The following is a 57,048-nucleotide window of genomic DNA, read 5'->3' on the forward strand; positions in this document are numbered from 1 at the left end:
GCCTCCGGCGGAAGTCCCTTATCGCCTTCGATCCCCTTCTGCCGATTGGCATCGGCCTTGATTAGGCTCGCATCGACTGCAAATCCCTCACCGCCGACCAGTCGTTCCTCGATGCAGCGGCGCAGCACGCTCTCGAACACGCGACGGAAGAGGTCGCTCTGCCGGAAGCGGCCGTGCCTGTTCTTGGAAAACGTCGAGTGATCCGGCACCGTCCCATCCAGACCGAGCCGGCAGAACCACCGGTAGGCCAGATTGAGGTGAACCTCATCGCACAGGCGCCGCTCCGATCGAATGCCGAAGCAGTAACCGATCAAGAGCATCCGGATCATCAGCTCGGGATCGATCGAAGGCCGACCGATGCTGCTGTAGAAAGGCGCCAGGTCCCGCCGGACCTGTTCAAGATCGACAAACCTGTCAATCAACCGCAGCAAGTGATCAGTCGGGATATGTCTTTCGAGCGAGAACTCATAGAACAACGCGGTCTGTTCGACTTGCCGATGCCCCATCATGATCTTCAGTCCTGCCAATTAGACAGACTGAATCACTGATATCTCTGCGTCGCAACAGCTGCTTTTTTCAACAGAATCGGCCCTCAACGAACATTCGCTTATGCAGCGTCAATGTCCGATGTTGTGGACAATGCGGGCTTCGCCGTCGCACGCGCGTACTCGACTCTTGAAGACACGTCCTGAGGCCGCCTGTCCCAATCGCTGGGGACAGACGGCGGCTTCTGAAGGCGCTAGGCTTGTTCGTTGGTTGGCACACAAGGGAGCGAAGCTTGAGCACCGCGCCGCGCATCGACATCGACCCGGCCGCATTCTGGGCCGATCCCTATCCGATGCTCGCGACAATGCGCAAGGAGGCGCCGATTGCCTTCGTGCCGCAGCTCGGCTCGACGCTGCTGACGAGCCGCGACGACATCTCGATTTCCGAGAAGCAGATCGACGTGTTCTCCTCGCACCAGCCCGCAGGTCTGATGAACCGACTGATGGGCCATAACATGATGCGAAAGGACGGCGAGGCGCACCAGGTCGAGCGCCGCGCCATGTTTCCGACGGTGTCGCCGAAGACGGTGAAGGCGCATTGGACCGCGCAGTTCCAGGCGCATGCCGACCGCATCATCGATCGCATCGAACCGGGGCGGATCGACTTCATGCGCGATTTCGCGCTGCCCTTCTCCGGCGAGTGCCTGAAGTCGATCACCGGCCTCACCAATATCGGCTTTCAGGAGATGGATGCGTGGTCGCAGGGCATGATCGAGGGCATCGCCAATTATGCCGGCGATCCCGCGATCGAGGCGCGCTGCCACGCCGCGACGTCGGGCATCGACGCCGCGATCGACGACATCCTGCCGGTGATGCGCAAGCATCCAGACCAGAGCATTCTCGGCGTGCTCCTCGCCTCCGGCATGTCGATGGAGAGCGTGCGCGCCAATGTGAAACTCGCGATCTCCGGCGGCCAGAACGAGCCGCGCAAGGCCATCGCCGGCACAGTATGGGCGCTGCTGACCCATCCCGAGCAGCTCAATCTCGTGCGCAAGGGCGAAGTGTCCTGGCTCCAGGCGTTCGAGGAATATGCCCGCTGGATCTCGCCGATCGGCATGTCGCCGCGGCGTATTGCAAAGCCGTGGAGCATCCGCGACGTGTCATTCGAGCTCGATGAGCGCGTGTTCCTGATGTTCGGCTCGGCCAATCGCGACGAGAAGCATTTTGAGCGCGCCGACCAGTTCGACGTGCGACGAGACACGTCCAAGAGCGTCGCCTTCGGCGCCGGTCCGCATTTCTGCGCCGGCGCCTGGGCCTCGCGCGCCATGATCGCCGACGTCGCGCTGCCGACCGTGTTCGCGCGCGCGGGGCAGCTCGAGATCGCCGATGACGAGGAGGTGCGGATCGTCGGCTGGGCGTTCCGCGGCCTGCAGAATTTGCCGGTCAATTGGCCTCATTAGGTCGGCCGGGCCCCTCCATCCCGAAGCGCCGCCATGATGCCATCTTGCTCCTGTTTTGCCCGACGAGTCAAACGAACTTCGGATAATGCGTAAGTCATTGTTTTCGCACGCCCTGGCTACTGTGCATGGGGTTGTTTTTGCGGTTTTGGTTCCGGCCGGGAGTCTCGAGACCGAACCCGCGCGGCCTTCACATCCGCGTGCAGAAAAATTCCATCTTCATTCGCTCCGCCGCTTGAAAGATTAATCACGCGCTTCGCCGCGCGCGCAGTGCTCGCATCGCTATTTTCCCGAGCGTCTCGACAGCTTTCGGAGCGCGCCCCATCATTCACGAGACCTGAATGAATGACGGCCGCACGCGGCCGGGAGCTTGGAATGCATCGTCGCGACTTCTTGAAACTCTCTGCCGGAACTGCCGCCGCTGCCGCCTTCGTCTCGCGCGCCAAGGCGCAAGGCGCGGTGAAGGAAATTCGCATCGGCTACCAGAAGACCGGCGTGCTCGTCATCGCGCGCCAGCAGGCCGCCCTGGAGAAACATTTTTCTCCGCAAGGCATCGAGGTGAAATGGATCGAGTTCTCCTCGGGCCCGCCGATGATGGAGGCGATGAACGTCGGCAGCCTGGACTTTGGTTCGGTCGGCGATTCCCCGCCGGTGTTCGCCCAGGCGGCGGGCGCGGCGATCGTCTATGCCGCCGGCCAACCCATCACCAACGGCCAGGGCATCTTGGTGCCGAAGGATTCCCCGATCCGCACGATCGCCGACTTGAAGGGCAAGCGCATCGGCTTCACCAAGGGGTCCAGCGCGCACAACGTCGTGGTGCAGACGCTCGAGAAGGCGGGGCTCGCCTATGCTGACATCACGCCGATCTATCTGACGCCGCCGGACGCCGGCCCCGCCTTTGCCAATGGCAGCATCGAGGCCTGGGCGATCTGGGATCCGTATTTCGCGATCGGTGAGACCAAGCAGAACGGCCGCATCCTGATCAATTCGCGCGAGGTTACCAAGACCAACTCCTTCTACATCGCGAACCGCGAGTTCGCGAAGAACCACGGAGTGGTCCTGCAACAGATCGTCGATGTGACGACCGCGGCCGGTAACTGGGCCGAGCAGCACCGCGACGAGGTCGCCAAATCGCTTGCCGCGATCACCGGCGTCCCGCTGGACATCCAGACCGTCGCCGCCAACCGCGCGAACTTCGTGGTCGGCCCAGTCACCGACGACATCGTCGCGACCCAGCAGGGCGTCGCCGACCGCTTTCATAGGCTCGGCCTGATCCCGAAGCCGATCGTCATCCGCGACATCGTCTGGCGCAACCCGGCAGCCTGATCGTGCCCACCACTCTCCCGATTTCAAAAGGTTTGAACATGAGGCGTATCATTCAGCGTCTGATCGCGGCCATCGTGCTGTCGATCGGCATCGTCGCCGCTGCGGTCGGCACCTCCTACGGGCAGGACAAGGTGGTCCGCATCGGCTATCAGAAATATGGCAAGCTGCTGCTGCTCAAGAGCAAGGGCACGCTGGAGCCGAAGCTCGCCGCCGATGGCTACAGGGTGGTGTGGACCGAATTTCCCTCCGGTCCGCCGCTGCTCGAAGCGCTCAATGTCGGCGCAATCGATTTCGGCAACACCGGCGAAGCTCCGCCGATCTTCGCGCAGGCCGCCGGCGCCCCGATCCAGTATGTCGCCTATGAACCGCCGGCGCCGAAGGGCGAAGCGATCTTGGTGCCGAGGAACAGCCCGCTGAAGTCGGTCGCCGACCTCAGGGGTAAGAAGGTCGCGCTGAACAAGGGCTCCAACGTCCACTATCTTCTGGTCAAGGCGCTGGAGAAGGCGGGCGTCAAATATTCGGAAGTTGAGCCGGTGTTCCTGGCGCCGGCCGATGCACGCGCCGCATTCGAGCGCGGCGCGGTCGATGCCTGGGTGATCTGGGATCCATTCCAGGCCGCAGCGGAGGCCGCCACCGGTGCGCGCATGCTCGCCGACGGCACCGAGATCGTCGCCAACTACCAGTTCTATTTCTCCTCCAAGAAATTCCTCGAAGCCAACCCGAAGATCGTCGACATCGTGCTCACGGAGCTGAGCGCAGTCGACGACTGGGCCAGGGGCGACATCCATGCGGTGGCCGAGCAGCTCGCGCCGTCGATCGGTTTGTCGGTCCCCGTGGTCGAAGTGGCGCTGAAGCGGCAGGCCTACGGCGTCAAGCCGATCACCGATGCCGTCATCGCCGACCAGCAGCAGGTTGCCGACGCGTTCTTCGCGCTGGGCCTGATCCCCAAATCCATCAAGATTTCCGACGTGGCTCGGAAATCAGGATCATGAGCAACACCATGAGTAAGCAAGCGAACGCCAACATCCTCTGGTTTCTGCCGACCCACGGCGACGGGCGCTATCTCGGCACCGGCATCGGCGGCCGTGAGGTCAATTTCAACTATCTGCGCCAGATCGCCCAGGCCGCCGATCAGCTCGGCTATTTCGGCGTGCTGCTGCCGACGGGGCGGTCTTGCGAGGATTCCTGGATCGTTGCCTCCTCGGTGGCGCCGTTCACCGAGCGGCTGCGCTATCTCGTGGCCGTTCGTCCGGGCCTGCAATCGCCGAGCGTGGCCGCACGCATGACGGCGACGCTCGATCGCATCTCGAACGGTCGGCTTCTCGTCAACGTCGTCACGGGCGGCGATCCCGTCGAGAACAAGGGCGACGGCATTTTCCTCGGCCATGACGAGCGCTACGAGGTCACCCGCGAGTTTCTCAACGTCTATGGCGATCTGCTCGCCGGCAAGACCGTGAATGCCGAGGGCAAGCATATCCATATCGAGGGCGGCAAGCTCTTGTTTCCGCCGGTGCAGTCGCCGCGCCCGCCGCTCTATTTCGGCGGTTCGTCGGATGCCGGCATCGATGTCGCGGTCGACACCGTGGACAAATATCTCACCTGGGGCGAGCCGCCGGCTCTTGTTGCCGAGAAGATCGCGAAGGTGAGGGACGTCGCCGCCGCGCGCGGCAGAAAGCTGTCCTTCGGGATCCGGCTTCACGTGATCGTCCGCGAGACCAATGAAGCGGCCTGGGGTGCCGCGAACGAGCTGATCAAGCATGTCAGCGAGGAGACCATCGCGCTGGCGCAGAAGAATTTTGCCCGTATGGACTCCGTCGGCCAGCAGCGCATGGCGCAGCTCCACGGCGGCAGGCGCGACAGGCTGGAGATCGCTCCGAACCTGTGGGCCGGCGTCGGCCTGGTGCGCGGCGGCGCCGGCACGGCGCTGGTCGGCGATGCCCAGACCGTCGCCACGCGCATCAGGGAGTATCAGGATCTCGGCATCGATACCTTCATCATGTCGGGCTACCCGCATCTGGAGGAAGCCTATCGCTTTGCCGAGCTGGTCTTCCCGCTGCTCGCGCTGGAGCAGCCCAGCAACGTGACGAAGCTGCACTTCAACGGCGGCCCCTTCGGCGAAACGGTCGGCAGCGATTTCCGTCCGCAGCATCGGGTGTCGCAATCATGAGCGTGATCGACGGCATTGCCCTTCCGCGCAGCGTCCGCCTGCCGCGGGCAGACGGCCTCATTCAGTGGATCGTGCCGCTCGCCATCATCGCGATCTGGCAGGTCGCGAGCGTCACCGGCTTCGTGCCGACGCGGGTGCTGCCGGCGCCGAGCGACGTCGTGCTCGCAGGCTGGAAGCTGCTGCTCTCCGGCGAGCTCGTTCGCAACATCTGGGTCTCGTTCTGGCGCGCCTCGATGGGCTTTTTAATCGGCGGCAGCATCGGCTTCGCGTTCGGGCTTGCCAACGGCCTGTCGCAGCTCGCGGCCAAGCTCACCGACACCACGCTGCAGATGGTGCGCAACGTGCCGCATTTGGCGCTGATCCCGCTGGTCATCCTGTGGTTCGGCATCGACGAGAGCGCAAAGCTGTTCCTGGTGGCACTCGGAGTCTTCTTCCCGATTTACCTCAACACGCTGCACGGCATCCGCACCGTCGATCCGCAGCTGATCGAGATGGGCCGCATCTACGGCATGACCGACGGCGAATTGTTCCGCCGGGTGATCTTCCCGGGCGCGCTGCCCTCGATCTTCGTCGGCATCCGCTTCGCGCTCGGAATCATGTGGCTGACCCTGATCGTCGCCGAGACCATCGCAGCCTCCTCGGGCCTCGGTTACATGGCGATGCAGGCGCGCGAGTTCATGCTGATCGACGTGGTCGTGCTCTCGATTCTGATCTATGCCCTGCTCGGCAAGCTCGCCGACAGCGCCTCCCGCGTGCTGGAGCGCCTGACGCTCTCCTGGCACCCCGCCTTCCAGAAACGTTGAGAGTGACATGCAGACAGCGGTTCGTAGCTCCCTTCCGGAAACCGACCTCGCCAGCCGCGCCAATTTCGCGCCACATGCCCGTGTGGTGCGCGAGGACCGCCCGGCGACTGCCGCGGGTTTGCCGCTCAGCATCCGGGGCTTGCGCAAATCCTTCGGCGACAACGAGGTGCTGCGCGGCATCGATCTGCACATTCCCGCCGGCCAGTTCGTCGCCATCGTCGGCAAGAGCGGCTGCGGCAAGAGCACGCTGCTGCGGCTCATCGCCGGCCTGGAGAAGATCGACGCCGGCAGCATCAGCTTCGGCCATGATATCCAGCCCGAGGACATCCGCGTCATGTTCCAGGAGCCGCGGCTGTTGCCCTGGGCGCGTGTGCTCGCCAATGTCGAGGTCGGGCTCGGCCGCGATCGCGCGTCGGAGGATGCGCATGCGCGCGCCGAGAAAGCCCTGAGTGAGGTCGGGCTGGCCGAGAAGCGCGACCAATGGCCGTCGGTGCTGTCGGGCGGCCAGAAGCAGCGCGTCGCGCTCGGTCGCGCGCTGGTCTCCCGGCCGCGCGTGCTCGCCTTCGACGAGCCGCTCGGTGCGCTGGACGCGCTGACCCGGATTTCGATGCAGCGCCTTTTGGAGCGCGTCTGGCGCGACCAGGGCTTTACCGCGATCCTTGTCACCCACGACGTCTCCGAAGCCGTCGCGCTGGCAGACCGGGTGTTGGTGATCGAGGAGGGCCGGATCGCTCATGACGTCACGGTTAACGCGGCCCGGCCGCGTCAGCGTGGCTCAACAGAGCTTGCCGGCCTCGAAGGCTCGATCCTGAGCCACCTGTTATCGGCGGACGATCGTACCTAAATACAGGGAACCCCGCTTCGGGGAGCAACGCCATGAATGTAGTGCCTCGCGATCTCATGACCGAAATCCCCGTCTCGTCCGCCGATTTCCGCGGCGCCATGCGCCATCTCACCGGCGGCGTCAGCGTCATCACCGCCGGGCGGGGCAGCGACATCAGCGGCATGACGGTGACCTCGGTGAGCTCGCTGTCGGTCGAGCCGCCGACGCTGCTGGTCAGCATCAATCGCGAGGCCTCGTCCTTTCCGCTGATCCGCCGCCATGGTGCCTTCGGCGTGAACATCCTCAATGCCGATCAGCTCGATGTCGCCGAACGTTTTGCCGGCAAGGGCGGGTTGAAGGGCGCCGACCGCTTCGCGGGCGCCCAATGGGTGAGGGCGGTGTCGGGCGTTCCGCTCCTGGTCGGCGCCTTGTCGGCGTTCGATTGCGAGGTCGAGGAGATCATCGAGCGGCATTCGCACGGCGTCGTCATCGGCCGTGTCAGGGATATCAAAAGCTCGAGGCGGACTGCGGCGCTGGCTTATTGGCACGGCCAGTACGTGGCCGTCGACCAGGACGAAGACGCGGTCAAACTTGCAGACGTCAGCGTCCCTGCGCGCGCCCGGCGCGGCATTTGATCGCCGCGATCGCTCTGGCGCAAGGCTGGCGTTTTCCCCGCCACCGCTTTAGAAGCGCCTGAGCCCGCCGGATCGGAGGCGGCAATGGAGCGGATGGATGAAGCGCGTCGCGACCTGGGCCTTCTACGCCATCGGCGCGCTCGCGATTGCCTATCTCGCGCTCTACGCCTACGCGATGTTCAGCGGCGAACCGATCGTGCCGGGCGACCCCATCCACATCTTCCGCAGGCCCGACGCGCCGAGTTATTCGTAGAGCTTGGCAGGTCTCGCAAGGTGGGCAAAGCGAAGCGTGCCCACCACTTCTACCCAGTGAAGCCAAATGGCGGGCACGGCGCAAGCGCGCCTTTGCCCACCCTACGGCGCCTCCCTCACCCTCTTAGAATCGCCAGCGCCAGCGCCTGCGCGCGCGGCACGATGCTGTCGAGTTCGAGATATTCCTCCGGCGTGTGCGCGAGCCCGCCGACCGGCCCAAGGCCGCAGATGGTCGGCGTGCCCACCGCGGCGGTGAAGCCGGAATCGGCGCAGCCGCCCGAGAACTCGCCCTGGAGCGTGGCAAGGCCAACCTCTCTTGCCGCGGCCCGATAGCCTTCAAACAGCGCCTTCGATTCCGCGCTCTGCACCACCGGCACGAACTCGCCCTTGATGGTCAGCGTCGCGCTGGTGCCCGGCACATAGGACGTCGCGATGATCTGCTCGATCGCGGTCATCACCGTCGCGCGGTCTGCGGGATCGACATATCGCAGATCGATCTGGCCTTCCGCGTGAGGCGCCGTGGTGTTGACGGATTGTCCGCCCGAGACCAAGCCGACATTGAGCGTGATACCCTTGTCGAGATTGGTCAGCGCATGGATCTGCACGATCTTGTGCGCGAGCTCGCCGATCGCGCTGACGCCGGCGGCGAAATTGGCGCCGGAATGGGCGGCTTTGCCGGTGATGGCGAAATGCATGAAGATGCCGCCCTTGCGCCCGGTGACGATATTCCCCATGGGGCGGCCCGGCTCGGCGTTGAACACGGCGCGCGCGGCGCGCCCTTCGCGCTCGATCACCGGCCGCGAGGACGGCGAGCCGATCTCCTCGTCCGAGGTGATCAGCAGCTTGATTGGATGCGGATTGCCGCCGAACTTGTGGAAGGCGGTCGCCACGAACACGTTCATGACCAGCCCGGACTTCATGTCGGCCACGCCGGGTCCATAGGCGCGGCCATCCCTGATGGTGAACGGACGCCGTCCGGCCTCGCCCTTGCCGAACACGGTGTCGCGATGCCCCATCAACAGGACAGGCTTCTCGTTGCTGCCGGGCTTTGCGATTTCGGCATGGATCGCGTCGCCAAACGTGCCGTGGCTTTCGCGGCGGAACGGAATGCCGTGCTCGGAAAAATGCCGCTCGAACTGCGCACCGACCGCATCGACACCTTCCTTGTCGTAAGATCCGGAATCGATGTTCACGACATCGCGCAACAGATCGATCATCGCCTGCCGCTGCGACGCCAGCCAGTCCGTGATTTGAGCTTCCGACATGTTTGTCCTCGTGTGGTTCTCGCGGAGTTATAGAGCTTGGCGCGCGGATGGCCTAGCCACGGGGCGCGGTTCCGTCACGCGAAGGATGCTCTTGAGGTTCGTCATTGCGAGCCAACGGGTCCGCGCAAAGCGCGGCCCGATGACAGGCTCCGCGAAGCAATCCGGAGTGTCGCCGCGGAGGGATTCTGGATTTGCTTCGCTGCGCTCGCAATGACGAGGTTGGCAGCCTGCATCAAACAAGGTGCCCGGGACGGGCCCGGGAATCTACATTCTCGATCAGCGTGAGCGCCGCCTACGCCCCTACCATCGGCATGCGCGGATATTCGCCCGGGGTGCCTGCGGGCGGGATCGGGATGCCGCCGTCGGCGTATTCGTTGAGCTTGTTGCGCAGTGTGCGGATTGAGATTCCTAAGATGTTGGCGGCATGGGTGCGGTTGCCGAGGCAGTGCTTCAGCGTCTCCAGGATGAGGTCGCGCTCGACATCGGCGACGGTGCGGCCCACGAGCGCACGTGTCACCTGCTCGGCGGCCATCGTCGCATGCGCCACGGCCGGCGCGGTCCTGGCGAGGTCGAGGCGGTCACCGTCCGGCGTGATGATTGCGTCGGCGCCGATCTCGTCGCCCTGCGCCATCAGCACCGCGCGATGCATGGTGTTTTCGAGCTCGCGGACGTTGCCCTGCCAGCGGTTGGTGGAGAGCACGCGGCGCGCCTCCGTCGAAATCGGGCGCAGCGGCACGCCGTTGGCCTCAGCATATTTCTTCACGAAGTGCTGGGCGAGCTCGAGGATGTCGGCGGGGCGCTCGCGCAGCGGCGGGATCTTCAAATTCACGACGTTGAGACGGAACAGCAGATCCTCGCGGAACGTGCCTTCGCGCACGGCCTCAGCCAAATTGCGGTTCGAGGTCGCGATGATGCGGATGTCGACGGCGACAGGCTTGGTGCCGCCGACGCGATCGATCACGCGCTCCTGGATGGCGCGCAACAGCTTCGATTGCAAGCGGACGTCCATCTCCGAGATTTCGTCGAGCAGCAGCGTGCCCCCCGTCGCCTCTTCGAACTTGCCGATGCGGCGGGCGATCGCACCGGTGAAGGCGCCCTTCTCGTGACCGAACAGCTCGGATTCCAGCAGATGCTCAGGGATAGCGGCGCAGTTGATCGAGATGAACGGACGCTTGGCGCGGGCCGAGCGGGTGTGGACGTAACGGGCCAGCACTTCCTTGCCGGTGCCGGACTCGCCGGTGATCATCACCGAGGCGTCGGAGCCTGCGATCTGCTGGGCAAGCTTGATCACCTTGGCCATCGCCTCGTCGCGATAGACCAGCTCGCGGGAATCGTTGGCAACGGCAGCCAGCACCGCGGCGATCAGCTCCGGATCCGGCGGCAGCGGGATGTATTCCTTGGCGCCGGCATGGATCGCGGCGACCGCGGCGCGGGCGTCATTGGTGATGCCGCAGGCGACGATCGGAGCGTGGATGTGCTCCGCCTCCAGCCGCATCACGAGGTCGCGGATGTCGAGCGCGACGTCGACCAGCAGGAGGTCGGCGCCCTTGCCGCTGCGCAGGACGCGCATCGCCTGCTCGTGATCCTCAGCATGGGTCACGGTGGCGCCGTTCTCCATCGCGATCTTGGTGGCCGTGGTGAGCTGGCCCTTCAAGGTGCCAACGATGAGAAGCCGCATGTCAGTCTCCTGTCCGTCTGGTCGCGCCGTCGCGCGTCATTGTCTTTATTCGTGCTAACCGCGTTCGGTCTTGATGATTTCGGTCATGGTCACGCCGAGCTTGTCTTCGACCAGCACCACCTCGCCGCGGGCGACGAGGCGGTTGTTGACGTAGATGTCGATGGCCTCGCCGACGCGGCGATCGAGCTCGAGCACGGTGCCGGGCCCGAGCTTCAAGAGCTCGCCGACATCCATCTTGGAGCGGCCGAGCACGGCCGAGACTTGCACCGGCACGTCGAACACGGCTTCGAGGTCGGCAGCGACGCGCGACGCATATTCGTCCTCGGTATAGCCGACATCGGTACCGGTCGGCGGCATCGGGCCGTTGAGATCGGGCAGCGGGACCTGTCCGTCGGTGTCGCTCATGGCTTAATTCCCCCTGCGGGACGCGATGTAGCGTCCGACCATTTCGTCGATCTTGGCCGCGATGGCGCCGCGCTCCAGCACGACGCCGCCATCGGCCCATTCGATCCGGCAGTCGCCGGTGGCAATCTCCGGCTCGGCAAGGATCACCAGCCGGCCCTCGAAGCCGCTCTGCTTGGCGAGCCGCTCGATCTTGTCGCGCGCAGCGTCGTAGAGCGCGTCGTTGATGCGGACGACGAGATGCGGCGTCGCCACCAAATGCGAGAAGCAGTCCTTGACGAGTGCAACGATCTCGCCGAGCGGCTCGGCGGCGACCAGATCGGCGCACAGCTTGCGGGCCACCGCGACCGCGACGTCGACAGCCTCGGTCTCCATCTTGGATTCGATGTTGCCGATCCCGGAGGCGATGCCCCGGATCGCGATGTTGATCTCCTCCATGGCCAGCGCAACGCGGCGGTCGCTCTCGGCCTTGGCCTCGCGCTGGCCGGCGGCAAAGCCGTCCTGATAGGCGCGTGCCTCGGCTTCAGCGATCTTCTGGGCGATCTCGGACGCCGTCGCGGGCTTCTCGCGGGTCGAGCGTTCGGGTGCGGCGAAGTCGGTATCGAACAGGAATTTTGCCGGAGCGCCCATCAGTACACCAGCTCGTCGTCGGCGCGGTTCTTGGTCAGCATGATCTCGCCCTTGGCGGCGAGGTCCTTGGCGAGGTTGACGAGCAGCGCCTGCGCCTCGTCGACATCGCGCAGACGCACGGGGCCCATCGCCGCCATGTCGTCCTGGAGCATCTTGGCCGCGCGCGATGACATGTTGCCGAAGAAGAAGCTGCGGACGTCCTCGTTGGCGCTCTTGAGCGCGACGCCGAGCTTGTCCTTGTCGACGTTGCGCATCAGGGTCTGGGCCGAGCCGGAATCCAGCTTGACGAGGTCGTCGAAAGTGAACATCAGCGCCTTGATGCGCTCGGCCGATTCCCGATTGTCCTCTTCCAGTGACGTGATGAAGCGGGTCTCGGTCTGGCGGTCGAAATTGTTGAAGATTTCCGCCATCACCTCGTGGGCGTCGCGGCGGCGGGTCTGCGACAGGTTGGACATGAACTCGGTGCGCAGCGTCTTCTCCACGCTCTCGATCACCTCCTTCTGCACCGCTTCCATCTTCAGCATGCGGTTGACGACGTCGAGCGCGAGTTCCTCGGGGAAAATGCCGAGCACACGGGCGGCGTGCTCCGGCTTCAGCTTCGACAGCACCACCGCGATGGTCTGCGGATATTCGTTCTTGAGATAGTTCGCGAGCACCTCTTCCTGCACGTTGGAGAGCTTTTCCCACATGTTGCGGCCGGCGGGGCCGCGGATCTCGTCCATGATGCCGTTGACGCGCTCCGGCGGCAGGTACTGCTGCAGCAGCCGCTCAGTGGCGTCGAAATTGCCCATCAGCGCGCCCGAGGCCGACATGCGCGAGACGAATTCGAGCAGCATGTCCTCGACGGTGTCGACCTCGACGGTGCCGAGCGTCGACATCTCCAGCGAGAGCTGGCGCACCTCGTCGTCGTCGAGCAGCGACCAGATCTTGCCGCCGTATTGCTCGCCGAGCGCCAGCATCAGGATCGCGGCGCGCTTCGGTCCGGACAATTGCTCGGCCGGCTTGCCGTCCTTGGCACGGGTGTTGGCCCGCTGACCGAGCGTGGAGATCACGCTGGTGATGTCGTTGCTGTTGGCGTTTTGCAATGCGGCGGCCATGTCAGATCACTTCTTGATTCAGTTAGCTTGGGTTATTTCGCGGGTTCGGCCAGCCACTGGCGGACGATGGCGACGGTTTCGTTGGGATTGCGCTCGGCGAGCTCGCCGACACGATGAACAGACTGGGCGTGGACCTGGCCCTGGATGGTGGCGACGTCGATCGCGCTTGCGGCGGCGTTCGGCAGGAGCGGCTGGCCGGCGGGCACGGCCTCTTCGGAGCTCGCCGGGCCGCTGAGCACGCCGGAGATGGCGGCAGCCATCTCGTCGGAGGCCAGGATGCGCTTGACCAGCGGGCGGATCACCAGGAACAGCACGACCAGGCCGAGCAGCATCATCACGCCGAGCTCGACGAAGTACATGACGTCGTCCTTGGTGAACTGGAGCATGCCAAGGAAGCCGCCAGGCTCGCCGATCGGCGCGGTTGAGGGGGCGTCGGCAAAGCGCAGATTGACGACCTCGACCTGATCGCCGCGCTTCTGGTCAAAGCCGATCGCCGAGCGCACCAGCGCTGCGATGCGGTCGAGCTGCTCCTTGGTGCGGTCTTGATAGGCGAGCTCGCCTTTGTCGTTTTTGGAATAGATGCCGTCGACCAGCACCGCGACCGAGATGCGGTTCACCCGGCCGGCCTCGGTCACTTCGGTCTTGGTGATGCGGGAGATCTCGTAATTGTTGGTCTCTTCGCTCTTCTTGCTCTGGTCCTTGGCCGCGACGCCGTTGTTCTGCTGGTTGCCGGGCAGCTCGTTGTTGACGGTGACCTGGCCGTTGTTATCGGCGGTCATGCTCTGCTCTTCACGGGTCTGGCTCGAGCGCAGCACGCGGCCTTCGGGGTCGAATTTGTCCGAGGTCTGGGTGACCTTGTTGAAGTCGAAATCGGCGGAGAGCTGCACGCGGGCGCGTCCCGAGCCGACCACGGAGGAGACGATGTCCTCGACCTGCTTGCGCATCCGCTTCTCGAAGGCGATGCGGCGCTCGTCGCCGACCGCCTGCTCCGGATCGGTCGCGGCGCCGTCGGCGAGCAGCTGGCCGGCCTCGTCGACGATTGAGACCCGCTGCGGCTTCAGCCCGTTGACGGCGGAGGCGACGAGGTGGCGGATGGCGCGGATCTGCTGGGCTTCCAGTGAGCCGCGGACGCGGACCACGATCGAGGCCGACGGCTCTGGCGCCTCGCGCGCGAACAGCGGGCGCTCGGGCAGCACGAGGTGAACGCGGGCGGCCTGGATGCGGTCAATGGCGCGGATGGTGCGGGCGAGCTCGCCCTCGAGGGCGCGAAGGTGATTGATGTTCTGGACGAAAGAGGTGGTGCCGAGCGCATCCGACTTGTCGAACACCTCGTAGCCGACGCCGCCCCCCTTCGGCAGGCCGCCCTCGGCGAGCTTCATCCGCAGGCGCGTGACCTTGTCCTTGGGCACCATGATGATGGAGCCCTCGTTGCGGATCTCGAACTGGATACCCTGGCGTTCCAGGTCCTTGATGATGCCCGAGGAATCCTCGACGCTGAGGTCCGTGAACAGGGTCGTCATCTGCGGCGTGGTGACGCGCATGATGACGAACGCGAAAAAGCCGATGAGCGCGGCGGTGACCGCGATCATCGCCCCGAATCGGGCGGCTCCGATACTTTTCAAAAAGTCCGCAAGACCTTGCAAGCAACCGCCCCAACCAGCTTCGGCCGCTTTCACTGGAAAGGCCGAGTGGGCAATTATTGCCTAGGTGATGGTTTCGATATGGTTAACGACGGTTAAGAGGTCGGACAAAAGTTAACGTCATGAAAAAAATCGGCCTCGCAGGGCGAGGCCGATTTTCGTCAAAAGCCGCAGGTTTCCGGATCGCTTACTGGCGATATTGCTGGATGCGGGTGGTGCGAAGACCCGCCAGACCGTGCTGGTCGATGGAAAACTGCCAGGAGAGGAATTCGTCGACCGTCAGGGTATAACGGCTACAGGCCTCCTCGAGGGAGAGAAGTCCGCCACGGACGGCGGCGACGACCTCGGCCTTGCGGCGGATGACCCAGCGTTTGGTGCCGGGTGCAGGCAGATCCGCGATCGTCAACGGACTGCCGTCCGGCCCGATGACGTATTTTACCCTCGGGCGATGGGGTTCTGTCATGGCGTACTCACAAACTCTCAACCACTGAACTCACGCCATGACCCTACGCGTCGCGGCTTAAAAATCCGCTAAGCCTAAGGCTTCAATACAATTCTCGTTGAAACTGGCTGGAACGCGCTCGTCTCCGCGGGCGGGACGGGGGCGTCCAGGCCGGTCAGGGAGCATTTCGTAAATACTTTACTAACGAACGAGGCCTGCGCGCGGTGTTGGGAGGCCCCAAATTGTCCTCCGGCGAAGGCCGCGACCCCAGCAGATTGGCGAGGACTCCTGATGAGAAAGTCTTTTGCAGTGCTGCTACCAGGGCCTCATCGATGGATCACGCGGCAAGGTCCTGGCTTTCGCCGGAACGACACCCAGTGTGTAGCGGCACCTCTCTTAATTGCTGGCGGTGGCGATGATGCTCTTGACCTGGCTCAGGGTGTAGCTGGCGCCGTCGATGGTGAGCAGCGGCGGCGACTGGGTCAGGTCGACCGAGGATACCGTGCCCTGCACCTGCGCGGCGATGCCGACAGTGTTGTTCGCTACATCCTTGCCGGTGGCCGAGATCGTGTACTTGCCGTCGGGCCATTGCGTGCCGTCATTGCCCATGCCGTTCCAGGTGAAGGGGATGTCGGTGCCGGCGGCGGCGGTATATTTGCCGGTGAACACGGTCTGACCGCTGGCATTTGCGACGGTGATGTCGACGGTCGAATCGGAGGGCACGTTGAGATGCCAGGTCGCCGATGAATTCTTCATGGTCGCGGTCGAGCCGTCGACCAGGGCGGTCTTGCCGACGAAGCCCAGCGCCTGGGTTGCCTGCGTGGTCTGCTGGAGGGTGACGAGCTGGGCCAGCGAATCGTTGGTCTTGAGCTGCTGCTCGACGCCGGCGAACTGCACCAGCTGCTGGGTGAACTGGTTGGTGTCGAGCGGATCGAGCGGGTTCTGGTTCTGCAGCTGCGTCGTCAGCAGCGTCAGGAACGTCTGGAAATTGCCGGCGAGCGTCGCGCCGGTGGACGAGCCCAGGCTCGAGCTTGACGAGGATTTCGGGATGTCGGTCGTCCCGGAGACGACGGAAGGGGCGGTGGCGGCATTCGTGGTGGCCATGTCGAATACTCCTTACACTCTGATGTCGACGCCGCTGCTCGATCCGAGCGTGCGGCCGTAGCTGCGCCCGACGGGCACTGCTGCAACGGTTTCGTCCTCACTGATGATCAACCGGCGGGTATTGCCGCCATTGTCGTTGTCCTGGCCGGAGTTCTGGTTAGATGAATTCTGGTCGCGCAGGCTGAAGGACAACCCGCTGCTGCCGGTCTTGAAGCCGGCATCGTCGAGCGCGCGCTGCAGTTGCGGCGCATCCTGACGCAGCATTTGCAGCGTCTCCGGCTTTTCCACGGTGAGATGCGAGGTGACCTGGCCGTTGCGGTCGACATTGATACGGACGTCGATCCTGCCGAGATCGATCGGATCGAGGCTGATGTCGAACCGCGACTTGCCGGCGCGTATCGCAGCCGCGATCTCGATCGGGACGCCGCTGATCGGCACCGCCGTGTGGCTTGCCGAGGTCGCGGTGAGCGTCGCGGTCGAGGCGGTCGCAGCCGAGGTGGTATTGGTCAGCGGCGCCTGCACCGCGGAGGTGACTTGTGCGCTGGTATCCGTCGGGGCGACAGTCGCCTGCGGCCCCGCATGAGCGTGCGTGGCGGACGCGCCGGATGTCGCATCAGCGGTGCGCTCGGTGCCGACTGCCCTGGCGTCAGCCGTTCCGTCATCTGCCTGCGCCTTGGCGGCCTGCGGATGCGCGGCGGCGTCGAGGGTCGCTGCGCCCGCTGCTGGCGGCGTGGCGGCGTTTGCCTTGCCGGTGCCCTGGCCGATATTGGAGATGTCGGTCTGGCCCTGCGCCGTGGCCGCGGCCTTGAACGAGGTCTTCGGCGTGCCCTGGTCCACGGCGATCAGGCCGCCATTGGCTTTCGCATCGGTCGCGGTGGCTTCGCTCGTGGCGGTTGCGGTCTCGCCGAGCGTGGTCGTGGTGTCCGCATCGACCTTGGCGCTCGCGGTCTTGGCGCTCTTGTCGCCCGCGGTGGCGATGTCGGTCTTGGCGCCCTGGATCTGTGCTGCGGTGGAGGCGCTGGCGGCGAGGCCGGCGGCGGCGATGGTCAGGGGGGAGGCGGAGTTGGTGGTCTGGTTCGCAGCCGGATCGACTGGCACGACCGGGGCGGCAACGACGATCGCGTTCGGATCGGGCACGGCGATCGGGCTCGCATCGGTCGTTGCGGCGCTACCCGCATCGACGGCGGCGGTAAGAGTGTCGGTGCCGTCGGTCTTGTCCCCCCTGGTCTCGTCGGACGTGTCCGCCGATTTGGCGTCGGAGGCCTCCGCCTTGTCCTTGGTCTTGCCGGCGTCCTTGGCCGGATCGGTCATCGTGTCGCTCGTCTTGTCGTTCTCGTCATCGGTCTTGGCGGGCGCCGACGCGTCAGCGCCGTCACTCGCCCTGCTCTGCGAGGGCTCGTTTGCGGACGAGGTGTCGCGCGCATTTCTGTCCGAGGAGGGCGACGAAGCAGAGTCGCTCCGGCGCGGCACGGTGTCCTGCGCCTGCGAGCCTGTATTGTTGCTGATCGCCTGGGTGTTGCTGTCGACCAGTGAGCCGAAGGAATCGGCCGCGGACGTGTCTTTCGCGGCTTGCGACCGGGCAGGCTTCTGCTGCGCGCTTTGGACTTGCACGCTTGCCACGACATCTAACGTCCGACCAACCACAGGCGACCCCTTGGAAACTTCTATGGCATGGGGGTAGCAAGGAGCGGGCCAGGGTCCCTTCCTGAGTGTTTCGGCAATAAAATCAATGATTTGATGTCTCGGTGCGGCCGCCGCGCGCCTGCCGCGACTCCGTCATTTCTGCCTGCCCGGCAAGAATTGCCCTCAGCTGGCCGCCCGCGTGATTGCTTCACCGGAATGCGGCCTATATTAAAGAGGTCACTCTCAGCCGCTTTCGACCGGGGCCCTCGTGCCTTTCGGGAACTGAAGTTCCCGGGGATCGCCGATGTCCCGCGAGAAGCAAGAAATCGCGGATGCGCCGCGCGCTGCCGTCAGAATCTAAGGCCGATGCTCAACAGTCTGGATCTCGAAGGCCGTCCTGAGGATACCAGGGTCGTCGTTGCCATGTCGGGCGGCGTCGATTCCTCGACGACGGCTGCGTTGCTCAAGGCTGAGGGTTACGACGTGGTCGGCATCACGCTCCAGCTCTATGATCATGGTGCCGCGACCCATCGCAAGGGCGCCTGCTGCGCCGGCCAGGACATCCACGACGCCCGCGACGTCGCCGCCAAGCTCGGCATTCCCCATTACGTGCTCGACTACGAGGACCGTTTTCGCGAATCCGTCATCGACAACTTTGCCGACTCTTACGCGCTCGGCGAGACGCCGGTGCCGTGCATCGAGTGCAACCGCTCGGTCAAGTTCCGCGATCTCCTGAAGACCGCGCGCGAACTGGGCGCCACCGCGCTCGCCACCGGCCACTACGTCGCCTCGCGCCGCCTCAATGACGGCTCACGCGCGCTGGTCTGCGCAGCCGACAGCGACCGCGACCAGAGCTATTTCCTATTCGCGACCACGCGCGAGCAGCTCGGCTTCCTGCGCTTTCCGCTCGGCGACATGACCAAGCCGCAGACGCGCGAGCTCGCGCGCCGGTTTGGGCTCGCGGTCGCCGACAAGCACGACAGCCAGGACATCTGCTTCGTGCCGACCGGGCGCTACACCGACATCATCACCCGGCTGCGGCCGAACGCGATGGACCCCGGCGACATTGTCGATCTCGATGGACGCGTGCTCGGCCAGCACAACGGCATCGCCAATTTCACCGTCGGCCAGCGCCGCGGCCTCGGCATCGCGGCGACCGCGCCGCTGTTCGTGGTGCGGCTGGATGCCGCAAACCGCCGCGTCGTGGTCGGTCCGCGCGATGCCCTGAAGATGCACCGCATCGTGCTGCGCGACGTCAACTGGATCGGCGATGGCGACATCGACGGCGCCATCGGCGGCGGCCTCGAAATGTTCGTGCGCGTGCGCTCGACCCGCAGCCCCCAGCCGGCGTGGCTGCGCGGCGGCAATGGCCATTACGAGGTCGAGCTCGTCGCCGGCGAGGAGGGCGTCTCGCCGGGCCAGGCCTGCGTGTTCTACGACGCCCCTAGCGGACAGGCGCGCGTGCTCGGCGGCGGTTTTATTCAGAGTGCCGCGGCGAAGCTTGCGAGCAGCACGGCAAGGCCGCTTGCTGAGGCGGTCCGCGGCTGACGGATGACGATATCAAGCACAACGGTCGGTCTGGGTTCACCTCTCCCCGGAGGGGAGAAGTCGGATTGCTGCTGGCCATGCGAAGCATCGTCCAGTGCAATCCGGGTGAGGGGCCGCGGCTGTGATTGAGACCGCAATCCCTCACCCGGATCGCATCTTCCGATGCGATCCGATCTCTGCTTGTGGGAGTGGTGGACTGAGCCCGCGGCCTTCACCTCTTCAACCAAGACTCTTTTCGTTTTAAGCATCCGGGGCAGAGGGGCATGGCAGCAGACATCTCGCGGGCCGGGGTCGAGAAGGCCTATGGCCGCTGGGCGCCGGTCTATGATCTCGTGTTCGGCAAGGTGTTCGACGCCGGACGGCAGTCGACTATCGCGGAGGCCGACCGCATCGGCGGCCGCATCCTCGACGTCGGCGTCGGCACCGGCCTGTCGCTCTCGGATTATGCGCGCACCACGAAAATCTGCGGCGTCGACATCTCCGAGCCGATGCTGCGCAAGGCGCAGGCGCGCGTGCGTGCGCTCAGGCTTTCCAATGTCGAAGTGCTCTCGGTGATGGACGCGAAGAATCTCGCCTTCCCCGAAAATTTCTTCGACGCGGTGGTTGCGCAATATGTCATCACCGCCGTGCCTGATCCCGAAGGCACGCTCGACGAATTCGTGCGTGTCTTGAAGCCCGGGGGCGAACTGATCCTCGTCAACCACATCGGCGCCGAGAGCGGCCCGCGAAAGCTGTTCGAACTCGCCTTCGCCCCCGTCGCCCGCCGCCTCGGCTGGCGCCCGGAATTCCCGTGGGCCCGCCTCGTCAACTGGGCCGCAAGGCACGGCGGCGTCACGCTTGCTGAGCGCCGCCCCATGCCGCCGATGGGACATTTTTCGCTGATCCGCTACCGCAAATCGTGATCGTGCGGGCAGGGAACGGGGCGCGCGAGACGCGCGTTTCCTTCCCATGCGCACGACATCAAACATCATCCTAGCGGGCCTCCTCATCGCCGCCTCTGGCAGCGCGATCGCGCAGGCCCCGCCCGCCCCGGCGACGCCGCCACAACAGACCGCGCCGCCATCCCCGCAACATGCGGCCAATTGTACACCGCAGGACCGCCCGAACCGTCCGGCTGACGGCACGACCACGGGCCAGTCCCGGGAACCGCTCGGCGACAAGCTGGCCAAATCCGAGGGCGTGCTCTGCCCGCCCTCCGGCATTGACCCCGAGATGCATGCCCCAGCGCCCGACACCGGCGGCAACACCCCGGTGATCCCACCCCCCGGCAGCCCTGGCGGCGACCCGAACGTGAGGCCGAAATAGGCCGATTCTTCGCCTCTCCCCCGCCTGCGGGGAGAGGCTGGAATCCGCACAAAAAGCGCGGATTCCGGGTGAGGGGACTCTCCGCCGGTCTGGCGCGTTAAGCAGGGCAATTCCGGCGGCGAAATCGACCGCTTTTCCACCTCGAGCGCCTTGGCGCGCCGAAGCTTTTAGCAAACGCGGATTGACTTCCCGCTGCCCCCTTCCTTATATGCCGCGCGTTCGCGAGATCGGCCTTATGCGCCGCCGCGATCCCTGTGGCGGGGTAGCTCAGCTGGTTAGAGCACGGGAATCATAATCCTGGGGTCGGGGGTTCGAGTCCCTCCCCCGCTACCAGATCCAGCGTAAACCCTTGATGTCCCAAGTCTTGGCCGATCGACATTTCGACGCGAGGGATGTCTCATTGATAGATCCGGAACGGTCGCTCATCAATGTCAAGCTAGCGCAAAACGAGCGCTCAGATCCGGGTCGCACACGCCCGGCTTGTCGCTGCGAGGCACTACATCTGGCAAATGGGGATCGTGGGAGCTTGCTGATCCTTTGGTGTTGGCAGACGGTGCGTGGCGATCCAGCGGTCTAAGCAATATCAGCGATCTCGCCAGCGCATCCTGGCGCAAACTGTGCCGAAACATCGGCGTAGCCCTCTTCGACCTGCCTTGAGGCAACTGAGCGAGCCGCATCTCCATCCGCTCAGCACCTTCATCGTGCGACCGAGCTGAGGGACGCAGCGGTTCCCCCAAAGGGGGCGCCGTTCCCGAGCGGATGGCCTGTTCGAGCGAGAATCGGGGCGACTCAATGCATGAGCAACGGACGAGAATCTCCGTAATACCCACGTCGTTTGAAGCGAAGTCCTGTGCACAGATGCCGATGCACCGCCTCAATCGACCCGTCGTGGCGTCATGACAGTCCCTTGGAGCTGCCGCGTAAACGTGCTCTGCCAAAGCCAGAATTCACACTCAAAATCAAAGCGTTGCTCCGATACCATCGCCTCACGGCCGCGTGATATTTGTGCAACATCGGCGCGAAAACGATCCACTTGAGGGCAAAACGGTGACGTCTTTCGTTGATTGATCAGGCCTCTTGGGCTCTTATCCAACCCGCGACGGAGGGGGGCATCCCGAGGTCGTCCCGTTCTAGGTGGTTCGCTTAAGTAGACCATCGTTACGAGGATGCGTTGATTTTCAACGTCTTTTCGCGGGTAGCTCAAATGGCTTTGTACGAGGATTTGTACGGGGCTTCAACTTGGAGGGTTAAAATGAAGTTCAAGGGCCTTTTGCTCGGTTCCGCGGCAGCTCTGCTCGCCGTTGGGGGAGCACAAGCGGCTGATCTTCCCGTAAAGGCCAAGGCGGTCGAATACGTGAAGATCTGCTCGCTCTACGGTGCGGGTTTCTACTACATCCCCGGCACTGACACCTGCATCAAGCTGGGTGGTTACCTGCGCGCTGAAGTCGCGCTGAACACAAATGCCGATTACAGCGGTCAGTTCACCGGCTCCGGTGGCGCGCACAACCGGCTGAGCAACTACTACACGATGCGTGCTCGTGAAGACCTTAACATCGACACGCGCACCGCGACCGAGTACGGCGTCGTCCGTACCTTCTTCGATGCCGTGTTCTCGTGGACGTCGGGTGGCTACACCGGCGCTGGTACTGGCCTGACAGGCGGTGCTACGGCCTACGACGCCGCCCCTGCAGGAACGGTTGGCAACGGCTCGGTCTCGGGTGGTGCGCTCGGCGTGTACTACGCCTTCATCCAGTTCGCCGGCTTCACCATGGGTAAGGCCGTGTCGCAGTTCGACGCGCCCTGGACTGGCTATCCCGGCAACAACTTTGACGCTCTCGTCGGCGGCGGCAACACGGTCACTGGTGTCAACCAGTTCACCTACACCGCTGACTTCGGTCAGGGCATCACGGCATCGTTCTCGGCGCAGGACCAGTCGGCCTACTATCAGGCGGGCAACATCAACCTTGGCGTCCCGGGCACGGTCCTTACGGCGGCAACTGGTACGGGTATCCTCGGCGGCGCCTATGGTCTCAACGACATCGGCGGCACGCGGTCGCCCGATCTGGTTGCGATGGTGCGTGTTGACCAGGCTTGGGGCCTGTTCCAGGCTTCGGTTGCCGCGCACGACAACCATGTTGGCTACTACGGTGCGTCCGAGGTGACGGGCCATCCGGACGACAAGTGGGGCTGGGCTGCTCAGCTGGCCTTGTCGATCAAGAACATCCCGACCGGCGCGGGTGACGTGATCAACGTTCAGGGTGTCTACACGGACGGCGCGACCCGCTACAACTTCCAGCCGACCGCCAACCCGGGAACTTGGTCCTCGTTTGGTAGCACTGGCTTGGCCGGCGCCTACCAGAGCATTGGCTTCGCCAGCGCTCCTGACACCGTGTTCGTGACCGGTGGGCAGCAGGAGAGCATCAAGACCTGGGGTGTGCGCGGTGCTTACACGCACAACTGGGATCCGTACTGGAACTCGGCCATTTACGGTGCTTACGCTCAGGTGAAATTCCCGGGCGGTGCGGCTGCAGCCGTTTGCGCAAACTTCTTCGCGCTCGTGGCGACCGCTGCCGGCACGACCTGTAACCCGGACTTCAACATCGCCCAGCTCGGCCTCATCACCCGCTGGACCCCGGTGAAGAACCTGACCTTCTCGGCGGACTTCAACTGGACCCATCTGGACCAGAAGTACTCGGGCGCTGTTGGCGTTCCCCTTCTGGCGACTGTGGCCAAGCCGGCGGCGACCTACGAGCTGAAGGATCAGGACAGCTTCACGCTGCTGCTCCGCGCCCAGCGCAACTGGTAAGTTTGGTCTAACGACCTGACCTCCAAAGGCCCTCGGCGGGAAACTGCCGGGGGTTCTTTCGTTGATGGTGACACTCCAGAGGGACCAATGGCGCGGGGACTGACGAGCGAGGCACTACGACCCGCTGCTTCTGAACAGATAAGCAGATTGGTTAGGTCTATAAGCGCTTCGCTTGGCGAGGTTCAGGCCACTTGGGCTGGCAAGCTCCAGCTGAGCGTTCCGCAATTGAACATGCTCCTCATCATCTCAGACGCGGATGACAAGGCCGGGATGTCCGTAAAATCGGTCGCGGAGTTGCTTGGGATCGAAAGTACGTATGTCACTGCCCAATCGAAAACCTTGGTCGGAAGAGGATTGCTACAGAAGCGAAACTCCCACACCGACAAGCGGATGATCTATCTCTCACTTACGCCAAAGGCTCGAAAGCAGCTTGAACAACTGGCTCAGACAAGGAATACGCTGGATACCTCGATCAAGCGCGAGTTCGGTGAAGTCGGCACATTAAGAACAATCGAATTACTGCAGGACCTACAAAATTGCCTTCTGCGCTGCCGTCTGAGATTGCGGCTCGAAGAGTAGAGCGTTAGCGGAAGTGTGGGCTGCCGTATTTAGTTTGAAGCCGCGCAGCACGGGACGGAATGCCAGTGAGGGTTGCATGGTCATATTTCCGTTTGGTTTCTACATCTTAGAGGGCGCTTCTCCCGTTTATGTCGGCAATAACTTGGAAGCGCAGAGGATCACGGTCGCCTGGATGGACGCGAACCCCGACAAGGTTTGCCTTCGCTCTGAGGCAGTTGGGCCTACGGAGCTTGCAACGAAATTCCTGGGCTGGGATGGAAGTGGTGGTTCCGCCGGGATGGGTCAGGCCCCGTTCTTGTTCGCAACTACCTGCAGCTGCGAGGGGAGGCCCCTTATGAAACGCCTCTACCGCGATTACGAAGCTGCGCTGGCTGGGCACACTGAGCTGATCGAACTTGCTAAGAGCAAACTGCATTGAACAGGCTGCTATTGAGCGGTCAGCGACCGTGAAAAAGCGGGCTTCAACGGTACATGCTACCCTCGTGCAGACCCTCGGCGCGCCCCTACGACACGACTTCAGGGAGATTGGCGCACTCCTCTGTTGTGAGAGCGTTCTTCCGGCATGAGTGTCTAAGAGGACGGCAGCTGACCTGTCTTGCTCGGCGCCTGCCTGGACCCGCAGGATACGAGGAGCATCAATGGCTGCCTGTGCTGACCTCTAGGGCTGCTTAGGCTTGCCAGCCAGCTCATCGACTGGTGATCCCTTAGGGTCTACCCGACTGAGACACGCGCCTGAGACACAAAGATTGTCTCAATGGCATCGAGCTTCTTCTTCCGACACGCTGTTGTCACAGCGTCTAAGCCCAATCGAGACAAGAGCGACCGGCGCGCGACTGGGAAGTCAGATCAGCTTACCGGAGCCGGGCGGCGGCCGCGACCTTTAGTCCGTGTTTTTTGAAGCCGCCCCCCTCGGCTTTGCAAAATGGGGCCCAATCAAGAAAGGGGACCCGCGAAAAGGACTTCGAGGGAAGTCGCGGAATGTCCTTGTGTACTGTTCGTAATTCGGTCATTCTTCGGACAGTCACTGATCGCGCGTGCAGGAAATCATGGCCAAATCGCATCTCAAGCTTGTCAAGCCGTCCACCGTAAATCGAACAGTCACACCGAAGCGCCTTCCCAATGCCGACCTGCGTACCCGCGAGTACCTGACCGAGGCCGAGGTCGAGCGGCTGCTTGAGGCCACCAAGGGCAACCGATGGGGTCACCGCGACGGCACCATGATCCTCGTGGCATACCGCCATGGCCTGCGGGCGGCTGAACTGGCGGACCTTCGCTGGGATCAGATCGACTTCGCAACGGCCACCCTGCACGTCCGCAGGGTCAAGCAGGGCAGCCCGAGCACGCACCCGATCCTTGGGGACGAACTGCGGCGCCTGCGGCGGCTCCAGCGTGAGCAAGAGCCCAAGTCGCCCTTCGTGTTCACGTCGGAGCGCGGGGCGCCCTTCACTACGGCGGGCTTCGCGCGGATGGTCGAGCGTGCAGGCGCGCAGGCGGACCTCGGGTTCAAAGCCCACCCCCACATGCTGCGGCACGCCTGCGGGTTCGCGCTGGCCTCCAAGGGGCACGATACCCGAGCCCTTCAGGCTTACCTCGGCCACAAGAACATTCAGCACACCGTGCGATACACCGAGCTGTCCCCCTCGCGGTTCCGCAACTTCTGGCGTGATTGAGCGCCGGACCGCGACATACTGTTCATGTCCGATTGGAATAAGTTTATGACGAGATGACAATGTAACAAAGCGGGCCGGAAACGGGCCTCCGATGACGAAATCCCGGCCTCCGAGCGATTGACCCCCGAGACCGCTACGCCTCACGCTTCCGGTGAGACCCGGCTCATCGGGCGCTGCTTCAGTTTATGTCTATGCTCCGGCGCGAACGCATCAGGGAGAACGTAGAGTTCCCGAAGGTTGAGGTTTGCGTTCACACGGTGAGCTGACTATCTGGGTCACAGTCATCCCCAAGCGCAGCACGCAGGTTCACCTTGGCCCCACCTGGGCTAAAGAGGCCAACCTGCCATCAACAGAAGCGATGCGCCGACATACGGCAGCACGGAGAGTTCCTTGGACGTGAAATCAGAGCTACAAGCCCAACCCCTGCAACCCACGAGCCCCGAAGCCGACAAGAACGAGCAACAGAGCCTAAGCGCTCTCAAGCGCGACTTGCCCCTGCAAGGGTCAGACGAGTTTCACGAGCGTTGCGAGCGAGCCATGGAGGCCGTCTGTCGGAAATACGCCTACACGGCGCAGCACGGCGGGGTTGTTCTTCGGCGCAATCCGCTGAAGCTGGCTCCGCTCACCGACCATGTGTTCCACCGGATCAACAAGGCCGAACACGGCTTCCGTTACCGGGACAGCGGTGGCCGCGTGAAGGTCTGGTTTCCCACCTTGGAGAAGGTGTTGTCGCAGTACTTCGAGCCTGAGTATCACGAGGAGGCATACGACGGCGCGTTCGTGATTGCTGAGCGGGTGGAGTTCATGCCCGGCGAGCCCGAAATAGCGCACGACGACGACGGCTGCCGCGTGTTGAACCTGTGGAGACCTGCCCCATGGGTCGCCCAAGAGGACGCCGAGGAGCCCAAGGTGTTTCTGGAGCACTTGTCCTATCTCTTCGATAACGATGAGGCGGCGATCAATCACGTTCTCAATTTTCTGGCTCACCTCGTGCAGAAGCCGCATGAGCGCATCGGGCACGCCCTGTTGTTGACCAGCGAGGCCAAGGGCATCGGCAAGTCCACCTTAGGCACGGTGGTGCGGCGTCTGGTCGGTGAGCAGAACAGCCGGGTGGCCCAGACGAAGGACCTCAAAGGCTCGTTCGACGGATGGCTCGTGGGTAAACTCGTGGTCCAAGTGGACGAGGTCTACGAGGCGGGCAACTGGGACTTGGCCAACAAGCTGAAGCCTCTGATTACTGAGCCTACGGTGAGCGCGAACATCAAGTACGGGCCACAGATCGAAATCGACAACTACGCCCGTTTCATCATGTTCTCAAATCACAGCGCGCCCCTGAACATCGAGGAGGGTGACCGCCGCTACTTCGTGTTCAACAGCAAGGCACAGCCCCGCGAGGACGACTACTACGACCGCCTCTATCGCTACATCGGCACTGACGAGGCGATGAACGACATCTTCACGTTTCTGAAGAGCCGAGACCTCTCGGGGTTCAATCCGTTCCGTCGCCCGCCGATGACCGAGGCCAAACAGCAGGTCATTGCTGAGAGCGAACACCCACTGCGTACCTACATCATCGAGGCGGTGAAGAGCGGCCATTTTCACGACAATCTCGGGGACGAGTTCTCGTATGACGCACTCCAGCGACTGTTGGGGAAGGACGGCTACGGCGCGCAGGCGAAGAACGCCAAGGAAGTTGGCTCCGCACTTGCAGCCGCTGGCGTTACGCACACACGCAAGTCGATAGGCGGCGGCAAGAAGGCGCGCCGCTACACTCTGCCTCCAAGGCCCCAAGGAGCCCAAAAGGACCCGTGGTCGCTCTGATGTAAGGAGAAGTTCGCCCGGCCACCCGGTCTACCCGGCACCCACACAAAGCCCCTACGTTTCCCGAGGTTTCTGCGGGCCGGGGGAGAAACACCTACCCGGTCCACCATGGCGCCCTCTTGGCTCCTCGTGTGCCGATGTGGTCGGAGCAGCCACAGTGTGGGGCGAATTGGCTCCTTTCGGTGCTTTCAATCGACCCTGTATCGAGGGAACTTCTTCAGGGCTTCTGCAAGGTCCTCAGGAAGCGGTTTCGTGTACGCTCGTCCCGTAGTAGCAGGCGAATGCCCCGTGATGGCGTCGCTGTACCGTTCGTCAATGCCGACGCGTGCTGCCATGGCCTTGAACGTGTGACGCCAAGCGTGATTGGGGCTTATCTCAGGGTCGGTTATGCCGAGAGAGCGTACCCAAGTGCCAACCTGAGACCTCATGCGCTCAGCGGGGCTCTGTCGAGGTCCATCTTCAGCCTCTCGGATCGGACGCCGCTTAGTGGGGTAAAACAGTGGTCGTCCTTGGGCGCGCTCAACGAAGTCGAGAAATCCTTGAGCGAGAAGATGTTCGTGCAGCGGCACAGTCCGGGCCTTCCGCGTTTTGATCTTGCCTGCGGATGGTGTCAGCCTTGCAAAGTGCGCTCCGTTTCGCTGCTGAATGTCGGCCGCTCGGAGCTGCGTAATCTCGCCAGCGCGGGCGCCGGTATAAGCGCAAATCCATGGCACCCATCGAAATGCGCGCTCTCGATACGACTTGGTGTCGTCACATCGCAGGGCTGCTGCCAAGATGGTCTTGATCTCGGCATCATCAAAGGCTTTCGTTTCGCGTTCGACGTTCTTCCGAGGCACGCTGATGCGCACCTCTGGAAATGGATTATTGTCGATGATTTTTTCCGCCACTCCCCAACCGAAGACTGTCTTGAGGGCGGTGCGCCATGCGGCTGCAACAGTTGCGGTCGACCGCTCTTCATTGACCAGCCCATTCATCCACGCCTTGGCCTTTTCGAAGCTGATGTTCCTGACATCGGGGAAATGTCGGTCAGCTTCCTTGAACACGGTGGTCCATCGGTAGACCGTTCCTTCCGCTGGCTGCACAGCTTTCGTCCAAGCCTCGAACAGCTCTATGGCTTTCACGGGGGCACTTCCGCTGACCTCTTCAAACTCGGGGAACACCTGCCGATTGACATCCGGCGAGTAGTCGCCACGCGAAAGTGCTTCCAATCGCTGTAAGGCGGGCAAGAGGTTGTCGCTGACAGCGTCTAGGAAGAGATTGGTGGCATCTGGGGTCAAGCTCAGGCCCTGTTCTAAAAGGAAAGCAGCAGTCTGGGCTTCAGCAGCGATGGCGGGCCGGACCTCATCCCTGACCTGCGGATCGGCCTGCCAATCCCAATGTGGATCGTCCTTCGGGCGCTGTTCGAAATCATCCGGTGCATGCGGGCGTATCACGTCCCAGATTAAGGTGTCGGTCAGCGCTCTCCAATGAGCTGGCGTGCGAAGGTCCCGTTCATGTTGCGCGAGGAACCAAGCATACCACCTGCCAGCCAGCGCGTAGGCGTTCTGTCGAGTAAGGGGCTGGGGACCTTTCGTCTTGGCAGCTCTGAGGCGGCCGATGCGCGTCTCAATGTCGGCCAACCACTCACCGAAGCGCGCTCGCGCCTCGTAATCCGATGCTCCTTTGTCGAGCCGGAACTTTTCTTCCCAAGCGTTGCCGTACCTAGCCGCGTACTCCGATCGGATGTCCTTCGGTATCACCTTTCGGGCCACGTAGGTCCCCGTAGACGTCCGCGTTAGTCCAGCCATTAGAAGTGCCATTTTGTACGGTGCCTTGTAGTTATAGGCATCCAAATAGCTATGGCAATCCAGTAACTTACTGAATTTTATGGACCCCAGCTCTCCGAGTTATCGGATCGCTTAAGTCCCTCGCGTTCAGCGGGTGTGTCCGAAGGCGCGAAGCGACTAAGCGGTGAGTTAAGGGACAAGGGAACCAACCTTAGGGTGTCGTCACCCAGCGGATCCGGAACCTTCCCTATAGAGCAAACTTGGAGGTTTAACATGAAGTTGGTTAAGAGCCTTTTGCTCGGTTCAGCGGCGGGTCTGATCGCCGTTGGCGGAGCGCAGGCAGCCGATCTCCCCGTGAAGGCCAAAGCGGTCGAATACGTGAAGATCTGCTCCCTGTATGGTGCCGGATTCTACTACATTCCGGGCACTGACACCTGCATCAAGCTGGGTGGTTACCTGCGCGCTGAAGTCGCGCTGAACACCAACTCGGTCTATAATGGTCAGTTCAGCTCGAACAACGGTTCGCGCAACCGTCTGACGAACTACTACACGATGCGCGCTCGTGAAGATCTGAACATCGACACGCGCACCGCGACCGAGTACGGCGTTGTCCGCACCTTCTTCGATGGCGTCTTCTCGTGGACGACGGGTAACTATGCTGGCAGCGGCAGTGCGACCGGCGCGACCGTCTACAGCAGCACGCTGGGCCTCAACACCTCTGGTGCGACCCCGGCGCTGGTTGGTTCGACGATCAACCCGACCGACGGCGGTACCTCGGGCGGTTCGCTCGGCGTGTACTACGCCTTCATCCAGTTCGCCGGCTTCACGATGGGTAAGGCCGTGTCGCAGTTCGACGCGCCCTGGACCAACTATCCCGGCAACAACTATGACGGTCTCGTCGGCGGCAGCGGCACGGTCACTGGTGTCAACCAGTTCACCTACACCGCTGACTTCGGTCAGGGCGTGACGGCATCGTTCTCGGCGGAAGATAGGGCGGCCTACTATGATGCCGGCAACCTCAACATGACCGGCGCGACGGCGGGCGGCATCATTGGTGGCGCGTATGGCACCAACGCCATCGGCGGTACGCGTTCGCCGAACCTCGTCGGTATGGTGCGTGTCGACCAGGCCTGGGGTCTCTTCCAGGCGTCGGTGGCTGCGCATGACAACCACGTTGCCTATTACGGCGCGACCGAGCCAACTGGCCACCCCGACGACAAATGGGGTTGGGCGGTTCAGCTCGCTCTGTCGATCAAGAACATCCCGACCGGTGCGGGTGACGTGATCAACATTTCGGGCGTCTACACCGACGGCGCGACCCGCTACAACTTCCAGAATCTGGCGGGCAGCAGCTACTCGATGTTCGGCAGCTCGGGCATCGCCTACCAGAGCATCGGCTTTGCCAGTGCTCCGGACACCGTGTTCGTCACTGGTAGCCAGCAGGAGACCGTTAAGACCTGGGGCTTCCGCGGCGCTTACACTCACAACTGGGATCCCTACTGGAACACCGCAATCTACGGTGCTTACGCTCAGGCGCAGTTCGGCTCGCTTGCCAAGACCGCGATCTGCGGCGTTGGCGGCGCTGGCGGCGTGTTCGGTGGCCTCGCGGGTGTGACCGGTTGTAACCCCGACTTCGCCATCGGCCAGGTCGGTGTGATCACCCGGTGGACTCCGGTCAAGAACCTGACGTTCTCGGCTGACCTCACCTGGACCCACCTCGACCAGAAGTATTCTGGCGTGGTTGGCCTTACCCCCTCCGGTACTACCGCAAAGCCGACCGCGTTCTACGAGCTGAAGGATCAGGACACCGTTACCCTGCTCCTCCGCGCTCAGCGCAACTGGTAAGTTCGGTCTAACGACCTGACAGAGAGCCCCGGCGGGAAACCGCCGGGGCTTTTTTTGGTTTGCTTGCCGCGGAGCTTACCTGCAATCAGATGCCGTAGGTGCTTGTTGGCCTCGCGACACATTGAGCCGGCTGATGCAACAACGCGCAAAGTCCGGACGGCTCAGGAGAGCAATATGTCCTTGTCCTCGCATGCGTCGCGGCCAAGGCTTGGGGCATCTTCCCGAAAGATGCACCCGAATTTGGGTCGCGCCCGCGTAATGCTGACCGCAATTCAGGCAAGTTTCTCGAATTACTGCTGATTTTCCGGTTTTGGAATGGGGCGGCGGATCCCGCTGCCGCGACCACTGACCTTCAAAGCGCATCGATCTCCGGCAGCGGCCGCATCGCGCAGCGAAGCTCGCGCGAGGAAAGGAACTCTTGCGCATGATCGCGGCTTGAATCCGCGGACCAGCGTCGCCGCCGATTGCTGGTCTGCACGGCCCCGCCTCCAAGCCCCCATACCCCCCAAGGATGGGGCCGTGCTTCATAGCAGGAGATCCCATGCCTGAGCCGACCGAGCAGGAGATCAGAGAGCGCGCGCACCGACTCTGGGAGCAAGCTGGCAAGCCCGAAGGCCGTGAGGACGAGTTTTGGCACGCGGCCGAGCAGGAGCTGCGCAACGAGGACAAGTCGAACACCACGCGGACGCCGGATACGCTGTGACCCGCAAGAAATGCCCATTCTGCTTCGGTCTGGGATGGGTCTGCTCAAACCATCCGCTCCGGGCCTGGAGTGACAAGCTGGGCGGCTGCCGGTGCGGTGAGGGGATGCCGTGCACCTGCAACACGGCCGAAGATCCCGAGATAAGAGTAGTCATCGTGGAAGCGGACACGACGTGGCACTAAAACAGCGACAGTCTCCTCAGCTCGAAGTGCTGGTCCTAGCTGCGTCTGAGCTGCGCGGAACGGAGCTCTCAAAAATGAATTGAGGCTCTGAGCAGCACGGGCTGCGCCGCAGACCGGTTCGCAGGGCGTGGTGGCCACCGTGGACGAGCAGCAAAAGATAGAGCACCAGATTGAGCTCGCAACGCGAGCCGCGGCGCTTGCCAAAGACGAAACCACTGTCGGGCGATTCCGGAGCTTTGCCGACGAGCTGACGCAAAAGCTCCTGCGCATGATGCGGCGCGGCAAGGTGCGGGCACGCGCCTACGAGCTCTGGGAGCAGGCCGGCCGTCCGGCCAACCGCGAACTGGACTTCTGGCTCGAAGCGGAGCGGCAGATCGAAGAAGAACGCGAACAGAGGAAGGGCTCGGGACCGTCATAGCGACGATCGCCGCTGGCGCTGGATGCCGATATTGCCAGCAAGGCGCTTGGCTCCGGCCGCTCGTCTCCTTGCGATAGAAAAAAGCCGCCGGGTTCTTCACCCTGGCGGCTTCAGAAGTCCGTAGCTGTTGATCGCCTCCCAGCTCGTGCGTACCGCCGTTACCTTGTTTGCGGCCATGCTTGGTTTTTGTAGGCGAACGCGGGTGATTCTGCTGTGACTTGAAGCACACAGTGGAAGGACGATGTCGGGCTTCGCGAAGATGCGCGAGAGCTCGGGGCGGGTCGGATGGGGTGGAGCTCTTACAAAATCCATCACGGCTCGTATCCAATGCAAGGCGGCAACGATGATCGTGAAGCCGAATTGCTGGGGGGCTGCTTCTCTGCCGTCGGGCAAAACACCCGCCCACCCGTCGAACCCCTTCCTACATAGATACTTCGCTTTATCGAAATTCGGGATCGGCGTATGTGTCGCCCCGCCTTGGGCCCTCTTGGCTTTGAGAGCGTGGAGCGACGAAGCAAAAGCTCGGCCTGAAAGGCGCCGCGAGATCGGCAAAAACGTGTCGGCGAACCGAGAGACGAGATCCCCGAGCGGCGAGGAACGCTTCCCACCGCTCTCCGTTAGCGGAGCAAACTTCCGGAGCCGTCGCATGACCGATTATCCAAAGCCGCCTTTTCCTGCGCAGCAGCAACCCATGCCCGGTTCGACCCGAGCGATGAATCCCAGGCCGGATCACGGCGAGGAGAGTTACAGGGGCGCCGGGCGCCTGGCTGGAAAGAAGGCGATCATTACCGGGGGTGACAGCGGCATCGGCCGCGCGGTCGCGATCGCCTATGCGAGGGAAGGCGCCGACATCGTCATCTCCTATCTGAATGAGGACGAGGATGCCGCCGAGGTCAAGGCGCTGGTGGAGCGGGAGGGACGCAAAGCCGTTCTGATACCCGGTGACATCCGCAATCCCGAGCATTGTCGTACGATCGTTCGGCGGACCATCGAGGAACTCGGCGGCCTGGACATCCTCGTCAACAATGCCGCTCATCAGGCCACGTTCAAGGACATCGCCGACATCAGCGACGAGGAATGGCAGCGGACCTTCGAGACCAACATCCACGCGATGTTCTATCTGACCAAAGCCGCGGTCCCGCATATGCGCCCGGGCGCCGCGATCGTGAACACGGCCTCGGTGAACTCCGACATGCCGAACCCCAGCCTGCTCGCCTATGCCACCACCAAGGGAGCCATCCAGAATTTCACCGGCGGACTTGCCCAGATGCTGGCGGAGAAGGGCATTCGGGTCAACGCCGTCGCCCCGGGTCCGATCTGGACGCCGCTCATTCCCTCGACGATGCCGGAGGATAGGGTCAAGAACTTCGGCAAGCAGGTTCCAATGCAGCGCGCCGGCCAGCCGGCCGAGCTCGCCACCGCCTATGTCATGCTCGCCGATCCGCTCTCGAGCTACACATCGGGGGCGACCCTGGCCGTCACGGGCGGCAAGCCGTTTATCTGACCGGCGACGTCAATCATCGCAATGACGACATTGAGAGAGCATGGCTGCTCTCCTCTCGTGCCCCGGACGCAGCGCCACTTCAGCGATGCGCGGCAGAGCCTGGGCCCATCTTGCCGCATCGTACTGTCCGTCTTCTCGGCCGCAGCTCTGCGCTACAATGCTCAAAGCGTTGCAGCTTGTTCGGGACACGCGGGTGAGCGACGACGATGTTGCTTGCGCTCACCCGGGCCCCGTCAGCTGCGATACCACGCCCCCAGATTCCACGTTATGGTGTCCCACCCCGAGATGTCGACCATGAGGTTGTTGACGCCGGCGTTGACGATGTTGCGCGAGAGCAGCGGCAGGAACACGTTGGCTTCACAGAAGATCTCGTCGACCTTGATCAGCAGCGCGGCGCGCTTGACCGGATCGAGCTCGTTCTGCGCGGCCTTATAGGCCTTGTCGGCCTCCGGATCGGAATAGCGCGAGTTGTTGCGGCCAAGCCATTTGTTGTCCTTGCTGGCGATCTCCCAGGAGACGCACTGGTTCAAGAACCGCTCCGGATCGGGCTGCGGCTGCGTCGTGTTGTACATCTCCATGTCGGCATAGAATTTCGAGTAGGTGTCGGGGTTGCCGACGTCGGAGGAAAAGAACACCGATGCGGTGACCGATTTGAGCTCGATCTCGATGCCGGCCTTCTGGCAGGCCTGCTTGATGATGGCCTGGGTCTTCTGGCGCGGGGCGTTGGTCGAGGTTTGGAAGACGTATTTGAGCTTCTTGCCGTCCTTCTCGCGGATGCCGTCCGCGCCCTTCTTCCAACCGGCCTCGTCCAAGATCTTGTTCGCCTTGTCGATGTCGAACTCGTATTTGAGCTTGCTGGACTTGAACTGCGGAGGCTGGTTGACGAAGCTCGCGGTCGCGATGCCGCCGCGGCCGTAGATGAATTTCTGGATCGACTCGCGGTCGATCAGCAAGTTGATCGCGCGGCGCACGGCCGGATCGGACAGCGTCGGGTGCTTGGTCTTGACGCTGGAGCGCTCGCCGTCGACCTCGGTCCACGGGTCGGTCGTGTTGAGGATGATGAACTCGACATTGCCGGACACGGTGACGTCGACCCTGCCTTTGCCGCTCGCCTCCATGCGCTTGAGCACCTCCTCCTCCACCTGCATGTTCCAGGCATAGTCGTATTCGCCGGTCTGCAGCACCGCGCGTGCCGCGGACACCGCGTCGCCGCCGCCCTTGACCTCGAGCGTGTCGAAATGCGGCTGGTTCTTGACGTGATAGTCGGGATTGCGTTCGGCGCGGATCATGTCGCCCGGCTTGAACTCCACGAATTTGTAGGGCCCTGTGCCGACCGGCTTCAGATTGCCGGGCGCTTCGCGCGACTTGGCGCCGGCATAGTCGCCGAAATGATGCTTTGGCAGGATCTGACCGACCGAGCCGACGAACGGATCGGCCCAGAACGGCGTCGGCGCCTTGAAGGTCACCTTGACCGCGTGGTCGTCGATCTTCTCGACCTTGATGTCCTTGTAGGAGCCCGTGGTGTAGGCGGCGGTTGCGAGATCCGCGGCGTACTGCCAGGTGAAGACGACGTCGTCAGCGGTGAAGGGCTTGTCATCATGCCATTTGACGCCCTGCTTGAGCTTCCAGATCACGCTCATGCCATCCGCCGCGAGGCCGCCGTTCGCCTTGGTCGGAACCTCCGCGGCAAGGCAGGGTATGAGATTGCCGTCCTTGTCCCAGCCGGCGAGCGGCTCAAAGAAGACGCGCGAGGCGATCTGGTCCTTGGTGCCGCTCGCGAAATGCGGATTGAGCAAAGTGGGAGCCTGCCAGAGCAGGAGCTTGAGCGGGCCGCCGCCGCCCGCCTTGGCCGGCTTGTACGGCAGCGTGGCATCCGCCATCGCCACATCGTGCCAGACCAGGATCTGGCTCGCGATCGGCGCCGTGATTCCGATCGCGGCTACCCTTTGGATGAACGAGCGTCGCGACAGCGTGCCTTGCTTCACCTCCGCGATCAGATTGCGGATTTGATTCTCGTTCATCGGATGCTCCCCACTCTTCCCAATAAAGTCGTCACCAGCCGTGACGCAGTCTAGCTCAGGAGGTGAGCGCGGTGGAGTCGAAGATGTCGCAGTGGTGCGGAGACGAGGCGACCACGTCGCGCTCAGGCAGCGTTGGGGTCTTGGCGTTCACGCCCTTGCGCAGCGCCACCGTTCGCCGGATGCCGCTTTGCCGTGACGCGCCTCCCGACTGTGGAAGGTGCCGTCGCCGCCGTGATTTCGTTTCCTGTTTGGTTCCGAATGGAGAAAGTGCGCCCGCCACGGCCGGCCAATATGGATTTCAATTTCATTGATTTCGCGCGGCGGAGAAGCGAATACGGTTCTAATCGTTGCCGCAAGACCATGGAGACCAAGATGTCGTTTCGCCTGCCCCTGATCCTCTCGACCTTGCTCGCGGCCTGGTCGGCGGCGGCTGCCGCCGAGACCGTCAAGATCGGCGTGACGCCGGGACCGCACGCGCAGATCTTGGAAGCGGTAAAGCCGATCGCCGCCAAGCAGGGCCTCGACATCCAGTTGATCGAGTTCTCCGACTATGTCGTGCCGAACGCGGCGCTCGATGCCGGCGAGATCCAGGCCAATTCATTCCAGAACCAGCCCTACCTCGACAACCAGAAGGCCGACCGCGGCTACAAGATCGAGGCCGTCGCGCTCACCGTGAACTTCCCGATCGGCGTGTACTCGAAGAAGCACAAGGCCTTCTCCGATATTCCCGACGGCGGCAAGATCTCGATTCCGAACGATCCAACCAATGGTGGTCGCGTGCTGCTGCTGCTGCGCGACAAGGGCGTGATCAAGCTGAAGGAGGGCACCGGCTTCAAGCCGACCGTGCTCGATATCACCGAGAATCCCAAGAAGCTGAAATTCATCGAGGTCGATGCAGCGCAGGCGCCGCGCGCACTCGACGACGTCGACGCCGCTGCGATCAACACCAATTATGCAACTCAGGCGGGCCTCGATCCCGTCAAGGATCCGATCCTGCGCGAGGACCCGAAGGGGCCCTATGTCAACCTGATCGCCGTCCGCAGCGCGGACAAGGACAAGCCCTGGGTCAAGACCCTCGTCGACAGCTACCACACGCCGGAGGTCAAGGAGTTCGTCCTGACCAAGTTCAAGGGCGCGGTGCTGCCGAGCTGGTAGGCAACCTGCTCAGCCATGGTCCAGCACAGCGGTGATCCCGGCGGGCAGCCCTGCGCAATGCCCGCTTGTCTGGAGCTGCGGCAACCGACATCATCGGCTCGTGGCCATCCTCGCCCGACAGGGGTCGTATGAAACGCTTTGCAAACCTGAAACGACTGGGATTTTTCACGCGGCTGCTTGATGAGGCTCCGCCGGCCGAGCGATATCGCCATGCGGCCGAGCAGATCGTGCACGCGGAAAAGGCGGGGCTCGATTCCGCCTGGATTGCCCAGCATCATTTTCACGAGCGCGAAGGCGGCCTGCCGTCGCCCTTCGCCTTCCTCGGCTACGTCGCCGCGCAGACCTCGCGCATCCGTCTCGGCACCGGCATCGTGACGCTGCCGCTGGAGAATGCGGTGCGGGTGGCGGAGGATGCCGCGGTGCTCGATCTCCTCTGCAATGGCCGTTTCGAGCTCGGCGTCGGCACCGGCGGCAACCCGTCGGCCTTCGCGGCCTTCGGTCTCGACAATGCGCAGCGCAACGAGATCTTTGCCCGCAATCTGGAGGTCGTCCGCGCGGCGTTGGTCGGCAAACCTCTTGATGGCGGGGACACGCTCTATCCGCAACGGCCGGAATTGGACAAGCGCATCTGGCAGGCCACATTCTCGGTCGCGGGCGGCGCCCGGGCAGGCAAGGCGGGCGATGGCCTATTGCTGTCGCGCACCCAGCCGCGGACCAGGGAGGCGCCGAAGGCCACGCTGGCCGAGATCCAGAATCCCATCATCGATGCCTATCTCGAAGCGCTGCCGCCAGGATGCGAGCCGCGCATCATAGCCTCGCGCAGCGTCTTCGTCGCCGACGACCGGGCTGAGGCGATGCGCCTGGCCGATATCGGGTTGCGGCGCGCGCTGCCGCAATTCCTCAAGGGCGGCCACGCCAGGCCCGGCGAAACTCTGGAGGAGATGATCACCGCGTTCGACACCCATGTCGGCGCAGCCGACGACGTCATCGCCTCGCTGCGCAGCGATGCCACGCTGGAACGGGTGACCGATCTGGTGTTCCAGGCGCATTCGGTCGATGCGCCGCATCCCTATATCCTGCGCTCGATCGAGCTGGTCGCGGAAAAAGTCGCGCCGGCACTGGGCTGGACCCGAGCAGCGCCCGCTGTGGCCTTGGCGGGCTGATCGGAATCAACGGGAATTACCTCGCAAGGCTGAATGATGGGAACGCAAGATATCATCGACACACTCGCCGGCATCGAACCGGGATCGGCTCTGGATGCCATCCGCGCACGCCGCCTTCAGGCCCGCGAGAACGCGCAGAAGAGCTATCTCGCCCTGTTCGAGCCGATCGATGCGAGCGCGTTCTCGCTTGCCGAGCGTGCCGCGGTCGCGGCCTTCGTCACCGGACTTCATGGCGAGTCCCCCGTCGCAGCCTTCTATCGCGAGAAGCTTGCGGCGAATGCGGATGGCGCGCCTTTGCTCGAAGCGATCAAGGCCGAGATCGAACGCGGCAAGACCTCAGGCCCGTATGGCGCGTATCCAGCAGGACCATTGTCAGTCGAGAACACGGCCGGCTTGATCTACCGCGTGAGCGCGGAAAGCAAGCCCGTCCTTGGCGCCCGGCTCGTTGCGGCGCTGGAGCATGCGCATCTGTTGGTGTTCCATCCCCGCGATGCCGCCTCCGCCGACATGAAGGCGCTGCTCGTCGCCGGCTGGTCGAACACCGGCATCGTGACCTTCTCTCAGCTTGTTGCCTTCCTGTCGTTCCAGGTGCGCGTCGTCACCGGCCTGCGCGTACTCGGCGCTTCGCTCGGGCCTACCGCGGCGGGAGCGTAAGGAGACTGCACATGAGCGCTGCAAACAATGTCAATCCGCCCGTCGTCTTCACCCAGGACGAGCTCGGCTGGGTGTCGTGGATCGATCCGCTGCCCGAGGGCGAGCTGACCGAGCGGCATTTCGCTGGCCTCGTCGATCGCGCCCGCGCCAAGTCGGAATATTTTCGCCTGCTGGTGCGCGACCCTGAGGTGCTCGAAGCCCGCACCAAGACCGACAAGGACATTTTCTACAATGTCGCCGACGGCCTGCCGCGCGCCGAGCGCGAGCTCGCGGCGGCTGCGACGTCGCGCTATAACGGCTGCGTCTATTGCGCCTCCGTGCATGCGCGGTTTGCCAGCACCTATTCCAAGCGCCGCGACGACGTGCAGCGCCTGCTCGACGAAGGGGTTAAGGCCGATCTCGGCGAGCGCTGGAATGCCGTAGTCAAAGCGTCGGTGGCGCTGAGCGCAACGCCGATCGCGTTCGGCCCCGACAACGTTGAGGAGCTGCGCCGCGCCGGTCTCGACGATGCCGAGATCGTCGATGTCATCAACGGCGCGTCGTTCTTCAACTGGGCGAACCGGCTGATGCTGTCGCTCGGCGAGCCCACTAAATAAGCAGTGTCACTGGCACGTAAATTGCCGCTTGTTCGTAACACCTGAATGGATGGAGCCGTGCATGAGCAACATCGATCGTCGGTCCCTGGTTAAGGGCTCGCTTGCCGTCATGATGGCGGGAGCCGCCATCTCGCGCAGCGCATTCGCCCAGTCGTCCGAGCCGATCCTGCTCGGCGTCAGCGGGCCCCTGACGGGGCCTAACGCCCAATACGGCGCGCAGTGGAGGCAGGGCTTTGATCTCGCGCTCGACGAGATCCACGCCGCCGGCGGCATCAACGGCCGTAAGCTCGCCTACCAGTTCGAGGATAGCCAGAGCGATCCGCGCCAGTCGGTGGCGATCGCGCAGAAGTTCGTCTCCGATTCCCGCATCGTCATGGAGCTCGGCGATTTCTCGAGCCCAGCCTCGATGGCGGCCTCGCCGATCTATCAGCGCGGCGGTCTGGTGCAGTTCGGCTTCACCAACTCGCATCCCGATTTCACCAAGGGCGGCGACTTCATGTGGAGCACGTCCGTAAGCCAGGCCGACGAGCAGCCGCTGCTGGCATCCTATGCCGTGAAGCGGCTCGGCTTGAAGAAGCTGGCGGTGCTGCACCTCAACACCGATTGGGGCCGCACCAGCCGCGACCATTTCGTCAAGGCGGCCAAGGAATACGGCGCCGAAATCGCGGTTACTGAAGGCTACATCGCGGAGGAGCGCGATTTCCGCTCCACCCTGGTGCGCGTGCGCGACGCCAATCCCGACGGGCTGATCCTGATCTCCTATTATTCCGACGGCGCGCTGATTGCGCGTCAGGCGCGCCAGGTCGGCCTGAAGCAGACCATCTGCGCGGCGAGCTCGGTCTACTCGCCGAAATTCCTGGAGCTCGGCGGCGAGGCAGTCGAGGACGTCCACCTCGGCACGCGCTATTTCCCGGAAGACCCGCGGCCCGAGGTGAAGAAATTCATCGCGGGCTTCAAGGCCAAGTACAACGGGCAGGAGCCCGACGCCTTCAACGCCTATTCCTATGACGCGATGAACATGGCCGCTGCCGTCCTCAGGATCGGCGGCACCGATCGCCGCGCCATCCGCGATGCTTTCGCCAAGGTGAGAGACGTCTCCAGCGTCATCTTCGGCTCGGCGACGTTCGACGTCGAGAGCCGCCGCGTCAAGGGCGCCATGAATGCCGAGCTGGTCGTGCGTAACGGCAAGTTCGCACTCTGGGACGGCAAACGGGCCTGATAATGATGACCGGAGCGATCGCTCCGGTCCCCTTCCTCTGATTGGAAATGCTGCGTGGCTTCCTGGCTCGACTACACGATCAACGGGCTGATCGTCGGCAATGTCTACGCCCTCGTTGCGGTCGGGCTCGCGCTGATCTTCGGCGTCAGCCGGCTGATCAACTTTGCGCAAGGCTCGATCTATCTCGTCGGCGCCTATATCGGCTGGGTCGCGGTGGTGCAGCTGCATACTCCGCTGCCGCTCACCATCATCGTGGTTGCGGTCGCTGCCGCGATCGTCGGGTTGATCATCGAGCGGTTCGGCCTCCGTCCGCTGCAGAACTCGGTGCGTATCGCGCCGCTGTTGGCGACGATCGGCATCAGCTTCGTGCTCGATCAGCTGGTGATGCTGACCTTCTCGCCCAATCCGCGTGCGCTCCCGAGCCAGCTGCCGGACGTCCGCTTCCAGGTCGGCAACGGCACGATCGGACCGCTTGATCTGCTCATCGCCGGCGTTGGCATCACCAGCGCGCTGCTGCTGTTCGTGTTTCTGCGCTACACCAAGCTCGGCTGGGCGGTGCGCGCCACCGCGCAGGACCGTGACGCCGCCATGCAGATGGGCGTCGACGTCAACCGCGTCAATCAGGCCGTATTCGGCATTGCAGCGGCGCTCGGCGGGGTCTCCGGCATGCTGGTCGGCATGTACTACAATCAGATCGACACCGCGATGAGCCTTCAGGCCACGCTCAAGGGCGTGGTCGCGGAAGTCGTCGGCGGCGCCGGCAACGTGCCAGGCGCGGTGGTCGGTAGCCTGCTGCTGGGATTGGTCGAGAGCTACGGCGTTGCCGTGTTCGGTACCAGCTATCGCAATCTGTTCGCATTCCTGTTGTTGGTCGTCGTGCTCGTGCTGCGGCCGAACGGGCTGTTCGCGAGTGCGCGGCAGGCGCCGCCGGAGCCGCTCACCGGCACCTTCATCGCGCCGAGCCGTCCTGTGCGCATTCCGCGCTGGGCCTTGGCGCTTGCAATCGGTGGGTTCGCGATCCTGCCGCTGTTCCCGGTGTCGTTCTACGTGCTCCAGACGCTGATCAATGCCTGGCTGCTCGGCATGCTCGCGCTCAGCCTGACGCTGGTTGCGGGGACTGTGGGCCAGGTCTCGCTCGGCCATGCCGCGCTGCTGGCGATCGGCGCCTACACCGCCGCGCTGCTGTCGCTGACCTTCTCTGTGCCGGTCGGCCTCGCCATCATCGGTGGTGGCCTGATGAGCGCTGCGCTCGGTACGCTCCTGATCTCGCCGTCGTTCCGCCTGCGCGGGCACTACGTGTCGATCGCAACGCTCGCCATCGGCGAGATCGTGTCGCTGGTGATCCTAAACTGGGAGAGCGTCACGCGCGGCCCGATCGGCATCTCCGGCATTCCGCCGCTATCGCTGTTCGGCTACGACCTGATCAGCCCATCGTCGGTCTATTGGTTCAGCCTTGCGGTGATGGTCGTGCTGGCGCTGCTGCAGGGGCGTCTGCTGACCTCGCATCTCGGCCGCAGTTTTCGTGCCATCCGCGATGACGACATCGCCGCGCGCGCCTATGGCCTCAGCCTCAACCGCTACAAATCGCTCGCCTTCATCTTCGGCGGCTTCGCTGCCGGCGTCAGCGGCGGCATCGCCGCGCATCTCTATTCCTACATCAACCACGAGACCTTCAACACGCAGCAATCCATTCTGGCGCTAACCGTCGTGATCCTCGGCGGCCTCGGCAATGTCGTCGGCGCAATTCTCGGATCGGTGGCGCTGGTCGGCCTGCCCGAGGTCTTCCGGATCGCGGCGGAGTATCGAATCCTGATCTACGGCATCGTGCTGCTGCTGCTCGTGCGGTTCAGGCCGCAGGGCCTGCTGGGGACGATCTGATGGCGGAGCAGCACCTGCCCATGTTGTCCCTGCGCGGCCTGACGCGTCGCTTCGGGGGTCTCACCGCAGTCGATGCCATCGATCTCGATCTCGCCAGAGGCGAGCTGATCAGCATCATCGGCCCGAACGGCGCCGGCAAGACGACGCTGTTCAATCTCGTGACCGGTCTCGATCGGCCCGACGCCGGTACTGTCAGCTTCGCAGGGCAGGGCATCACCGGCCTGTCGCCGGAGCGGCTCGCCGGCCAGGGCATCGCGCGCACGTTCCAACTCGGTCGCGTCTTCGGCAATCTCAGCGTGATGGACAACGTCTTGATCGGCGCGCATACGCGGCTGCGTGCGGTGAAGCCGGCCGTGCCGGTGATCGGTCCGCTGCTGGAGCTGGGCCTTGCGCTGCTGCGGCCCGCAACCGTCAAAGCGGAGGAGGAGCGGCTGCGCGAAGAGGTGAAGACCATTCTCGCCCGCTTCGGCGAACGGCTGCTGCCGCGGATCGAACAGCCGGCCTATAGCCTCTCTTACGCCAACCGCCGCCGTATCGAGATCGCGCGTGCGCTGGCGCTGAAGCCGCGCCTACTGCTACTGGACGAGCCGACCGCCGGCATGAACCCAACTGAAACTGCGGAGATGCAGGCCCTCGTCGCCGAGCTCAAGGCGGAGGGGCTGACCATCCTCCTGATCGAGCACAAGCTGGAAATGGTGATGCGCCTGTCGGACCGCGTCATTGTCATGGACGAGGGCAAGAAGATCGCGGAAGGCCCGGGCGAACAGGTGCGGAGCGATCCCAAGGTGATCGAGGCCTATCTCGGCCATGGTCTCTCCGGAAAGGCGGAGCAGGAGAGCGCGGCATGACGAACTCCTCGACGGAGCCGTTGCTGGCATTGTCCGATGTCAACACCTTCTACGGCCAGGCCCAGGTGCATTTCGACCTCTCGATATCGGTCGCGCGCGGTCACATCGTCTGCCTGCTCGGCGGCAATGCCAGCGGCAAGTCGACGACGATGAAGATCATTCTGGGCTTGGTGAAGCCGCGCTCCGGTGATGTGACGTTCGACGGTGCCTCGCTCATCGGGCTGACCACGCCGCAGATCGTCCGTCGCGGCATCGCCTCGGTGCCGGAGGCGCGGCGGCTGTTCGCGGACATGAGCGTGCGCGAGAACATCCTGATGGGCGCATTCGTGCGCAACGACCGCGATGTCGTGGCCCAGGATCTCGACAGGATGCTCATGCTGTTCCCGAAGCTCGGCCAGCGGCTGTCGCAGCGCGCCGGCTCGCTCTCCGGCGGCGAGCAGCAGATGGTGGCGATGGCGCGGGCGCTGATGAGCCGTCCCCGCATGATCGTGATGGACGAGCCGACCATGGGCCTGTCGCCGCTCTATGTCGATCGCGTGCTCGAGCTGATCCGTACCATCAACCAGGACGGCGTCTCAGTGTTCATGGTCGAACAGAATGCCAGCCTTGCGCTCGAGATCGCTCATGAAGCCTATGTGCTCCAGACCGGCAAGATCGTGCTCTCCGGCCCGGCGCGGACACTGAAAGACGATCCCCGCATCCGCGACGCCTATCTAGGCGGTTCCGAGGCGGCGTAGAGCGAGCCGATCTCATGGTTCGAGACGGCCGCTATGGCGGGCTCCTCACCATGAGGGCCCAGGGCTTGGTCGCAAAACAAGACGTCATCCTCGAGGGCCCGCGCGAGCGGGGGTCTCGAAGGATGGCTGCATGCGCTGCTGCAGAACCGTGTTGTCCCTCGGGGATTGCACTGGTCAGTGTGATCATCTTGTGAAAAGATCATACCGGTGGCGCGACGGGGCGTGCAACGGACGGAATGGTTGTCGTGACGAGATGGTCTTTGCGGGCGGTCGAGCCCGGAGCTGCGCTGCTGTTCAGCGGGCTCATCGCCGCCAACATCGCCGCGTGGACCTGGGCCTTCGCGCTGTTCGGCGACCGGCCGACGGTGATGGCGACCGCGCTGCTGGCCTGGGTCTTCGGGCTCCGCCACGCCGTCGATGCCGACCACATCGCCGCCATTGATAACGTCGTGCGCAAGCTGATGCAGGTGGGCGGCGGGCCGCGCAGCGTCGGCCTCTATTTCGCGCTGGGCCATTCCACCGTCGTGGTGGTCGCGACCATGTTGCTCGCGCTCGGCGTGGTGAGCCTCGGCGGCGACAGCCTGCTCAAGGAGATCGGCGGCCTGATTGGCACGTCGGTCTCGGCGCTGTTCCTGCTCATGATCGCGGCCATCAATCTCGCGATCTTCGCAGGCTTGTGGCGGACGTTTCGCAGGGCGCGCGAGCAGGGCGTTCACGACGCCGCGGGCCTCGATGCGCTGCTCGCCAATCGCGGCATCCTGGCGCGGCTGCTTGGCCCGATGTTCCGCCTGGTGACGAAACCCTGGCACATGTATCCGCTCGGTTTCCTGTTCGGCCTCGGCTTCGATACCGCGACCGAGATCGGCCTGCTCAGCATTTCCGCCAGCGAAGCCGCGCGTGGTACCTCGCTCGCCGATGTCCTGGTGTTCCCGGCGCTGTTCGCCGCGGGCATGGCGCTGGTCGACACTGCTGACTCCGCGTTGATGGTGAGTGCCTATCGCTGGGCCTTCGTCGATCCCTTACGCAAGCTCTGGTACAATCTTACGATCACGGGGGCCTCGGTCGCGATCGCACTGTTGATCGGCGGCATCGAAGCGCTTGGCCTGATCAGCGATCGTCTCGGCTTGGCCGGCGGCGTGTGGGCGGTGGTCGATGGTCTTAACGAATCGCTGGCGAATTTCGGCTTCGTCGTGATCGCGCTGTTCGCGGTCGCCTGGCTCGTCTCCGCTTTGCTCTATCGCCGCATGTTCGCGGAGAACGGGAGCAATGCGGGGCGCGGCTTCGATGCGGCCGAGGCGGCGTCGGTGATGAGACGCTGAATCCAGGCTTAGAGCGCGGCCGCGCTTTGCGCCGGCTCCGCTGGCATATCATCGCCATTGGGATCGCCCGGCGCCGTCGCCCAGGCGAGCTCCACCAGCGTCACGATCCGGCGTCCGGCACCGTCGAGCTGGCAGACGATCAGGCCTTGCTCCTCCATATAGCTAAGCAGGCGCTGCGCGCGGCGCAGTGAATGCGAGCCATAGGCGCGCGCGATCGCGGCATCGCCGGGACACGGCCAGCCTTCCTTCGCCGCCCTCGCGATCATCATGAACACGCCCTGCATGTCGTCGGGCAGGATCGAGGCGCGCAGCGACACGTCCTGCCAGGCGTCGTCCTCAGCCAAATCGGTGCCGAGCCCGGCGCGCGCGTGCGTCAGCATGCGGCGGAATTCGTTGAGATCAGGCACCGCCGCGCCGAGCCCCTCGATGCGGCAGCGGACCACGAATTCCTGATAGAGCACGCCGATGGCGCGGAAGCCGGCATCGGGCCCGGCGAGCACGGCACGAAGGGTACGATCCACGCGCTCGCGCCGTTCAGCGAGCTCTTCAGCGCTGACCGGCAGCGCGATCGGTTCCGCATGCGATTCCGGCGTAGCTGCCGCTTTCGCGGCGCGGAGCTGCTCGAGCAGATCCGGCGCGGGCCGGCGCTGCGGCCGGCTGGCGTCGGGCGGCGGCGCGGCCAGGATCACGGCGCGCGCGTCTTCCAGCGTCGCTTCCGGCAGCGGCATCAGCCGCGGCGTGGAATTGCGCGGGCAGGTAGTGGTCGGGCCGATGTTCAAACGCAGGGGACGGCGCGATAGCGCAGGCCCCAGCGCCATGAACTGGCCACGTTCGAGATCGCGAAAGGTTTCGGCCTGCCGCCGCTCCATGCCGAGCAGGTCGGCGGCGCGCGCCATGTCGATGTCGAGGAAGGTCCGTCCCATCAGGAAGTTGGAGGCTTCCGCCGCGACGTTCTTGGCAAGCTTCGCCAGCCGCTGGGTCGCGATGATGCCGGCGAGCCCGCGCTTGCGGCCGCGGCACATCAGATTGGTCATCGCGCCGAGCGACAGTTTGCGCGCTTCGTCCGAGACCTCGCCCGCAACCGCCGGCGCAAACAGCTGTGCCTCGTCGACAACCACCAGCATCGGGTACCAATGGTCACGATTGACGTCGAACAGCCCGCCGAGGAACGCCGCGGCGCGCCGCATCTGGTTCTCGGCATCGAGCCCCTCGAGATTGAGCACGGTGGAGACACGATGCAACCGCGCGCGCTCGCCGGCGACCTGAAGGCCGCGCTCGGTGTGATCCTCGGCCTCGATCACCAGATGGCCGAAGCGATCGGCCAGCGTGACGAAGTCGCCCTCGGGATCGATGATGGCCTGCTGCACCCAGGGCGCGCTCTGTTCCAAGAGCCGCCGCAACAGATGTGATTTGCCGGAGCCCGAATTGCCTTGCACCAGGAGCCGGGTCGCCAGCAGCTCCTCGAGGTCCATGGCCGCCGCGGCGCCTGCCGTGGTCTGCCCCATCTCGATCGCAACTGTCATGTCCCCGACTCAAGTCCCGTCATTCGCGGACAGGGGCTTATCAACCCCGCCGGGGCGCGTCGAGCGCTACCGCGCGAATCAGGCCGCGTTGCCCACGGCGGAGTTCAGGCGCGATGCGACAACCGTAAAAGCGCGGGCCGATATGGCGGATGCGGATTGTCGTCCTCGTTCTCGGGAATGGCGCAGGAGCCGAATTCCTGCCTGATCCGTTCGATCTCGGCGATGCGCTCATGCAGCCGCTGCAAATGCTCGGGCGACGTCGCCCGCCAGAACCGGAAAGTGTCGGCGGTGAGCGGCACGAACGCAGTGCCGAACAGCGTCGGCTCCGGAACAATGGTGCGTCCGAGCAGCAGGAACCGCTCTGTGCCGGACACGACGAGGGTCGCATAGCCGCGGTTTCCGATTCGCCTGACGCCGTTCAGCGACCATTCGACAAGCTTGCTGAAATACGGCTCCTCGCGCCAGCGGTCGGGACAATCGTCGTCCACCGTGACGTTGACGGCGTCCTGGCTGAAATGCACCACGATGCCCGACTTCGCCGGAAACCAGTCGTCGTCGAGATGGCCCTGCAGCCAGGCACAGACGAACGACCGGCACATTTGCGGGCGGCGATCGTAGATGGTGCATCCGGTGCCGGCCTGCCAATATTTGCAGAGCTGGTTCACCGGCTTGTCGACGCCGGCGACTTCGAGGATATCGCAGCAGGCGTTGCACGATCCGCATTGCCGGGCAGGGCGGGCCGCCTTCGGCAGGCCGGTCGCGCGAAAGCCCTGGCCGTCGCGCACCAGCAGCTTCTGCTTCTCCAGTGCGGTCAACGCCCGCTCGATCTTGAGACGGGACAGTCCGGTTGCGTCGATCACGCCCTTCATCGTCGTCGCGCCTGCCTCGACCGCGCGGACGACGCTCAGCATCGCCTGATCCATTGTTGTTGTTCTTGTTCTGGTTCTCTCAGCCGTGCATTGCGTTTGGGCCGGACAACAGACCGGCAAACAGATTGTAGACACTTGACCTAGAAAGATATGTTGCTCATCTCTCTGTCGGCTGGGCAATAAGCCGAACCTGTCCCACGTGCATGCAACGTCTGCGCGAATGAAGGGCCAGCACGTAAAGGAGAGCTCATTCGCGTCGAATCGGCTCGCTTTGCTCGCGGAGCGCCGGGATATGACGGGCGGCATGCCGTCGTCTCACGCAGTCGTGATATCAGCGGCCTGCGCGTCGGCGCGATGTGAAGGCGACCGGACCGCGTGACCAATCGAGATGCGACGACTATCGTTGAGTTTGCGCAACACCGGGAACAGGTCGTACGCCGAACCTGCAGTGATGCTGGTTCAGATCGCCACGGCGGGCGCAGCGTGGGTGACGTTTGGTGCAACGCTCGGCCGTGGCGCCCGTCGTCTTGGGCATCCCGACCTGGTCACGCGCACCGGCGCGGTCGCGCTGGTCGCGGTGACCGGCCTGATCTGGATTCGATTCGCTCGCAGCGCCTGAGCGCCGATGTCGCTGGAAGCGGCGCCCCTACTGCGCGCCGGATCCGCCCTGCACGATCTTCTCGTTGAGCTTCTGGTCCACGGTGTCGACCGTGCGGTCGATCTCGGCATTGGGCACACCGAGCTGATGCGAGATCAGCTTCACCAGCAAGTCGACGCGCTCGATGAAGGGCGCGCCGCTCGCGACCGCGCGGGCGGCCGACGACGGCTTGAGCAGGCTTTCGGCGGCCTTGGCATATTTGGCGAACGGCACCTGGTCCTGCGGGTCGGCGCCGAGGCGGCGGGCGATGGCATCGACATGATCGTAGATCGTCTGCGAGCGCGCGAGGTCGCCATGGACGGCATCGCGGATCGACTGCGGCTCATTCGGCGTGATGCAGCGGTAATTGCCAGTCAGCAGCATCGACCATTTCGCCAGCGGCACGAACAACGAGTCGAACACCTTCAGCTTCACCGGCACGTCCTGGCCGTCGAGTGTCACCGCGTCGATGTCGGCTTCGAGCTCGCGCAGCAGCTTGTTGTGCTTCTCGTCTGCGAATACCGATGCCTTGAAGTTCGTGGGCAGGCCGACATGGAGCACGTTCGCCGCCTCTTCCGGCGGACGGAATGCCTGCGGGTCGGGCGAGCACAGCGTCACCAGCCCCGGCTCGAAGCGCTCCCACACCTGCGCATTGGTGTAGGCCTCCTCGAGATCCATGTCTGCGAGGGCCGGAATCCGCTTCAGATAGGGTAGCGGCGGCATGTTCATGATCGACAGGCACGGCAGCTTCGCCGCGGCGATCTTGACCATGAGAACGCGCACCGTGTGGTTGGTGTATTGCGGCTCCTGCATGGCGAGGCCGACCAGGTCGTAGCGCGAGAGGTCGACATTGGCCGGCGTCACCGCGTCGAGCTTGCCGGGCAAGTCGCGCGAGAAGATCGCCCGGTGCACCGCCTCGTCGCGCAACTTGATGCGCACCTCGGTACCGTCCCGATTGATCAGCTCCGCGGTCTTGGCGCGGCACACCAGGGTCACGTTATGCCCAGCCATCAAGAGCTTCGTGCCCAGCAGGGAGCCGTAAGAAGCTCCGAGAATCAGGATGTTACGCGCCATATTTCGTCCCTTGGCAGTCGTGCAGTTTTGTCCCCTCCTCCGTCCGGAGGGGGAATTGCGGGCATGTAAAGCGAAGTGCGTGGGGATGGCAACTGGGATAATGCATACAAGGGGGCACCGATAGACGGATGGTGCGAAAAGCGAAATCCGGAGGCGCTCGCCCGGCGGGCAGCTTCTATCGCCCCATATCCCGGCTCAACCGAGAGGGGCGATCATGTGTCGCGATGAGCGCAAGACGTACGGAGTCCCGAGCTGACGTTAGATGCTAAAGGGCGGCCCGTTCGGCCGCCATTTAAATTTCCGCGTGCCGATCTCACTTCACCATCGCGCCGTAAACGATGTCCTGGACCTGTTCGCGATAATATTTCCTGAGCTCGCCCGGCGCCGCCGTTCCGACGACGACGACGAGACGCTCCTTGGGATCGCAGAAGAACTGCGTCCCGAAGGCGCCATTCCAGGTGAACTCGCCGGGATTGCCGGGGACCGACGACAGCCCCTCGCTGGTGCGGACCGCAACCGAAAGGCCAAAGCCGAAGCCGCCGCGATGCGGCTCGATGTTCGCCACGTTGTTCTTGATCTCGGGACCGAGATGGTTGGCCGTCATGTGATGCACGGTCTTGGGGGAGAGAATGCGCTGGCCATCGAGCTCGCCACCGTTGAGCAGCATCTGCCCGAAACGGACGTAGTCGCCGATCGTCGCGAACGCGCAGGCACCGCCACAGTCGAATTTAGTCGGCGTGTCCAAAAGCTTGATCGCCTGGGGCTTGCCGGTCAGCGGATCATTGGCGAACGGGCGGGCGAGGCGAGGGCGCTGTGCGTCCGTCGGGTGGAAGGTCGCGTCCTTCATGGCGAGCGGCTGCCAGACGTTGGCAGCGAGATAATCACCGAGCTTCTGCTCGCTCACCTTCTCGACCACAGCACCAAGCACGTCGATCGAAAAACCGTATTCGAACTCAGTCGAGGGCTGATGCGCCAGCGGCAGTTTTGTGATGCGATCGATGAAGGCCTGGGTGTCGCCTTCGATCGCAGGCGCTATGCCATCGGGATATTGCCGCGCCACCGGACTGGAGCTGTCGGGGCGGCCGCCATACATCAGCCCGGACGTATGCCGGTAGAGATCATGGATGAAGATCGGCGAGGCCTGCGGCTCGAGCTTGAGCGATCCGTCCGCCTGGTGCACGCCGACCTTCATGTCGGCAAAGCCCGGATAGTAGTCGGACAGCTTGGCCTGAAGCGGCAACTGGCCTTTTTCCATCAGCGTCAGGCCGGCGACCGCTGCCATCGGCTTGGTCATCGAGGCCAGCGCGAAGATCGCGTCGACAGGCATCGGCGTGCTCTTGTCTGGATCAAGCATGCCGTAAGCTTTGTAGTGCACGAGCTTGCCGTCTCGCGCCACCGCGACGACCGCGCCGGGTACGCGCTTGGCGGCGATCTCGCGCGCGAAGAAACTGTCGAGGCGTGCAAGGCCCTGTTTGGAGAAGCCGACATCGTCGGGATTGGCTTCCGGCAGCGGCGCGGCACTGGCCGTACCGAACGCGATGGCGGCAGCCGCCGCCGCGATCATGGCGATCGTCTTGTTCATTGCGTCCTCCCAAAGGCGCGAGCTCGTTATGCAGTGGCTCGCGAATGCCGAGATCACACGTCCGCGACCGAGCGGAGTCAAGCGCGGGCAGAACATGTCTGGGACGCGCCGGAGATGCCGGAACCTATCGTCCTTCACCGGCGCGCCACAGCGCATCGAGGCCGTGCCGGTAGGTCGGGTGAGCAAGCGTGACGCCGAGCTCGCGCTTAAGTTTCGCGTTGGAGACCCGGGCGCTGCTGGCGTAGAAGCTGCGGGCCATCGCCGACATCTCGGCTGTCGCGAACGCTTCTTCTGGCGGCGGTGCAACGCCCATCAGCTGCGCGGCGTAGGCGATCACGTCCTGCGGCGGCGCGGGCTCGTCGTCGCACACGTTCCAGGTGCCGCCGTTCGGGTGACGGACAGCGGCCATGATGGCGCTCGCGATGTCGTCGACGTGGATGCGGTTGAAGACCTGTCCCGGCTTGATGATGCGCCGGGCCGTTCCCGCACGCAGGGTCAGGAGCGCATTGCGGCCGGGACCATAGATGCCCGCAAGCCTGAGGATCGCGGCAGCGCCGCCTGTTGCCTCCGTCCAGGCTTGCTCCGCCGCGAGCCGCATCCGCGTGCGTTCGAACATCGCCTGTGGCGGGGTGCTCTCGTCGACCCATCCGCCGCCGTGATCGCCATACACGCCGATGGTCGAGAGATAGACGACCTTGCGGCGACCTGCCGCCACTACGTCCGCAAGGCCGGTGACAGTGGGATCGCCGGAGCGGCCGGGCGGGATCGATATGAGAAGGACGTCGGCGTCGCTGATGCGTTCGACCGTGGTGCGATCCAGATCACTCCCGGAAAAGGCTTGCACCTCGATGTTGGTGAGATCATCCCGCTGCCCGGGATTGCGCACGGTACCGGCGAGGTGCGAGAAGGCGCCGCCGAACCTGCGGACGAAGTGCCTGGCGCTATAGCCGATGCCAAGGATGAAGAGCCGCATGCCTCTGCCGTGCTGGTCGGGGTTCCCGTCGCGCTACCTGCGCCCCTCTGCTCATAAGAGATTTTTGGGGCCGGCAAAAGATATTGCAATTTGTCTCACCTGCGGCCGCGGGCGATGGTCACCTGGGCGATAGGAGAAATCATCGATCATGCAGGCAGAAGCATCCGCCACGCCGGTAGCATGCAATGCTGCCGACCTGATCCGGCGCGCCGCCGCGCTCATCTTCGATGTCGACGGGACGCTCGCCGAAACGGAGGAGCTGCACCGGCAGGCGTTCAATCATGCCTTCTTGCGCCACGGGCTCGGCTGGGAATGGGACCGCGCCGTCTACAAGGACCTGCTGCGGGTGACCGGGGGCAAGGAACGTATGCGCGCCTACCATGCAAGGCTGCGGATCGCCCAGCCATTGGCGGACGAGGACATCGCGGAGCTTCATCGCATCAAGACCGCCCATTATGCCGAGCTGGTCGAGACCGGCTGCTGTCCGTTGCGGCCGGGCGTGGCGGAGCTGCTCGCCGCCGCGAGGGCGCGCGGCCAGCGGCTCGCGATCGCGACCACCACTTCTCACGGCAATATCGACGCACTGCTCTCGCAGGCGTTGGGGCCGGGCTGGGCAAGGGTTTTCGACGCGATCGTTGCCGGCGACGACGTGCGGCACAAGAAGCCTGCACCGGACGTCTATCTCGAGGTCCTGGCACGGCTGAAGCTGACTGCGCACGATTGTGTGGCGATCGAAGACTCCGCGAATGGCCTGATCGCGGCCTCACGAGCCGGCATACCGGTTCTGATCACGCGCAGCATGTTCTTCGGGGACGATGATTTCAGCGCTGCGCGGGTCGTGCTGGACGATCTGTCGAGGCTTGGATGAGGTGCTAAACAAAAAACTCGCAAAACAACCCCATGCACAGTAGATCACGCCTGCGTGATCATCGTCTTCAGTGGACGCGGTGGCTCGGGCTATCCTCTTCGGCCTGCTCGACAATCTGCGCGATCGGGCTCGATTGGTGATGCACCAGGAGCCAGCCGTCGCCGACGCGGCGGAAATGGTTCGCCGCCGCCAAAGCGGTGCCGTCGACGATCTCGATGCAGAGCACGCGCGCGCTGTCGCCGTCGACGATGGCCTGCGGTTCGGCGCAGACGATCTGCGGCCGCTGCGGATTCTGCAGGATGTCGCGCCAGCTTCCGATCACGGTGGCCCGCCCGATAATGGCCGGCCAGCCGGGATGAATGCAGGAAATGGCGTCATCATCCGCCCACATCCGCTCCATTTCGTTGAAATTGCCGGCCGAAAAGGCGGCGTAGAAGGCCGCGTTCGCAGCGATGACCTTGCTGTCTTTTGCCATGCCTCCCGGGTGCGGCAATGGCAGGCAAAAATCAAGCGCGACTTCCGTCGGCGTTGACCGCGGTGCAGCATTCAAGATGCTGCGCGCGTTGTGGTCACGCCCAAACGTGCGCCGCCACCGCCCGCCGTGCGCCATCCTGGTAGAGACGGCCGAGCGCCGAAGTCACGGCCTCGCGCAGGCGCGGCTCTGCGCCAAAAGGTCCGAACACCTTGGCGACCCCGAGCATTGCGGGCGCGAGCCGTTCCGCGATGGGACCTGCCTCGCGCGCCAGTGCGGCGAATTCGCCGGCGAGCGGATCGCGCACGTCAATCGCGCGGCCCTGCTCGTCGAGGCCGGTGACGTAGCGCATCCAGCCGGCCACCGCGAGCGCATGGGTTGCGATCGGCAAATCCTTGCGCAGGCGATCCTGCATCGCGCCGAGCAGGCGGTGTGGGAGCTTTTGCGAGCCGTCCATCGCAATCTGCCAGGTGCGGTGGTGAAGTGCAGGATTTGCGAAGCGCTTGAGCAGCGAGGCGCGATAGGCGGCGAGGTCCGTGCCTGAATGCATTGTCAGCGTCACCGCGGCCTCTTCCATCACCTGCGCGGCAAGACGGGCGAAATGCGGGTCCTGCATGGTGTCGGCGATGGTCTCGTAGCCTGAGAGATAGCCGAGATAGGCCAGCGCCGAATGGCTGGCGTTGAGCAGCCGCAGCTTCATCAGCTCGAACGGCTTGACGTCGCTGACGAGCTCGACGCCTGCGGCGGCGAGATCGGGCCGGCCCGCGGTGAAGCGGTCCTCGACCACCCATTGCGTGAACGGCTCGGTCATCAGGGGCCATGCGTCGTAAAAGCCCAGCGCGGATGACACCGCATCCCGGTCGGCGTCTGTGGTTTCCGGCACGATGCGGTCGATCATCGTGCAGGGGAAAGCGACTGCATCCGCGATCCACTTGCCGAGCTCTTTCGACCGCAGCGCGGCGAACTGCGTCACGATCCGCTGCACGGTGTGGCCGTTGGCGGCGAGGTTGTCGCAGCACAGCACGGTGAAGGGTGGAAGACCCTGCGCCCGGCGGCGCGCCAGCGCAGCCACAATGAAGCCCGGCGCCGAGCGCGGTGCGCCGAAATTGTTGAGATCGTGCACGATGTCGGGATTCCGCTCGTCCAGATCGCCGGTTTGCGGCGTGTGGCAATAGCCCTTCTCGGTGACGGTCAGGGACACGATGCGAATGGCGGGATCGACCATGCGCCCGACCAGCCGTGCCGGATCCTCGCGAGCGACGACGCTGTCGAGCAGCGCGCCGATGACGCGGTGCTCGGTGCCTTCGGCCGATCGTATGGCAAGTGTGTAGAGGTGGTCCTGTGGGGCAAGGGCGTCGCGCGTGTCCGGGCTGCGCAGGCTCGCGCCGACGATACCCCAGGACGCGCTGCCTGCGGCAAGGCAGTCGTCGATGACGACGGCCTGGTGTGCACGGTGAAACGCTCCCAAGCCCAGATGCACGACGCCCGGCGTGACGCGGGAACGGTCATAGGCCGGGCGGCGGATGCCGGGCGGCAGCCGCTCGAGATTGGTGCGGCCAAGGCGCGTTGAACGAAGGCGCATGGACGTCTCCCCTTTGCTTTGCCGCTGCTTGACATGGCGCCTGTCCTCGGTCAATGCTCCGGTCAATTGGTAAGACCAATTTTCCAAAATTGGCCGGCCGCGGGTACACGAGGTGCCTCGCGACCCGTTCGGGAGGACCAGCGTGCCGCTGGAAGCTGTGGAGGCGAGACGGCTCTATCGCCAGGTCGCCGATCAATTGCGAAGCCTGATCGACAGCGGCGAGTACGCCGTCGGCAGCCGCTTGCCGACCGAGCGCGAACTCGCCGAACAGCTCAAGGTATCGCGGCCGACGGTGCGCGAAGCTTTGATCGCGCTCGAGGTCGAAGGCCGCCTCCGCATCCGGGTCGGGTCCGGCATCTACGTGATCGAGCCCGCCGCCGTTGCGGCACCGGCACCCGCATGCGTCATCGAGGGCCCGTTTGAGCTGCTGCGCGCCCGCGAATTCCTGGAAAGCGCCGTCGCCGAAGAGGCCGCGCGCGTGGCGACCAAGGACGACATCGCCCGCATCGATGCGTCTCTTGTCGCGATGGAGAAGGTCGAGCATCCCGGCGAAGCCTCGATGGTCCATGATCGCGCGTTTCACATCGCGATCGCCGGGAGCCTCGGCAACGCCGTTCTGGTGCGCGTGGTCGGCGAGCTGTTCGATCAGCGCCTCAATCCCTATTTCGCCCAGCTTGCGCATTATTTCGAGAGTCCGGGCACGTGGCGGGCGGCGCTCGACGAACATCGCGCGGTGCGCGATGCAATCGCGGCGCATGATCCGCAGGCCGCGCGCGTTGCCATGCGCAATCATCTGGCGCGCTCCCAGGAACGCTTCGCGCAGAATTTTGGCGCCGAGAACGCGGTGGGATCCTCGTCCGGACCCAGCCGCACGGAGCGAGCCGGGGCAAAACCGTCAAAACCGAAACATGCGCCGAAGAAGCGGGCTGCGAGCAGCAGCGCACGACGGCGATGAGATTGGGCGGCTCGCTTCCGCTTTGGGGCGGGCGAACAAGAAGCAGACTTGAACGATGGAGGAAAAGTCGATGTTGAAGAAGATGACGATTGCCGCGGCGCTCTCCGCCGCCGCGCTGCTGGCTGCGACCAATGCAGGCATGGCGCAGACCAAGCTCAAATGGGCCCATGTCTATGAGACCTCGGAGCCGTTCCACACCGCATCGGTTTGGGCCGCGCAGGAGATCGGCAAGCGCACCAATGGCCGCTATCAGATCGAGGTCTATCCGGCCTCACAGCTCGGCAAGGAAGCCGACATCAACCAGGGGCTCTCGCTCGGTTCGGTCGACATCATCATCTCCGGCTCCAGCTTTGCGGCCAAGAGCTTCCCGCCGATCGGCGTGACCTACTATCCCTACACTTTCCGCAACGCCGACCATCTTCTCGCCTATACCAAGAGCGACATCTTCAAGGAGCTCGCCAAGGGCTACGAGGACAAGAGCGGCCATCACATCGTCGCGGTGACTTATTACGGCGTGCGCCAGACCTCGTCGAACAAGCCGATCAAGACCTGCGCCGATATGAAGGGCCTGAAGATGCGCGTGCCCGACGTGCCGGCCTATCTCGCAATGCCGCGCGCCTGCGGCGCCAACACCGCGCCGATCGCGTTCGCCGAAGTCTATCTCGCGCTCCAGAACGGCACCGTCGAGGCGCAGGAGAATCCGCTGACCACGATCGAGGCCAAGAAGTTCTACGAGGTGCAGAAGCACATCGTGCTGACCGGCCACATCGTCGACCACCTCAACACCGTGATTGCGGGCGCGCTGTGGAAGAAGCTCAGCGACGACGACAAGAAGATCTTCACCGACGTCGCGCAGGAGGCGGCCGCCAGGGCCACCGAGGAGATCAAGCAGAACGAGGCCAAGCTCGTCGCCTTCTTCAAAGAGAAGGGCTTGAGCGTGACCGAAG

General features: G+C 64.0%; 52 protein-coding genes and 1 tRNA gene (1 of these 53 only partly in view). 34 read left to right on the top strand and 19 right to left on the bottom strand.

What is annotated here, in order from left to right; translation table 11 throughout:
* A partial coding sequence (locus IVB12_RS35100) for a transposase (protein WP_247297289.1) occupies nt 1-509 on the bottom strand: 509 nt, incomplete at its 3' end.
* A 269-nt stretch (nt 510-778) separates the two neighbouring features.
* Between IVB12_RS35100 and IVB12_RS35105 the strand changes: the two genes are divergently transcribed.
* The 8 genes from IVB12_RS35105 to IVB12_RS35140 all read left to right on the top strand — a co-directional run bounded on the left by IVB12_RS35105 (nt 779) and on the right by IVB12_RS35140 (nt 7,949).
* Complete coding sequence (locus IVB12_RS35105; RefSeq protein WP_247306893.1) at nt 779-1,945, top strand: cytochrome P450; 1,167 nt, start codon at nt 779-781, stop codon at nt 1,943-1,945.
* Nucleotides 1,946-2,317: 372 nt separating this feature from the next.
* Entirely contained in the window at nt 2,318-3,268 is a 951-nt protein-coding gene (locus tag IVB12_RS35110; protein WP_247306895.1) for a sulfonate ABC transporter substrate-binding protein, read from the top strand.
* A 38-nt stretch (nt 3,269-3,306) separates the two neighbouring features.
* A complete protein-coding gene (locus IVB12_RS35115; protein WP_247306897.1) occupies nt 3,307-4,260 on the top strand; it encodes a sulfonate ABC transporter substrate-binding protein in 954 nt (317 codons plus the stop codon).
* A gap of 8 nt (nt 4,261-4,268) precedes the next feature.
* Nucleotides 4,269-5,435, top strand: coding sequence for an FMNH2-dependent alkanesulfonate monooxygenase (ssuD, locus tag IVB12_RS35120; RefSeq protein WP_247306899.1), 1,167 nt, complete (start codon nt 4,269-4,271; stop codon nt 5,433-5,435).
* Nucleotides 5,432-6,238: an aliphatic sulfonate ABC transporter permease SsuC gene (gene ssuC, locus IVB12_RS35125; RefSeq protein WP_247306901.1), complete on the top strand. Its 807-nt coding sequence runs from the start codon at nt 5,432-5,434 to the stop codon at nt 6,236-6,238. Before ssuD ends, ssuC begins: the two co-directional genes overlap by 4 nt.
* Nucleotides 6,239-6,245: 7 nt before the next feature.
* A complete protein-coding gene (locus IVB12_RS35130) occupies nt 6,246-7,082 on the top strand; it encodes an ATP-binding cassette domain-containing protein (protein WP_247306903.1) in 837 nt (278 codons plus the stop codon).
* 32 nt (nt 7,083-7,114) lie between these two features.
* Nucleotides 7,115-7,696, top strand: a complete 582-nt coding sequence (locus IVB12_RS35135) for a flavin reductase family protein (RefSeq protein WP_247306905.1) — start codon at nt 7,115-7,117, stop codon at nt 7,694-7,696.
* Nucleotides 7,697-7,793: 97 nt separating this feature from the next.
* The gene (locus IVB12_RS35140) at nt 7,794-7,949 is read left to right on the top strand and encodes a hypothetical protein (protein WP_247306907.1); all 156 of its coding nucleotides are present in this window, start codon (nt 7,794-7,796) and stop codon (nt 7,947-7,949) included.
* Nucleotides 7,950-8,064: 115 nt separating this feature from the next.
* Here IVB12_RS35140 and IVB12_RS35145 read toward each other — a convergent pair whose 3' ends face one another.
* From IVB12_RS35145 to IVB12_RS35185, 9 genes are all read right to left on the bottom strand, one after another.
* Entirely contained in the window at nt 8,065-9,213 is a 1,149-nt protein-coding gene (locus IVB12_RS35145; RefSeq protein ID WP_247306909.1) for a M20 family metallopeptidase, read from the bottom strand.
* Nucleotides 9,214-9,505: 292 nt separating this feature from the next.
* Entirely contained in the window at nt 9,506-10,891 is a 1,386-nt protein-coding gene (locus IVB12_RS35150; protein ID WP_247306910.1) for a sigma-54 dependent transcriptional regulator, read from the bottom strand.
* Nucleotides 10,892-10,945: 54 nt separating this feature from the next.
* Nucleotides 10,946-11,296 (bottom strand): flagellar motor switch protein FliN, encoded by a 351-nt coding sequence (fliN, locus tag IVB12_RS35155; RefSeq protein WP_247280371.1) that lies wholly within the window; start codon nt 11,294-11,296, stop codon nt 10,946-10,948.
* A gap of 3 nt (nt 11,297-11,299) precedes the next feature.
* The gene (locus tag IVB12_RS35160) at nt 11,300-11,923 is read right to left on the bottom strand and encodes a FliH/SctL family protein (protein ID WP_247306915.1); all 624 of its coding nucleotides are present in this window, start codon (nt 11,921-11,923) and stop codon (nt 11,300-11,302) included.
* Nucleotides 11,923-13,020 carry a flagellar motor switch protein FliG gene (fliG, locus tag IVB12_RS35165; RefSeq protein ID WP_247306930.1) on the bottom strand — a complete coding sequence of 366 codons (1,098 nt, stop codon included), beginning with the start codon at nt 13,018-13,020 and terminating at the stop codon, nt 11,923-11,925. Before fliG ends, IVB12_RS35160 begins: the two co-directional genes overlap by 1 nt.
* A gap of 32 nt (nt 13,021-13,052) precedes the next feature.
* Entirely contained in the window at nt 13,053-14,663 is a 1,611-nt protein-coding gene (gene fliF / locus IVB12_RS35170; RefSeq protein WP_247306933.1) for a flagellar basal-body MS-ring/collar protein FliF, read from the bottom strand.
* Between the two features lie 184 nt (nt 14,664-14,847).
* On the bottom strand, nt 14,848-15,123 hold the full coding sequence (locus IVB12_RS35175) for a DUF1153 domain-containing protein (RefSeq protein ID WP_002714638.1): 276 nt from the start codon (nt 15,121-15,123) through the stop codon (nt 14,848-14,850).
* Between the two features lie 375 nt (nt 15,124-15,498).
* Entirely contained in the window at nt 15,499-16,206 is a 708-nt protein-coding gene (locus IVB12_RS35180; RefSeq protein ID WP_247280367.1) for a flagellar hook capping FlgD N-terminal domain-containing protein, read from the bottom strand.
* Nucleotides 16,207-16,218: 12 nt separating this feature from the next.
* Nucleotides 16,219-17,826, bottom strand: a complete 1,608-nt coding sequence (locus IVB12_RS35185; RefSeq protein ID WP_346658536.1) for a flagellar hook-length control protein FliK — start codon at nt 17,824-17,826, stop codon at nt 16,219-16,221.
* A 369-nt stretch (nt 17,827-18,195) separates the two neighbouring features.
* On the opposite strand from IVB12_RS35185, the gene mnmA reads away from it, so the two are divergent.
* The 9 genes from mnmA to IVB12_RS35230 all read left to right on the top strand — a co-directional run bounded on the left by mnmA (nt 18,196) and on the right by IVB12_RS35230 (nt 27,558).
* The gene (gene mnmA, locus IVB12_RS35190) at nt 18,196-19,377 is read left to right on the top strand and encodes a tRNA 2-thiouridine(34) synthase MnmA (protein ID WP_247306940.1); all 1,182 of its coding nucleotides are present in this window, start codon (nt 18,196-18,198) and stop codon (nt 19,375-19,377) included.
* 263 nt (nt 19,378-19,640) lie between these two features.
* A complete protein-coding gene (locus tag IVB12_RS35195; protein WP_247306944.1) occupies nt 19,641-20,279 on the top strand; it encodes a class I SAM-dependent methyltransferase in 639 nt (212 codons plus the stop codon).
* A 46-nt stretch (nt 20,280-20,325) separates the two neighbouring features.
* Nucleotides 20,326-20,682 (top strand): hypothetical protein, encoded by a 357-nt coding sequence (locus IVB12_RS35200; RefSeq protein ID WP_247280363.1) that lies wholly within the window; start codon nt 20,326-20,328, stop codon nt 20,680-20,682.
* Nucleotides 20,683-20,938: 256 nt separating this feature from the next.
* Nucleotides 20,939-21,015: transfer RNA gene (locus IVB12_RS35205), tRNA-Met, on the top strand.
* Nucleotides 21,016-21,934: 919 nt separating this feature from the next.
* Nucleotides 21,935-23,488: a porin gene (locus tag IVB12_RS35210; RefSeq protein WP_247306947.1), complete on the top strand. Its 1,554-nt coding sequence runs from the start codon at nt 21,935-21,937 to the stop codon at nt 23,486-23,488.
* Nucleotides 23,489-23,575: 87 nt separating this feature from the next.
* A complete protein-coding gene (locus tag IVB12_RS35215; protein ID WP_256467141.1) occupies nt 23,576-24,067 on the top strand; it encodes a MarR family transcriptional regulator in 492 nt (163 codons plus the stop codon).
* 76 nt (nt 24,068-24,143) lie between these two features.
* Complete coding sequence (locus tag IVB12_RS35220; RefSeq protein ID WP_247306959.1) at nt 24,144-24,485, top strand: hypothetical protein; 342 nt, start codon at nt 24,144-24,146, stop codon at nt 24,483-24,485.
* Between the two features lie 628 nt (nt 24,486-25,113).
* Entirely contained in the window at nt 25,114-25,737 is a 624-nt protein-coding gene (locus tag IVB12_RS35225) for a tyrosine-type recombinase/integrase (protein WP_247306976.1), read from the top strand.
* Between the two features lie 396 nt (nt 25,738-26,133).
* Nucleotides 26,134-27,558 (top strand): primase-helicase family protein, encoded by a 1,425-nt coding sequence (locus IVB12_RS35230; RefSeq protein ID WP_247307056.1) that lies wholly within the window; start codon nt 26,134-26,136, stop codon nt 27,556-27,558.
* Nucleotides 27,559-27,746: 188 nt separating this feature from the next.
* Here IVB12_RS35230 and IVB12_RS38550 read toward each other — a convergent pair whose 3' ends face one another.
* Entirely contained in the window at nt 27,747-29,309 is a 1,563-nt protein-coding gene (locus tag IVB12_RS38550) for a tyrosine-type recombinase/integrase (RefSeq protein WP_247306978.1), read from the bottom strand.
* A 288-nt stretch (nt 29,310-29,597) separates the two neighbouring features.
* Here IVB12_RS38550 and IVB12_RS35240 point away from each other — a divergent pair, with 288 nt between their 5' ends.
* The 4 genes from IVB12_RS35240 (at nt 29,598) to IVB12_RS35255 (ending at nt 33,976) form a co-directional block, all read left to right on the top strand.
* Nucleotides 29,598-31,169 (top strand): porin, encoded by a 1,572-nt coding sequence (locus tag IVB12_RS35240; RefSeq protein WP_247306981.1) that lies wholly within the window; start codon nt 29,598-29,600, stop codon nt 31,167-31,169.
* 541 nt (nt 31,170-31,710) lie between these two features.
* Complete coding sequence (locus tag IVB12_RS35245; protein WP_247278282.1) at nt 31,711-31,872, top strand: DUF2934 domain-containing protein; 162 nt, start codon at nt 31,711-31,713, stop codon at nt 31,870-31,872.
* A gap of 312 nt (nt 31,873-32,184) precedes the next feature.
* Nucleotides 32,185-32,472 carry a DUF2934 domain-containing protein gene (locus IVB12_RS38555; RefSeq protein WP_247278283.1) on the top strand — a complete coding sequence of 96 codons (288 nt, stop codon included), beginning with the start codon at nt 32,185-32,187 and terminating at the stop codon, nt 32,470-32,472.
* Between the two features lie 646 nt (nt 32,473-33,118).
* Nucleotides 33,119-33,976 (top strand): SDR family oxidoreductase, encoded by an 858-nt coding sequence (locus tag IVB12_RS35255; protein ID WP_247307058.1) that lies wholly within the window; start codon nt 33,119-33,121, stop codon nt 33,974-33,976.
* A gap of 233 nt (nt 33,977-34,209) precedes the next feature.
* On the opposite strand, the gene IVB12_RS35260 is transcribed toward IVB12_RS35255, so the two are convergent.
* Nucleotides 34,210-35,997 (bottom strand): peptide ABC transporter substrate-binding protein, encoded by a 1,788-nt coding sequence (locus IVB12_RS35260; RefSeq protein ID WP_247306985.1) that lies wholly within the window; start codon nt 35,995-35,997, stop codon nt 34,210-34,212.
* Nucleotides 35,998-36,357: 360 nt separating this feature from the next.
* Here IVB12_RS35260 and IVB12_RS35265 point away from each other — a divergent pair, with 360 nt between their 5' ends.
* From IVB12_RS35265 to IVB12_RS35305, 9 genes are all read left to right on the top strand, one after another.
* Nucleotides 36,358-37,152, top strand: a complete 795-nt coding sequence (locus tag IVB12_RS35265; RefSeq protein ID WP_247307059.1) for a MetQ/NlpA family ABC transporter substrate-binding protein — start codon at nt 36,358-36,360, stop codon at nt 37,150-37,152.
* A 128-nt stretch (nt 37,153-37,280) separates the two neighbouring features.
* Entirely contained in the window at nt 37,281-38,315 is a 1,035-nt protein-coding gene (locus IVB12_RS35270; RefSeq protein ID WP_247306987.1) for a putative FMN-dependent luciferase-like monooxygenase, read from the top strand.
* Nucleotides 38,316-38,351: 36 nt separating this feature from the next.
* On the top strand, nt 38,352-38,969 hold the full coding sequence (locus IVB12_RS35275; RefSeq protein ID WP_247307061.1) for a CMD domain protein: 618 nt from the start codon (nt 38,352-38,354) through the stop codon (nt 38,967-38,969).
* Between the two features lie 11 nt (nt 38,970-38,980).
* Nucleotides 38,981-39,565, top strand: coding sequence for an alkylhydroperoxidase domain protein (locus tag IVB12_RS35280; protein WP_247306989.1), 585 nt, complete (start codon nt 38,981-38,983; stop codon nt 39,563-39,565).
* A gap of 61 nt (nt 39,566-39,626) precedes the next feature.
* Entirely contained in the window at nt 39,627-40,784 is a 1,158-nt protein-coding gene (locus IVB12_RS35285; protein ID WP_247306992.1) for an ABC transporter substrate-binding protein, read from the top strand.
* A 54-nt stretch (nt 40,785-40,838) separates the two neighbouring features.
* Entirely contained in the window at nt 40,839-42,662 is a 1,824-nt protein-coding gene (locus tag IVB12_RS35290) for an ABC transporter permease (RefSeq protein WP_247306996.1), read from the top strand.
* The gene (locus IVB12_RS35295; RefSeq protein ID WP_247307014.1) at nt 42,662-43,510 is read left to right on the top strand and encodes an ABC transporter ATP-binding protein; all 849 of its coding nucleotides are present in this window, start codon (nt 42,662-42,664) and stop codon (nt 43,508-43,510) included. Before IVB12_RS35290 ends, IVB12_RS35295 begins: the two co-directional genes overlap by 1 nt.
* On the top strand, nt 43,507-44,247 hold the full coding sequence (locus IVB12_RS35300) for an ABC transporter ATP-binding protein (protein WP_247307018.1): 741 nt from the start codon (nt 43,507-43,509) through the stop codon (nt 44,245-44,247). Before IVB12_RS35295 ends, IVB12_RS35300 begins: the two co-directional genes overlap by 4 nt.
* 236 nt (nt 44,248-44,483) lie before the next feature.
* The gene (locus IVB12_RS35305; RefSeq protein ID WP_247307020.1) at nt 44,484-45,566 is read left to right on the top strand and encodes a HoxN/HupN/NixA family nickel/cobalt transporter; all 1,083 of its coding nucleotides are present in this window, start codon (nt 44,484-44,486) and stop codon (nt 45,564-45,566) included.
* Between the two features lie 8 nt (nt 45,567-45,574).
* Here the strand turns inward: IVB12_RS35305 and IVB12_RS35310 are convergent, their stop codons facing one another.
* The gene (locus IVB12_RS35310; protein WP_247307022.1) at nt 45,575-47,089 is read right to left on the bottom strand and encodes an ATP-binding protein; all 1,515 of its coding nucleotides are present in this window, start codon (nt 47,087-47,089) and stop codon (nt 45,575-45,577) included.
* Nucleotides 47,090-47,193: 104 nt separating this feature from the next.
* Nucleotides 47,194-48,012: a YkgJ family cysteine cluster protein gene (locus IVB12_RS35315; protein WP_247307025.1), complete on the bottom strand. Its 819-nt coding sequence runs from the start codon at nt 48,010-48,012 to the stop codon at nt 47,194-47,196.
* A 394-nt stretch (nt 48,013-48,406) separates the two neighbouring features.
* Here IVB12_RS35315 and IVB12_RS35320 point away from each other — a divergent pair, with 394 nt between their 5' ends.
* Nucleotides 48,407-48,577 (top strand): hypothetical protein, encoded by a 171-nt coding sequence (locus tag IVB12_RS35320; RefSeq protein WP_247307029.1) that lies wholly within the window; start codon nt 48,407-48,409, stop codon nt 48,575-48,577.
* A gap of 27 nt (nt 48,578-48,604) precedes the next feature.
* Here the strand turns inward: IVB12_RS35320 and IVB12_RS35325 are convergent, their stop codons facing one another.
* From IVB12_RS35325 to IVB12_RS35335, 3 genes are all read right to left on the bottom strand, one after another.
* Nucleotides 48,605-49,669 (bottom strand): 2-dehydropantoate 2-reductase, encoded by a 1,065-nt coding sequence (locus IVB12_RS35325; RefSeq protein ID WP_247307032.1) that lies wholly within the window; start codon nt 49,667-49,669, stop codon nt 48,605-48,607.
* A gap of 313 nt (nt 49,670-49,982) precedes the next feature.
* Nucleotides 49,983-51,251 (bottom strand): serine hydrolase domain-containing protein, encoded by a 1,269-nt coding sequence (locus tag IVB12_RS35330; RefSeq protein WP_247307035.1) that lies wholly within the window; start codon nt 51,249-51,251, stop codon nt 49,983-49,985.
* A gap of 124 nt (nt 51,252-51,375) precedes the next feature.
* Nucleotides 51,376-52,224, bottom strand: a complete 849-nt coding sequence (locus tag IVB12_RS35335) for an SDR family oxidoreductase (RefSeq protein WP_247307040.1) — start codon at nt 52,222-52,224, stop codon at nt 51,376-51,378.
* Nucleotides 52,225-52,372: 148 nt separating this feature from the next.
* On the opposite strand from IVB12_RS35335, the gene IVB12_RS35340 reads away from it, so the two are divergent.
* Nucleotides 52,373-53,092, top strand: coding sequence for an HAD family hydrolase (locus IVB12_RS35340; protein ID WP_247307043.1), 720 nt, complete (start codon nt 52,373-52,375; stop codon nt 53,090-53,092).
* Nucleotides 53,093-53,159: 67 nt separating this feature from the next.
* Here the strand turns inward: IVB12_RS35340 and IVB12_RS35345 are convergent, their stop codons facing one another.
* Together IVB12_RS35345 and IVB12_RS35350 are read right to left on the bottom strand one after the other, a co-directional pair.
* Nucleotides 53,160-53,567 carry a nuclear transport factor 2 family protein gene (locus IVB12_RS35345; protein WP_247307062.1) on the bottom strand — a complete coding sequence of 136 codons (408 nt, stop codon included), beginning with the start codon at nt 53,565-53,567 and terminating at the stop codon, nt 53,160-53,162.
* Between the two features lie 94 nt (nt 53,568-53,661).
* The gene (locus tag IVB12_RS35350; protein WP_247307045.1) at nt 53,662-55,146 is read right to left on the bottom strand and encodes a mannitol dehydrogenase family protein; all 1,485 of its coding nucleotides are present in this window, start codon (nt 55,144-55,146) and stop codon (nt 53,662-53,664) included.
* Between the two features lie 142 nt (nt 55,147-55,288).
* Between IVB12_RS35350 and IVB12_RS35355 the strand changes: the two genes are divergently transcribed.
* Nucleotides 55,289-56,101, top strand: a complete 813-nt coding sequence (locus tag IVB12_RS35355) for a FadR/GntR family transcriptional regulator (protein ID WP_247307048.1) — start codon at nt 55,289-55,291, stop codon at nt 56,099-56,101.
* Between the two features lie 70 nt (nt 56,102-56,171).
* Nucleotides 56,172-57,048, top strand: partial view of a sialic acid TRAP transporter substrate-binding protein SiaP gene (locus tag IVB12_RS35360; RefSeq protein WP_247307050.1) — the 5' portion only. 101 nt of this gene lie beyond the right edge of the window; the window shows 877 of its 978 coding nt (coding positions 1-877); its start codon is at nt 56,172-56,174; the stop codon falls past the right edge of the window.

It is taken from the genome of Bradyrhizobium sp. 179 (assembly GCF_023073535.1).
GTDB lineage: Bacteria > Pseudomonadota > Alphaproteobacteria > Rhizobiales > Xanthobacteraceae > Bradyrhizobium.

What these genes read in the sequence shown, in the direction of transcription:
- IVB12_RS35110 (WP_247306895.1), top strand. Translation starts at nt 2,318, where the DNA reads ATGCATCGTCGCGACTTCTTGAAACTCTCTGCCGGAACTGCCGCCGCT.
- IVB12_RS35115 (WP_247306897.1), top strand. Translation starts at nt 3,307, where the DNA reads ATGAGGCGTATCATTCAGCGTCTGATCGCGGCCATCGTGCTGTCGATC.
- ssuD (WP_247306899.1), top strand. Translation starts at nt 4,269, where the DNA reads ATGAGTAAGCAAGCGAACGCCAACATCCTCTGGTTTCTGCCGACCCAC.
- ssuC (WP_247306901.1), top strand. Translation starts at nt 5,432, where the DNA reads ATGAGCGTGATCGACGGCATTGCCCTTCCGCGCAGCGTCCGCCTGCCG.
- IVB12_RS35130 (WP_247306903.1), top strand. Translation starts at nt 6,246, where the DNA reads ATGCAGACAGCGGTTCGTAGCTCCCTTCCGGAAACCGACCTCGCCAGC.
- IVB12_RS35135 (WP_247306905.1), top strand. Translation starts at nt 7,115, where the DNA reads ATGAATGTAGTGCCTCGCGATCTCATGACCGAAATCCCCGTCTCGTCC.
- IVB12_RS35140 (WP_247306907.1), top strand. Translation starts at nt 7,794, where the DNA reads ATGAAGCGCGTCGCGACCTGGGCCTTCTACGCCATCGGCGCGCTCGCG.
- IVB12_RS35145 (WP_247306909.1), bottom strand. Translation starts at nt 9,213, where the DNA reads ATGTCGGAAGCTCAAATCACGGACTGGCTGGCGTCGCAGCGGCAGGCG.
- IVB12_RS35150 (WP_247306910.1), bottom strand. Translation starts at nt 10,891, where the DNA reads ATGCGGCTTCTCATCGTTGGCACCTTGAAGGGCCAGCTCACCACGGCC.
- fliN (WP_247280371.1), bottom strand. Translation starts at nt 11,296, where the DNA reads ATGAGCGACACCGACGGACAGGTCCCGCTGCCCGATCTCAACGGCCCG.
- IVB12_RS35160 (WP_247306915.1), bottom strand. Translation starts at nt 11,923, where the DNA reads ATGGGCGCTCCGGCAAAATTCCTGTTCGATACCGACTTCGCCGCACCC.
- fliG (WP_247306930.1), bottom strand. Translation starts at nt 13,020, where the DNA reads ATGGCCGCCGCATTGCAAAACGCCAACAGCAACGACATCACCAGCGTG.
- IVB12_RS35175 (WP_002714638.1), bottom strand. Translation starts at nt 15,123, where the DNA reads ATGACAGAACCCCATCGCCCGAGGGTAAAATACGTCATCGGGCCGGAC.
- IVB12_RS35180 (WP_247280367.1), bottom strand. Translation starts at nt 16,206, where the DNA reads ATGGCCACCACGAATGCCGCCACCGCCCCTTCCGTCGTCTCCGGGACG.
- mnmA (WP_247306940.1), top strand. Translation starts at nt 18,196, where the DNA reads ATGCTCAACAGTCTGGATCTCGAAGGCCGTCCTGAGGATACCAGGGTC.
- IVB12_RS35195 (WP_247306944.1), top strand. Translation starts at nt 19,641, where the DNA reads ATGGCAGCAGACATCTCGCGGGCCGGGGTCGAGAAGGCCTATGGCCGC.
- IVB12_RS35200 (WP_247280363.1), top strand. Translation starts at nt 20,326, where the DNA reads ATGCGCACGACATCAAACATCATCCTAGCGGGCCTCCTCATCGCCGCC.
- IVB12_RS35210 (WP_247306947.1), top strand. Translation starts at nt 21,935, where the DNA reads ATGAAGTTCAAGGGCCTTTTGCTCGGTTCCGCGGCAGCTCTGCTCGCC.
- IVB12_RS35215 (WP_256467141.1), top strand. Translation starts at nt 23,576, where the DNA reads ATGGCGCGGGGACTGACGAGCGAGGCACTACGACCCGCTGCTTCTGAA.
- IVB12_RS35220 (WP_247306959.1), top strand. Translation starts at nt 24,144, where the DNA reads ATGGTCATATTTCCGTTTGGTTTCTACATCTTAGAGGGCGCTTCTCCC.
- IVB12_RS35225 (WP_247306976.1), top strand. Translation starts at nt 25,114, where the DNA reads ATGGCCAAATCGCATCTCAAGCTTGTCAAGCCGTCCACCGTAAATCGA.
- IVB12_RS35240 (WP_247306981.1), top strand. Translation starts at nt 29,598, where the DNA reads ATGAAGTTGGTTAAGAGCCTTTTGCTCGGTTCAGCGGCGGGTCTGATC.
- IVB12_RS35245 (WP_247278282.1), top strand. Translation starts at nt 31,711, where the DNA reads ATGCCTGAGCCGACCGAGCAGGAGATCAGAGAGCGCGCGCACCGACTC.
- IVB12_RS35255 (WP_247307058.1), top strand. Translation starts at nt 33,119, where the DNA reads ATGACCGATTATCCAAAGCCGCCTTTTCCTGCGCAGCAGCAACCCATG.
- IVB12_RS35260 (WP_247306985.1), bottom strand. Translation starts at nt 35,997, where the DNA reads ATGAACGAGAATCAAATCCGCAATCTGATCGCGGAGGTGAAGCAAGGC.
- IVB12_RS35265 (WP_247307059.1), top strand. Translation starts at nt 36,358, where the DNA reads ATGGAGACCAAGATGTCGTTTCGCCTGCCCCTGATCCTCTCGACCTTG.
- IVB12_RS35270 (WP_247306987.1), top strand. Translation starts at nt 37,281, where the DNA reads ATGAAACGCTTTGCAAACCTGAAACGACTGGGATTTTTCACGCGGCTG.
- IVB12_RS35275 (WP_247307061.1), top strand. Translation starts at nt 38,352, where the DNA reads ATGGGAACGCAAGATATCATCGACACACTCGCCGGCATCGAACCGGGA.
- IVB12_RS35280 (WP_247306989.1), top strand. Translation starts at nt 38,981, where the DNA reads ATGAGCGCTGCAAACAATGTCAATCCGCCCGTCGTCTTCACCCAGGAC.
- IVB12_RS35285 (WP_247306992.1), top strand. Translation starts at nt 39,627, where the DNA reads ATGAGCAACATCGATCGTCGGTCCCTGGTTAAGGGCTCGCTTGCCGTC.
- IVB12_RS35295 (WP_247307014.1), top strand. Translation starts at nt 42,662, where the DNA reads ATGGCGGAGCAGCACCTGCCCATGTTGTCCCTGCGCGGCCTGACGCGT.
- IVB12_RS35300 (WP_247307018.1), top strand. Translation starts at nt 43,507, where the DNA reads ATGACGAACTCCTCGACGGAGCCGTTGCTGGCATTGTCCGATGTCAAC.
- IVB12_RS35305 (WP_247307020.1), top strand. Translation starts at nt 44,484, where the DNA reads ATGGTTGTCGTGACGAGATGGTCTTTGCGGGCGGTCGAGCCCGGAGCT.
- IVB12_RS35310 (WP_247307022.1), bottom strand. Translation starts at nt 47,089, where the DNA reads ATGACAGTTGCGATCGAGATGGGGCAGACCACGGCAGGCGCCGCGGCG.
- IVB12_RS35315 (WP_247307025.1), bottom strand. Translation starts at nt 48,012, where the DNA reads ATGGATCAGGCGATGCTGAGCGTCGTCCGCGCGGTCGAGGCAGGCGCG.
- IVB12_RS35325 (WP_247307032.1), bottom strand. Translation starts at nt 49,669, where the DNA reads ATGGCGCGTAACATCCTGATTCTCGGAGCTTCTTACGGCTCCCTGCTG.
- IVB12_RS35330 (WP_247307035.1), bottom strand. Translation starts at nt 51,251, where the DNA reads ATGAACAAGACGATCGCCATGATCGCGGCGGCGGCTGCCGCCATCGCG.
- IVB12_RS35335 (WP_247307040.1), bottom strand. Translation starts at nt 52,224, where the DNA reads ATGCGGCTCTTCATCCTTGGCATCGGCTATAGCGCCAGGCACTTCGTC.
- IVB12_RS35340 (WP_247307043.1), top strand. Translation starts at nt 52,373, where the DNA reads ATGCAGGCAGAAGCATCCGCCACGCCGGTAGCATGCAATGCTGCCGAC.
- IVB12_RS35345 (WP_247307062.1), bottom strand. Translation starts at nt 53,567, where the DNA reads ATGGCAAAAGACAGCAAGGTCATCGCTGCGAACGCGGCCTTCTACGCC.
- IVB12_RS35350 (WP_247307045.1), bottom strand. Translation starts at nt 55,146, where the DNA reads ATGCGCCTTCGTTCAACGCGCCTTGGCCGCACCAATCTCGAGCGGCTG.